The sequence below is a fragment of the Methanosarcina soligelidi genome (genome assembly GCF_000744315.1).
Taxonomy (GTDB): Archaea; Halobacteriota; Methanosarcinia; order Methanosarcinales; family Methanosarcinaceae; genus Methanosarcina; species Methanosarcina mazei.
Genome location: NZ_JQLR01000001.1, coordinates 864,335 through 922,005, shown reverse-complemented (window position 1 = coordinate 922,005; position 57,671 = coordinate 864,335). Strand labels below are relative to the sequence as shown.

Genomic DNA, 57,671 nt, shown 5'->3' with positions numbered 1-57,671 from the left:
CAAGAGCTCCACCCCCACAAAGGTCGAGCAGGACAACACCGCTTCTTTTTATGGCTTTTTCGACCTGGACCCTTATCATTGGGAGTCCCAGCACTCTCCCGGAAAAAATAGAAAGAAGGACCCCAATAAGTAATGCAACATTCGGATTTCCCAGAAAGGTGAATAGAGTATTAGGATTATTTAATACAGCCTCGAAAAGGATGAGAAATAGAGGAATAAAAATCGGAGCATAAGCTTCAAACCTGCCTGGTTTTCTATTTTCTGTCCTTTGCAACGCACCATTTTCCTGTGACCGGTCTTTTTTCTCCTTTACAATGGTTTTTTCCCGTATTACCCCACCCTCATTCATTCCGGAAACTTCAGCCTTTCCAAGCCTCCTCGCATAAAGATATCCTGAAAAAGAAGTGGGAACAGCGGTAAGAAATCCCAGTAGAATAAGCATATCCCTGTTTGCTGAAAGTTCTTCTGCTGCCGAAATGATCACAGGGGAAGGATAAACCAGATTAAATGAAGCAACGGCTCCCAATGCAAGTGCAGTTGCAGTGGAAATCGGGGGGTAATTGAGCCTGGAAGACAGTTCTTTTGCTATCGGGATAAAGATAACGTAAGCAAGGATATAGCACATTGTTGGCACGGAAAAAAGAAATCCAAGAAAGCTCAGGGCAAGCAGGGGATTTTTGAAAAAGCGCGTAATGTCAGAAGCTATTAAAGACATTCCCCCGGTTTTCTGGAGCAGAAGTCCGATGATGCTCCCACTCGTAATAATAATGGCAAAACGGGAAAAAACGCTTCCCAGTCCTTCAGTAACTGCTTCGATAGTACGTATGGGCTCTCCTGCAAGAATCCCTGTTAGAAGAGATACAAGAACAAGGCTAAGGAAAGGGTGAAGCCTGAATTTTGCCGTAAAAAGCAGTATGGCTATAAGTGCGAAAAGGAAAATGAGGACAGGATGCATCATATTCCGGCTCTTATGGAATTATAAATTGCTGATAATGGGAAATGAATCCCGGTATATCTTACTTATAGACTCTTAAGTGTTCTCCTCCGGAGATTCCTTGAAAGATGAAGAGGGAGATGATGATGAGTAAGAACTGGACGGAGAGGAAGAAGAGGAGAGGGAAGGAGAAGAGGAAGAAGAACTGAAAGAAGAACTGGAAGAAGAAAGCTGGTTCAGTTCATCAACCTCTTCTTCTCCAAGAACCCTTGCAAGGTTAAGGAGAATAAGAAGCCTGTTACCTGCTTTTCCAACTCCGGTCAAATATTCCGAATTAATTTTTGATTTAATCATATCCGGAGTGGACTCGATAGAGGAAAGGGGCAATTTTAATATACCGTTCACGGAATTCACAAGCATTCCTATTGTCGTATCTTTAACTTTAACTATAATAATTTTAGAAAGGCTGTCACTTTCTCTGGGGCTGAAACCAAGGCGCCGGTTGAGGTCTATTACCACGACAATTTTTCCCCTCAGGTTAATAAGCCCTTTTACACATTCCGGAGCCTGAGGAATCCGGGTGATTTTCGAAATCGGAATGATTTCGGAGACCTGCATGATATCAACTCCGAATTCTTCTCCTGAAAGTTCAAAACTCACCAGCTGAAGTGATTCTTCAGAGGATGATGAACTTTCCTTTTCTATCGTATCCTCAAACATTTCAATTCCCCGGGGGCTTCAGATTTTAAGCGGCTTACTGGCCCAATCCGTTTTATCCAGAATCATTTAATCAGTTGTTAGACAACCCGTCTCAGTAGACCTTATTTGACAAGTTTTTTAGCCTGAAATATTTAACTGATTCGTTTTAGCCAGCCTTATTTAACCAGTTCGGTGGGCTGAAACATTTAGTCAGAAATATTTTCTGACTCACCTTTCGAATTTCCGAGCCTGAACTTTTCAGTGGCTTTTTTCATCTTCTCGCCAAGCAAAGAGAGGTCGTTAGCCATGCTGGCAAGCTCAGCCATTGAGGCGCTCTGCTCTTCCAGGGCTGCGGCAGTTTCCTGAGTCCCTGCAGCGGATTGTTCGGATATGGAAGATATATCCTCCAGTGTAGAGGTGATTTCTTCAATTGACGCGGACTGCTCTTCTGTGGCGGCTGCAACATCCTCTATCATATTGGTGATCTCGTTGATTGTGGAAACGATCCCTGTAACCATCTCGACCTCTTCACTGACTGATAATGAACCATTCTTTACATTCTTCTTACTTGCATCTATACTTTCAACCGTATCACTGATGCTTTCCCTGATTTCATCAATCAATCTGGAAATATCCTTAGCTGCGGTTCCGGACTCTTCAGCAAGTTTGCGGACTTCATCAGCCACCACGGAAAATCCTCTGCCGTGTTCCCCTGCACGTGCAGCTTCAATTGCGGCATTCAATGCAAGCATATTGGTCTGGTCTGCAATCCTTGTAATCAGAGTTATAATTTCATTTATTTGTTGAGATTTTGAGTCAAGATCCTTTATAACAATTTCAGTTTCATCGACAGAAGAACTTATAAGGTCCATTTTTAACAGGACATCCCTGGAGACATTTCCAATATTATAAACGGTATCATTTACCAGATTTGTGCTTTTAGAAACTTTCTGCGTATTATCCGCAATTTCCTGAATATTATGGGTCATATCCTGCATCGCATGAGTTATATCAATAATTTTCGTGCTCTGTACTTCTGCCCCGTTAGATATCTCGGCTGCTGTTTCTGAAATTCTCCTTGATGCAGATGCTACTTCTTCGGAAGAGGCAGACATTTCTTCCGAAAGTGTGGCAAGATGCAGTGATCCTTCCTGAATTTCTTTAATCAAGCTGCACAGGTTTTCAACCATCGCTTTAAAAGCCTCCGAGAGCTGAAAGATCTCGCTTCTGGAGGAACCTTTAATATCAACGTCAAGGTTTCCTTCAGAAACCATATCAGAAGCCTCAAGCAGTTCGTTGATGGGCTTTCTGTAAATATTCATAATTACAAAAACAAGTAAACCGCCGATAAGCAATGAAAGGAAAGTTACCAGAAAAATTTTGTTTACGGAATTTGTAATTAGCACATCCAGTTTTTCTTTCTGGTCAGCACTGGCGGCTTCAGCCACTTCTCCAACTCTTGTGGCTATAGACATCATATTTTTCTCTTCGAGCGTTTTTCTTTCTTCCAGAACCTTAAATTGCTCGAAATCTGCCTGGAAATCTTCGGCACTTCTAAGTATCTCATTCCCTGCAGCAATATTTTCCGGCCTATCCATCCTCCTGTTTAAGTCTGTAGAAAGTTCAATAATTTCTTCCATAAACACATTGAAATTATCTGCATATTGCTGGTCGGGGCTCATAGCATAATTTTGATACTCATTTTGAGCTTTCATTGTCAGTACAATTATCCTTTGAGCGCTCTCGGCATTGGAAAATTTTTTCTCGAGGGTCTCATTTGAGTACCCGGCCTCAAATTCCTCTCTGTACTGGACCATCTGATTTTTAGAAAGCTTATCTGCGTTTATGATTAGAATTTCACTATCATTAACAAGTTTACTCCTTACCTTAGCCTGTTCGTCTTCTGCTTCAACATATCTGTTAAAAGTTTCATTGAATTCCCTGGAAGCTTCAAGGACAAGATCCATTCTGTCACGGTTCTCAGGGTCAAGGTAGCCTATGTATATCACTTTGGATATCTCTGCCTGTGTGGGCACAAAACTGAGATAATGATAAACTTCTTTTTTGTAGGCAGGATCGCCGTGAATAACATAGCTTTCTTCAGCTTGCAGGGCGTCCTGCATATTATTCATGATAAAAGTCATATTCTGGATAGCCCGGCTCTTCTTATCAACTTCGTTCATGCCCTGATAACCTGTATAACCTACAAAAAAGATCAAAATCAGGAGTAGGGCAAACCCTATCACTACATGCCCTATTTTTGTACTTTTATACATCTTTTTTCACCCGTGCTTCCAGCATCTTAACTTCTGTAGTCTATCTGCCTAAAACCGGATACAGATAATACCTGTAAAAGGCAGAGACACACATCTTCAGAAGGCTTTTATCCAGATTTCCCAACAACTGCTCAATATAGATTATTTAAGAATTCATAAATATTATGATCCTTTAAAAGAGTAAGAAACTTAAAGGGTAAAAACCTCAAATAATGGGGGAACCGAATAACCAGTTTCATCAGAAGTGTTACTTCTGAAGTATACTCAGGATAACTTAATGGGGAGAACTCATTACTGTAAGAAACTCCTTGACCTGCGATCCAAATCTATCAAAATTAATAGGTTTGGAAAGAACTGCATGACATCCGGCTTTAAGAAATTCCTGTCTACTTTCAGGATCACAATTCCCTGTGACAGCAACCACCTTTATACTTTCTGTATCAGGATTGCACTTTATCTGCTGAAGCAGCTCAAGTCCATGCATTTTTGGGAGTTCCATATCCATCAGTATGAGATCAACTTTAACCTTGCTGAGGACTTCCAGTGCTTCAAAGCCGTTTTTTGCCTTTATCGGGTCATATCCGCAGGACTTCAGAAGGTCGGATTCAACAACAAGATTAAGCAAGTTATCCTCAACAATCAGGATTTCAGGCATTTAATCACTCCTGTATCTGCTTGAAGAATTCTCTGATTGGGTCCTTCATACAGAGGTACTTATTTTAAAGAAATTTTTATTCTAAAGAGGGTATTTTTCTGAATCTAGTTTCGCAATTAGTAGGGGATAAACTTCTCAATTATCTAACTTCTTAACTATAGGAAATAAATATCCGATTAATCTGATAAAATTCCATTAAATATTCTTACAGCTTTCTATGGAAAGCGGATGTGTTCCGTACTACCCTTCTGGATATAAAATTTAAGCATAAATTTTAAGCATAAATTTTAAGATTTAAATGTAAATGGGCTGGGATTTAAAAGCCTAAGTACAAACACCTGCAACTAAATTTTAACACTAAGTAAAGGAATTCAGTGCAAAAACAAGTCATTTAGTTCCAGTGTGATTCTTTGTATGGAAATAATGTTGATTCTTTGTATGGAAATAATGTTGATTCTTTGTATGGAAATAATGTTGATTCTTTGTATGGAAATATTACGTGAGAGTCAATTCCCCAACTTATAAAAACAATATAAATCCCCGTAGAATATAAAGTTATTTATTAAGATATATAACATTATTTTAATATAAAGATTGAAAATAGGATAGTTGATGCTTGGTTAGATAATTTTTATTTAGGCAATCCTTACTTAGATTTTAGATAATTTTATTTAGGTAATCCTTACTTAGATTTTAACAATCTTTACTTAGATTTAGATAATCCTTACTTACATGATTCTTATTCACATATATGCTAAGGCAGAGCCAGCTCTATATTTTATAAAAAGAGCTCTTTCAAATCTTCCACCGGTTCTATGCAACCGAGACAGACGGCTTTGAATAAATATAGACAAAGAATAATAAAATTTTACTAAAATTTATTAACACACAAAAAGCCAGAATAGAAGCAGACAAAAACAAAAAAAATTGACGAAGATAATTAAAAAAGTTTAATATAGCTGTTTTCGTATATACTTTTTCATATTAAGAAAAAAGAATTGATAATCAGAAAAACTTGTGTTAACTGTATATGTTAGCATGTATGCATCTTCTTAAAAATTCTCTGATTTCATTCCAGCTAAAAACTTTCAGTTACTGTTTAACACAAATTTTCAGTAATCATCTTAGAGATTCAACGTTAATAAAGATTCCAAGTTGTTGAAATTCTAAGCATTTAATTCTGAACTATTTAAATTCTGAACTATTTAAATTCTGAACTATTAAATTCCAAGTTACTGAAATTCTAAATTGTTATTTTCGAGATCGTTCTCTGTTAATAACAGGTTTGAAAAATAAAAACGCGATTATAAATCGGCATGTTTATACTGAATTCGAAAGTATTTTTAAAATGAAATACGGTCAGGGAACTTCAAAAATCACTGGATTTAAATAAAAAATAATATTTAACATAGAAGTGAAAAGTAATACGCACACAAAAACTGTCACTTACTTAGCAAAAATAGGAAGGTTTAGAATGGCAAGGGTAATGATCGTGGACGATGCCGAATTTATGCGAATGGTAATTAGAGATATCCTCCTGAAGCACGGACACGAGGTGGTTGCCGAGGTAAGTGATGGAGAAGAAGCAGTTCAGACGTATCTGGAAGTAAAACCTGATCTTGTGTTAATGGACATAATAATGCCTGATATGGATGGCAAGGAAGCGCTACAAAAACTTCTTTTAATAGATCCTGCCGCAAAAGTGGTAATGTGTTCTTCTCTTGGGCAGCAGGCTCTGATAACCGAATCTATGAAAATAGGAGCTATGGGTTTTATAGTGAAACCTTTTGAGCCGGAAAGCATGCTTGATGTAATTAGAAAAATAGCCGAACCAAATTAACCTGCCAGACTAACTTAACCTTGCAGAACCAGGTTACATTGAAAAACCAGATTTACCCTGCCAAATAAAATAACTTTACCAGATAAGATAATTTTGCCAGACAGGATTAATCAGGTCTAACCAGATCTACCTTCTAAACCAGATAATTTTGTCAAACCAACATCCGAAGAAAGTGCTTGAAATGGTTATTCGTGCGCTCATAGTGGATGATTCTGCTTTGATTCGCAAAGTCCTTTCCGATATTCTTAATCAGGATCCTAAAATCGCTGTTATCGGAACTGCAATCAATGGAGAGGACGGCCTTGAAAAAGTCAGAAAACTTAAGCCCGATGTAGTTCTTCTTGATAATATAATGCCTGTTCTTGATGGGCTTAAGACTCTTTCCCATATCATGGAAGAATTTCCGACTCCTGTGGTTATAGTGTCAGCTCTGGGGGAAAAGGCTGAGGAGATTACCCTCACAGCTCTGGAGTATGGAGCAGTGGACGTAATCGAAAAGCCTTCGGGTATTCTCAGTCAAAGTATGCACGAGATGGCAGAAGAAATTTGTGCAAAAGTCAGAGCAGCTTCAAAAGCCGATCTTAATAACCTTGGGTGCATCCGAGATTTAGAACACCAGATACCTGAAAACCACAGGAAAAAAAAGAATAGCCTCCGGGAGAAAACCTTTGTTAGAAATGTGCTGGCTATAGGCGCATCTACAGGAGGGCCAAGAGCTCTGGAAAAACTTATAGGCTCGTTTCCCGCTGAAATTCCAGCTGCGGTTCTTATAGTACAGCACATGCCTCCGGGTTTTACAGCATCCCTCTCTAAAAGGCTTGATGCAAAATCAGCCCTCAGGGTAAAAGAAGCACAGGAAGGAGACATAATGGAAGAAGGAACTGTGTTTATAGCCCCTGGAGATTATCATATGGAAATTGTACGGAATAAAGTAAACGGCTTTGGAGAAGATACAGTGCATCTATCCTGCGGACCTAAAGAGCTGGGGTCCAGGCCCTCAGTAAATGTCCTGTTCAGATCAGTTGCCAGGATTTACGGTCCCAGAGTTATTTCCCTTGTACTTACAGGAATGAACTGCGATGGAGCGGATGGAGCTGAAGAGATTAAAAAAATGGGCGGTAAAGTGATCGCAGAAGACCAAAGCTCATGTGTGATATACGGAATGCCTGGAGAGATTGTAAGGCGAAACCTGGCAGACTTTGTGCTTCCTCTGGATAAAATGGCTGATGAAATTGTCAAAATAGTCAGATGACTCTGGGTAGATCATTATTAAATTAATTATTTAGATCAAATCTGGTTAAATTAATTGTTCAGATTGATTGCCAGATTGGTTACTCAGATTGGTTACTCAGATTGGTTACTCAGATTGGTTACTCAGATTGGTTACTCAGATTGGTTACTCAGATTAGTTACTTAGATCAGCCTGTAAGATTAATTACTCAGATTAATTGCTTAGATCAGTCTGTAAGATTAATTACTCAGATTAATTGTTGGCTCAGCTGGTTAGGTCAAAGGGTTAGACGAATTTTAAAGTAACATATTCTTTAAAGTAACATATTCTTTAAAGTAACATATTCTTTAAAGTAACATATTCTTTAAAGTAACATATTCTTTAAAGTAACATATTCTTTAAAGTAACATATTCTTTTAAAATAACATAATTCTTAAAAGTAACATAATTAATAATTTTTACTTATAGAAAATTCCGGTAGCTTTCAGGATTATAAAATGTTTACAGAAGGCAGGCAAAATCATGGACATGTCGAAGTATATAGGCATTTTCAGGTCCGAATCTGAAAAAAACATTCAGGAGATGAGCGACTCCCTGCTAGCACTTGAACAGAATCCTGAAAATGCGGAGCAGATGAATATATTATTTCGTTCAGCTCATACTTTTAAGGGCATGGCTGCAACCATGGGGTTCAAACAGATTGTTGAACTGACACATGAGATGGAAAGCCTGATTGATAGATCCCGTACAGGAAAGCTAACCCTTGATTCTTATTTAATCGATATCCTTTTCGAATGCCTGGATACTCTGGAGAGGCTTGTTGAGGAAGTCTGTGCAGGCATGGAAAACAAAATCGTCGGGAGAGAAGGCGATAGAAGCGAAGGTAGTAACTCCGGCCCAGATGCAGAAAAGATTTTAGAAACTCTGAGGACGATAAATAATCCCTCAGAGGAATACATTCTTCAAAAAAATGAATTTTGTACTTTTTCTTTAGATAAAGGAATAGGGGAAAAAGGGAAAAGACAAGAAGTAAAGGAAAAAACAGGAGAGAAAACGGAAGAGAAAGCGGAAGAGAAAGAAAAAGGAGAAAAAGAAGAAGAAACAGAAAAAACAGAAGGAAGAGAAAAAGAAGAAACACAAAAAACAAAAGAGGGAGAAAAAGGAGAAAAAATAGAAGAGAGAGAAAAAGGAGAAAAAACAAAAGAGGGAGAAAAAGGAAAAAAAATAGAAGAGAGAGAAAAAGGAGAAAAAACAGAAGAAGATGAGGAAAGAGAAAGAAAAAATGCAGAAAAAGAGGAAAAGGAAAAAGCGGTAGAGAAAGAAAAAGAAGAAGAAACAGAAGGGAGAGAAAAAAACGAAAAAGAAAGGCAAAGTGGTAAGGAAGTAAAAACCCAGAGCCCAAAAATACATAGTTCAAGGGTCAGTACTGAGAAGTTAGATAAGCTGATGAACCTTGTCGGTGAGCTAGTAATAAACAGAAGCAGGGTAAAAGAGCTCACAGGGAAATTAAAATCAAAAGATCTGGACTTTGCACTTTCTGACTACCAGAAGCTAACCAGGGAGCTTCAAGAAGAAGTGTTAGAGATAAGGATGATACCTCTGGACCACATAACCAATATTTTCCCCAGAATGATAAGAGATCTTGCGAGGGGACAAAATAAAAAAATTGATTTCATAATAAGGGGAAAAGAAATCAAAATAGATAGAGCTATTATAGAAGAAATCGGGGATCCTCTTGTGCACCTGCTAAGAAATGCAGTGGACCACGGAATAGAAACTCCTGAAAAGCGTGTGGAACTCGGGAAAGAGGAAACTGGCAAGATAATAATTACAGCTTCAAGACAGCAAAACTATGTCCTTATCAGGATAGAGGATGATGGGAAAGGCATAGATGCAGAAGAAATCCGAAAAATCGCATTTCAAAGAAGACTTATTTCTAGAGACGAAGCCGAACAGCTTTCTGAAAGAGAATTAATACAGCTAATTTTCACACCAGGACTCAGTACTGCCAGCGAGGTTACGGACCTTTCAGGCAGAGGAGTCGGGATGGATATTGTAAAAAACCGAATTGAACACCTTGGAGGTTCCATAAAGGTGGACTCAAAACCTGGAACCGGTTCAAGGTTCGAATTGAGGTTACCAATAACTATTGCTCTTTGCCAGTCTATGCTTGTAAAAGTGGGAATGGAAAGGTACGCAATACCTTTTACCAATATAATAAAAAGCATTTCAGTCAGGAAAAAGGACGTCCGGCATATAAGGGGCGAAGAAGTTATTTTGATAAATGAAAAAACACTTCCACTGTTGAGATTACGTAAGTTGTTCCAATTGCCTGCGATAGAGAATGAAGAAAACCTGGATATAGTTATAGTCGAAAAGGCCGGACAGTACATAGGGCTTGTGGTGGACTCACTGCTTGGAAAACAGGAAATAATTATAAAAACCTTCAAAAGCAGGTTGCTGGAAAAAACCCGGGAATTTGCGGGAGCAACCGTCATGGGAGACGGGAGTGTTATTTTAATCCTTGATATTAACTCCATAACCTGAAATCTCGACTGAAGAGAAAAATGAACACATGCAGGTGAAACGAAAGTGAATGAAACCGGATAAATATAGACTGGAGACAGACGCAGAGAAAATAAAAACAGAAAGAGAACGAGAGAAAATAAAAACAGAAAGAGAACGAGAGAAAATAAAAACAGAAAGAGAACGAGAGAAAATAAAAACAGAAAGAGAACGAGAGAAAATAAAAACAGAAAGAGATTTTGAGGAAGACTCGGGATTTGAATTATTAAAAAGAGTGATTACGGAGAGTACCGGATTTAACTGTGAACAATATAAGGAAGCCCATTTCAGGCGCAGAGTTAATGTCCGGGTCAGGGCTACCGGGTCAGAAAGTTATGAAGAATATCTCAAGTTGCTGAGAAAGAGTTCAATTGAGCATGAATATCTTATCAAAGCCCTTACGATAAATGTCAGCGAATTTTTCCGAAATCCGGAAACCTTTGAGGTAATTGAAAAAGAAGTTGTTCCTTTTTTAATAAAGTCCAGGTCAGACTCGCTTGTAAAATCTATCCGTATCTGGAGCGCAGGCTGTGCAACAGGAGAAGAGGTCTATTCTCTTGCTATTTTGTTCCATAGAGCTCTTGGAAAAGACCTGGATAAGTATAGAATAAGCATTATAGGCACTGACATTGACACTATAAGCCTTGAAAAAGCCCGAAAAGGAATTTACCCTGAAAATGTACTTAAAAATATAGACGCCAGTACAAGAGAAAAATATTTTGTGAAAAAAGGTGAGACCTATCAGGTTCTCGACAATTTAAGGAGTATTATTCGTTTTAAACGGCATGATATGATATCAGAATCCTGTATAGACCATTTTGACCTCATAATCTGCCGAAACGTTATGATATACTTTAAAAAGGAAATTCAAGAACAATTGCAGCTTAACTTTCACAGGGCATTAAATAAAAAAGGTTTCTTTGTGATAGGAAAAGCCGAAACACTGCTGGGAACAGCTTCAAATCGCTTTAAGCCTTACAATGCGAGAGAGCGCCTGTACTTAAAAGAAAACTAAAATGTGGAAAGAAATCCATATAGAAGAGATCAATAGAAATCCATATTGGAAGGAACCAGATTGAAAGAAATCCATAACGAAAAAAATCCATAATGGAAGAAGTACATAACGAAAGAAATCCATAATGGAAGAAGTACATAACGAAAGAAATTCATAACGAAAGAAATACGTATGAAAGAGATCTGAAAAACCGAAGAAAACTATGGGGAATTTTATGGAAGAGATAACAAGTTTAAGCGAATTCGAGTATGGAGCGCTGAAAGAAATAGGAAATATAGGTATAGGAAATTCGGCAGTTTCTCTTTCGAGGCTCGTAAACAGTCTTGTATGTACAAAGGTTATAGATACGGAATTGGGATTAATCGAAGACATACCGAAAATAGCAGGTTTTTCAGAATCCCCGGTTATGGGCACATTGATACGTATAAAAGAGGACCTCAATGGATATATCCTTGTTTTTTTCCCAGAAACAAGTGCAGAGAGCCTCTATATAAGCCTTTCAGGCGAGGAAATCGAAAAAAATCTTACAGATCCGGTAAAAAGGTCTTTAAAAATATCTTTAATTGAGGAAGTTAGCCATATCCTGGCAGGAACCTATGTAACTTCTCTCGCGAAGTTTTTGAAACTTAATCTTTCAATTTCAATACCTTATGCAACATATGATATGTCTGACTCAATTTTTAATTCGGTGATTACAGAAATGGGCTATATAGCAGATTTTGCTTTCGTACTTGATGCAGAATTTCTGATAAAAGAAAAGAGGATTAAAGGGAACGTACTGACTTTACTTGATCCGAAATCTCTTAGCTGTTTGCTGGAAAGAATCAATTCGATGATTAATCAAAATGCTTGATTATTACATTAAAATTAACAGGACAGAAACCATATAAAAGGAACAGATAATCACAAAATAATAATCAGTTTTCAAACCAGTAAATATCAAACCGATAACTTTAAACCAATAACTTAAACCGATGACTTAAACCAATAAAAATTCAAACCAATAACTTAAAATCAATAACTTAAACCGATAAAAATTCAAACCAATAACTTAAAATCAATAACTTAAACCGATAAAAATTCAAACAGGTGAATTTTGAACTAACCGGTGTTATGAAAATAGACTTATAAGGAGGTTTTACAGATTGGTCAATTCGGACATAATCACGGTGGGGATAGGAGATTGTGCAATAGCTAGAAGCCCCATGAAAATTAAAACCTCCGGACTGGGTTCCTGCCTTGGAATAACCCTCTATGATAGACAGAAAAAGATAGGTGGCCTTCTCCATACCATGCTTCCAAACATAAAAGATGCAAAACTAAAAGATAATCCTGCCAAATTTACAGATGCGGGAATAGAGTATCTTGTAGACGAGATGATCAGAAGAGGAGGTTCCATAGATAAACTTGAAGCAAAAGTTGTAGGGGGAGCGGGAATGTTTGAAAATTCACGCCTGAATATAGGTGAGAGAAACATTAAAAGTGCCAGAGAAACAATGAAAAAACTGGGAGTGTCTATTATAGCTGAGGACGTGGGGAAAAACTACGGACGTACAGTAATATTCGATACTCTTACTGGAGATCTTCTTATAAAGACAATTCTAAAAGGGGATAAATTAATTTAAGAATTTATTATCTAGTTTAATATTAATATCTAGTTTTGTACTTAATTGCATTTAATTACCCATTTTATACCATATTTCAGTTTCTTATCTTGTTATCCAGTTTTTATTTTACAATCAGTATTTATTTTTACCATCGGTTTTTATTGTTAAACATCAGTTTGCTCATTTGCATCTTATCATCCATTTTGTGTTTTATTATCCAGTTTGCCCTTTATTGTCGATTTTTTATCCGTTATTCGATCCAGGGTATTATTCGTTTATTCGCTCCAGAGTATTTTGAATTTCTTTTCTTTAAAAAATTATATATTTGATATAAATATTATAATAGACATTCATTATCTAATCGATTGCAGGCAGAAAAGCTATGCTTAAAATCGATTGATTAACAGAGAAAATAAAATACCATAAAACTCTAAGTGTATGCCTGGGATTAAGTACGCCGAATTATGTGACTTTTTCTATACGGCATAAGAAATAGAGCAGAGCATTGGCGATCAGCATGGGACGACCAATTAAAAACAGCATAAATTTAAAACAATATAAATAGTTCAAGGATATCTAAAAAGGCTGAATCAAAAATAAAGGATTGAATGTACTGCACCGAAACATGCTGAAATGAAACATTAGAATGGATGTGCAATTGTAAAGTAACAATAATTGTAAAGTAACAATTGTTGAAACATACCTAAGCACGCTAAACTGACTAAAAAATGCTGTTATAGCAGACATCAAACCTGTAGCTTATTAATTAAATAACGAAAAGTAAACTAGGGGAATTTCATGGAAATCAACGGAGTAGAAATTGAAGACACATATGCAGAAGCGTTTCCGATCAAGATTGCACGAGTGCTCATAACAGCAGTAACAAAGCGCTGGGCTCAGGTAGCAGCTACTGAAGCTACCGGCTTCGGGACATCAGTTATAATGTGCCCTGCAGAAGCTGGAATTGAAAGGTTCGCAAGCCCCAGCGAGACTCCTGACGGGAGACCTGGAGCTTATATTCAGATCTGTACTTTCAAATATGAAGCCCTTGAAGAACAGCTGCTCGAGAGGATTGGACAGTGCGTACTTACTGCTCCTACAACTGCAGTCTTTAACGGCCTGCCCGATTCTGAGAAACAGTTCAATGTCGGCTTTAAACTCAAATTCTTTGGAGACGGTATGGAGTCCGAAGCTCAGATTGCCGGGCGCAAAGTATTCAAGGTCCCGATCATGGAAGGAGACTTCGTGACTGAAGACAACATCGGAGCTATAGCCGGAATTGCAGGCGGAAACTTCTTTATCTTCGGAGACTCCCAGATGAGTGCCCTGACTGCAGCCGAAGCCGCTGTAGATGCAATTGCAGAACTTGAAGGCACAATTACCCCCTTCCCTGGCGGCATTGTTGCAAGCGGGTCCAAGTCCGGAGCAAACAAGTATAAATTCCTGAAAGCTACTGCAAACGAAAAGTTCTGCCCCTCCATAAAGGATAAAGTAGAGAACACTGAAATTCCTGCCGATGTCAATGCTGTTTATGAAATCGTTATCAACGGGCTCGATGAAGCAAGTATAAAAGCAGCAATGAAAGCCGGAATAGAAGCTGCGGTAACTGTCCCCGGAATCAAAAAGATTTCCGCAGGGAACTACGGCGGCAAACTTGGTAAGTATCAATTCAAACTTCACGAACTCTTCTAAAAATTCAGGTTCTATGAGCTCTTATGAGCTCAAAATTCTCTTTTTTAGCCACATACTATTTTTATTAAATAATTATTATTTTTTACATAATTAATATTTTTTTAGTCATTTGTTATTTTTTAAATAATTATTATTCTCTGTTTTACCTGTAATTTAATTTTAACGAGAAAGCTTTTCCTATACCTCTCAAACACCTTTTTATTTTCCAGACCTAATTACTTTTCAGAGAAAAGTGAGGTATGGAAACGTGAATAAACAAAGAATCAATTATCTGGTGGATCTTGTCCTGACCGCCCTATTTTTCGTAGTCGCATTTACAGGTTTTTTCATGTATTTTTTCATCCCTTCGGGAATCCAGAGAGGCAGATACGTTGTATACATGGGGCTAACGAAAGCCACGTGGATCTGGCTACATAATAGAGCTGGAATCCTGATAATAATTCTTGTAATCATTCATCTTATCCTGCACTGGAACTGGATTGTACGTACTACCAGAAATTTCTTCGGAAAAGAAAAAGGCGAATTGGAAGAGAATGAAGACAAAATGATAGAAGACAAAAAAATAGAAGACAAAAAATAGAAAAATATTAAAAAAGGATTAAAAAGTAGAAAAGTAACTATTCAGGTAGCCTTAACGAGGCTACACATTTTTCCTCGTTCCGAGGAAAAATTGGATATAAAATGATTCCTTTTTAGCTTTATGAAACGTGATGAGATTCTTTCTTACTGTGCTTCAAATCCTGAAATTATTGTAGCTTACATTGAGAGTTTAGAATCTCAAGTTAAAGAACTCACTGAAAGACTTGTAGCCTTAGAATCTCGTTTAAATCAAAACAGTCGTAACAGCAGTCGACCTCCTTCTACTGATTATTTTGTCAAAGAGAAACCTAATCCCAAGAGTCTGCGTAAACCAAGCGGGAAGAAACCTGGAGGTCAGGAAGGTCATCCAGGCACGACTCTTGATATGGTTGATCATCCTGAGTAGGTAATAGAACATTCTTTGACCTGCTGCAAAGAATGCGGATCTACCCTTGAGAATGTTGAAGTTGAAGCTTATGAGAGAAGACAGGTCTTTGACATTCCTCCCGTAAATCTAATTGTTACAGAACATAAAAGTCAGATTAAAACCTGTCCTTGTTGTGGAAAGTTGAATAAAGCCGTTTTTCCCGAATCAGTGAAATATCCGGTTCAGTATGGCCCTAATATTTTAGCTTCAGCTATTTACTGTAAAAATTACCAGTTTGTTCCTTATGATAGAATTTCTGAGTTATTTGAAGACATTATGGGAATAAAAATCTGTCCTGCTACGATAATTAGAGCAGAAAGAGAATGTTTCCAGAATTTAGAGGAATTTGAAAACGTTATTAGAGAGAAGTTATTAGCCTCGCCTGTAATCAATTTTGATGAAACTGGTATGAAGATTGAAGGAAAAAGACACTGGCTTCATGTAGCTTCTAATGAAAAATACACATGTTATTTTGCTCATACAAAAAGAGGAGCAGAAGCAATAGATGCTATGGGAATTCTTCCGAAGTTTAAGGGAGTAGCAGTTCATGATGGATGGAAACCTTACAACGTTTATGATTGTGATCATGCTCTGTGTAACGCTCATTTACAGAGAGAACTTACAGGAATTGAAGAGAACTATAAACAGACATGGGCTAAAGAGATGAATGAACTGCTCACTGAGATGAAGAAATACACTGATGAGTGTAAAGAGCAATTAAGAGAACCTGATTTTGAGCAAATTAAAGCATTGGAAGAAAGGTTTGATGCAATTATCATTAGAGCGCTTGAAGAAAATCCGCATTCTCTAAATCCTGAAAAACAGGGAAAACGCGGTAAAAATCCAAAAACAAAATCAAGGAATCTGCTGGATAGGTTTATAGAACACAAAGAAAAGATTCTGAGATTCCTGACAGATTTGAAAGTTCCATTTGATAATAATCAGGCAGAAAGAGATATCAGGATGATGAAACTACAGCAGAAAATATCGGGAACTTTCAGAAAAGCAATGGGAGCGCAAGCTTTCTGCAGAATTAGGGCGTACATTTCTACAGGAAAAAAGAACGGTTTACCTGTTTTAGAGGGTATTCGTGCGGCGCTCATAGGAGCGCCGTTAACTATACTCTGAGCAGTTACGTAGAAAAATTATAAAAAACACAGATATTATAAAAAGATATAAAAAATTATAAAAAGATGTAAAAAATTATAAAAATTAAAAAAACTTAAGAAGTTAAAAATCGCTTCAAAATTGCAAAAGGATAAAAGTTATGAAAGCAGAAAATCTGACTCTCAGATCTGCTTTTATCCATAGGATTATTTTAGAGTCCTATTTTAGAGTCCTAGAGCGTTGAACCCGGAAAGTAGAATATCTCTTGGATCAAGGCCGGTAACCCGTATCATAACATAGGCTCCCAGGAAAGTACCTGTCATACTCCCTATGTTAGCAAAGCTAGCGACAAGGAGGACTCGCATAAACCTGTTTTTGAACATTTCCCTGAAAGTTTCTATCCCTGCAAGGGCTTTTATATCTGCGGCGGTAGGGTTTCGCTGTCTTGCTTCTACAATTCCAGCAAACCAGCCCGCAGCAATTAAAGGGTGAAGAGTGGTCAGCCAGGCAACCGAAAAGGCGGTCAGGACTGAGTAAGGATGGCCGCCTGCGAGCAGAGTGCCGATTGCACTCAGGGTTCCTGTGATAATGAACCACCATCCGAAAGCTATCAAAAGGAGTTTCAGTGGAACGCCCGAAAGCAGGAGCAGCAAAAAAAACCCGATAATAAGACCTACAAAGGCAAAACCGATAATTTTGCCAATTCCAAATCGTTTCTTCGGAATCTGCATAAGAGAATTAAGAGGAGGAAGGCTCTTTGGGTTCTCCAGGTAGTTAATTACACCTGGTTTATGTCCTGCTCCAATTACCGCAACAATGGTTTTGTTTCCACCAGCAGCCGTCCTGAGAATGCTCCCTGCAAGGTATGCGTCCCTTTCATCTATGAGAGTTTCAGCTGCAGTTGGGGCAAATTCTCTGAGCTCGCTAACGAGGGCTGTGACAACATCCTGTTGAGTTATCTGGTCTATGTCGATTTCTGCTCCTTTTCCTATTCCTATCAGGCCGCCTATAAGAGAACCCAGCATCTTTATTTTCTCAGTAAATTTCATGCGGCCCCAGAAACGCTGGAGAGTCACCTGAATATCCCTGTCAATTAGAGCTATTTTAGCTCCTGAGGCTTCTGCTTCTTCAATTGCGGAAATCATCTCGGAACCGGGCTTTACACCCATGTCTTCACCGATCTTTTTCTGCACATAAGCAAGCAGCCAGTGGACAAGATAGTAATACACTTTTCCTTCGGTGAGAATTTCCTTTATTGGAACCTGATTTGTTTCCGGAACATTTCCTTTAAGAGAATCGTAACGTGCCCTGCAAAGCTCAACAGCTACGATATCGGGTTTAAGATTTCTGATTGCGCTTCTTACCTCATTCACACTCTTTTCGGAAACGTGTGCCGTGCCTATAAGCACAACTTTTGAAGGGTGAAACTCAACAGATGAATTGTTTCCGTCCGGGATTTGAGGCTGGAAAGGAGAAGGAATTGACAGTTCCGAAACTGAAGCAGGGAGAAGCTCGGAGTTAAGTCCATCACCCGTACCTGGCTTCATTTCGACCTTTTCGATTTCTGTTGTAGATGACGGCACAGAAATGATTTCTTCTGGATTGTTAATTGAAGAATCAGAAAGTTTAAACTTCCCAACAGAAACATTGCCTTCCTTAGATTCTATAGGTTTGTCCATAGAGTGTATTGACTCCTGAGATGAACTGTAAGAATTGCGTTCAGGATCCATTTCCTGAGAATCTGTAATTTCATATTTATTCATAATCAGTCTCTTTGTTGCGGCAGATTAGCAGTGCCGGATAAATAGTATTGGATAAATATGTACTGGATAAATATGTACTGGATAAATATGTACTGGATAAATATGTATTAATATAACATCTCATTTGTATTTTTGTGTACTTCTGTTCGGTGTGCGTTATTCCGCTTTCTTTCCATTGCGAGAATGTTCTACATGCATTATGCTTCCGGATTTAAACACTTATTGCAGCGAATTTGAAGTTATCAGGTGAATGGTTTAGCGTATAAGTAATTTAATGCATGGTAAATTAAGCTATACATAATTAAACCATACATTTTAAATAAGTTATATATGTTAAATAATTGACCCTCAGATGCCAGTTTGCAATAGTAAATCCGGATAGAATTAAATTTGTATTTCTGGAAATTTATATTTTCCAAAGAATTTGTATTTCTGGAAAATTTATATTTCCAGAAAAATTTTTTGATTTATCACTCTTTCGAGTTCACTATTCGATCCGATTCACTATTCTAATTTGAATTTTAATTCCATCAGATTCATTATTCAGATCTAAATTTTAATTCTATTATGTTTGTTATTCAGATCTAAATTTTAATTCTATTATGTTTGTTATTCAGATCTAAATTTTAATTCTATTATGTTTGTTATTCAGATCTGAGTTTGAGTATCCTGACCAGATCTGTTCTGGAGAGCACTCCTACAAGAGATCCATTATCAATTACCAGAACCCTTCCGATATTTTTGGATGTAACCAGTTTGAGGACATCACTTGCCTGTGCATCAGAAGGAACAGATATTATATCTCTTGTCATGATATCTGAGACCCGCATCACAGGGCGGTCAATGGTGGGAACGCGCTGGATATCTGTAAAAGTTACGATTCCTTTCAGGTTGCCGCTTTCTACCACAGGATAGCCCATATGTTTTTTCTCAAACATAAACTGAATTAGATCTTCAACATTCATGGAAGGGGGAACTGAAACTACTTCTTTTGTCATTATGTCTTTTACCAGGATATTTTCCAGACTTACGGATGCTTGAGTAGAACGCTCTTCCTCGGAAGCGCCAGCGTAAATGAAGAGAGCAATAAGTGGGAACCAGAGGTTTCCAATAAGGATTCCAAAAATAGCCATCAGAATGGCGAAAAATTTTCCTACGGCAGCTGCACTCTTGGTAGCTTTGACATAGGACATCCTCCTGGCATAGAAAGAACGCAGCACTCTCCCTCCATCCATTGGAAATGCAGGCAGCAGATTGAAGATTCCAAGCACCAGGTTCATTGCCCCGAGAATCCAGATTGTCAGATAAACAGGATTTTCAGATAGCGCAGGATTTGACATAATTATATACCTGTATAACAGAAGACAGATAGAACCTATTACCAGGCTCGTAAAAGGTCCTGCAAAAGCCATCTTTGCTTCCTGTCCGGGGTCTCTTGGTATCTCTTCCATTGAAGATACTCCTCCAAAAAGGAAGAGCGTAATACTCTCAATATTAACCCCGTATTGTTTTGCAAGGTATGAGTGTGCAAGCTCGTGTAAAAGGATTGAGGCGAAAAGTAAAATTGCAGTCAGGGATGAAAGCATGTATTTTGTCGAAGCAGGCTCAACTTCCAGAAAGCCATAAGGGTATGGATTAATTGCAAATATATATGCAAAAACAGGAAGGATTAAAAGAAAAGTGATATGCAGCTTGATAGGTATGCCCAGAACGCTTCCGATTTTCAGTGAAGATTTCAAGAAGTAATTACCCCCTTTTAGTTTTCGTAAATATAAATACTTGATAACTATACCAATTAATCTACTTAAGAGCCAGGAATCATAAAAGTTAGAACATATATTATATTATTTTAAATAGCATAATTATTTTTGCATTAAATCTCAGTAAATAAATGATTTTTTTATAAACCCTACCAGCTAATATATTTAATCTAATGTACTTAATTGACTACTCCATCAAGATAAGTCGATAATGATCTTTCTTCGATAAGGATCTTTCTTCGACAACGATCCTTCTTCGACAATGATTGTTCTACGCCGAGTATCTCGGGTTGATCACTTTACAAAGCCATTTAACAAATCTATTTCACAAGAATTATTCTACAATATTTGTTTTATAATCTTGATTTAAAATATAATCCTAATTTCTATTAATGCCTATAAACATCCAGGTAAGGATCAAGCTGTTATATAAAATGGATAAAAATGGATAAAGGAAATAGCTGATCTGATAAAGAAGATAACTAATCTGATAAAGAAGATAACTAATCTGATAGAGAAGATAACTGATCTGATAAAGAAGATAACTAATCTGATAGAGAAGCTTTGAATTAGAGCTTTAAGTTAGAAGCTTTAGATTGGAAGCTTTAAACTGGAGTTTTAAGTTAAAATATTTGAATGGAAATCTCTGAATTGAAGTTTCAGTTAAAATATTTGAATGGAAATTTCTGAATTGGAGTTTCAAATTGAAATATTTGAATGAGAAGATTTGAACTGGGGGTTTAAGTTAGAACCCTGCAATAGAAGTTTGAAATTAAAAATCTGAAATTAAAGCCTGAAATTAAAAAATATAATTAGGGGCTTTTAATTTCTGCTGTCACTTTCTTAAGGTCTTTTAAAAATAGTTCGATATCTTCGGGACTGTTATGAGGCATAAGGACAAGACGGAGAGCCCTTGGAGTGCGGGTAATTGAGACATTCCAGCCGAATTTTTTAAGAAGCCGTTCTCTGACAAGGTCAGGATTCGGGACTTTAAGAGCAACGACGTTCATGACCGGCTCAATCAATGGCTCGAAACCAAGTTTTCTTGCTTCTTCGACAATTTTTGAAGTAAGTTCCATGCAGTGCTGCACATTTTTTCTGTAACCTTCATATCCGAGATACTTCATGACTGCGCAGGTAGCAGCAGCTGAGGCTCCACTCCGGGTGCCTGTAAGTGTGAACTGGGATTTTGTTGTAAGATATGGGGTACTTACTTTGAGAGAATCCAGGAAAGAAGGGGACCTGAAAAGTAAAGCGCCTGAAGGAATTGTGGAAAGGCCCATCTTATGGGGGTCTATGGCAATTGAAGTCACTCCCGGCACTTTGAAGTCAAAAGGCTGGGGCTTTTCCAGGAAAGGAATAACAAAACCTCCGAAAGCCGCATCAACGTGCAGGAAAAGCTCATTTTCAAGAGCTACTTCCGAGAGTTTATCGATCGGATCTATCTGGCCAAATTCAGTATTCCCTGCAATTCCTACGAGGCCTATCGTGTTTTCATTTATGAGTTTTTCAACCGATGCCATATCCACCCTGAACTCCGAATCAAGAGAAGCCCTTCTGACTTCTATGCCCATCATGTCGGCAACTTTATCAAAAGAAAAATGAGCCGATGCGGGAATTACAATGTTTGGAGTTCCCTTAAATTCTTTTTTTCCTGCTGTTACCAGGTTTTTCATTCCTCTTACAGCCTGAATGTTGGATTCCGTACCTCCTGTGGTCAGGTAACCGCAAACAGAGCTCTGACATAAACCGCCTGAAGGAACGTCAATTGAAGAGGCGTGAAGAAGGTTGCCAAGCATTCTGACAACCTCCTGCTCTAGTTTGTGGGCTCCGGCAAAAAGCCCCAGATCGCCCAGGTTAGCTTCAATAAAGAGCCTGTTAGCCTCGATTGCGATCTTATGAGGGCGGGTACACATTGAACTAAAAACCCGATAATAATCCGTATCTTCTGACTTTGCATTTTCCAGATAGGAAAATATCTCTCTTTCCGAAAGACCCTGCTCATTCATATAGGTAAAGTAAAACCAGTTTTATTTAAAAGACTTATGGAATCAAACTAGAAAAACTGACTTCCTCGAGATCATAAAAGACCAGAATAGCGTTAATTGTCCATTTTTCGAAGATAAATTAGAATAAAGCTTAGATAAAAAGAACTTTGATTGGAAGAAAATAGAAATAGTGAAATTAGAAATAATGAAATGATTTAAAAAATCAAAAACAAGAGAAAAAGAACTGAAAGATAAAAAGAAAAAAAAAGAAAAAAATAAGAAAGAGCCAGAAAAAAGAACTAGAAAAAGAATAAAATAAAGAAAAACCAGAAGTTCTACTAAATTGACAAGAATCCTAAAAATTATAAACAGTATATATATATCATAAAGATAAATTTCAAGAAAATTTTGATAATAAAAAATACTAATTTTAAAATATCAAATTATATAGTAATCAGAAAGTTTATTTTATTTGAGGGAGACCCCTTTGTTTCTACTGGAAAGAAGTTATGGTAGTTGGAGTAAAGGATTGGTGTTCAATAAAAAAAATAAAAAATATAAAATAAACATTATTTAAGTTAAAATCTAAAATTACTTATATTTTTATCAATATTTCCAGAAATTTCCTTCAGATTAATAACAACATATATATAGAATAAATGTTATAGCACAACACTATTATTTTGATCCAATACAAAATAAAATCAATTTTTATTTTGTCTCGCAACCTTTCCGAAACCTTTCAAGCGAAATCATGGGGTCCCCGGGTTATTTAAACTTTCCAGTGGAAATAAAGGGGGGTTGTGACAAATTCATAATATCTCTCGTTTAATTCAGAGTTATCTTTAATTTAATCCTTCCAGAACATAACTCATAATATCTTTTGTTTAATTTACAGCTATCTTTATTTCAATTCACGGCTATTTTTAGTCTAATTCTTCCAGAAGTTATCTATATAATTAGGATAAGCTCTTTCAAAATGCTACCTTGTCAGGGAATACTTGTTTATTAATATAAAAAAATAGAAAGAATGAGCACTGTTTACTTTTCTTATCTAGAAAGGAATTTCCAGTTCTTTTCAGTTCCCTCTCGGTTCCTTTCGGTTCTTTTCAGTTCCCTCTCGGTTCCTTTCGGTTCTTTTCAGTTCCCTTTCGGTTCCTTTCGGTTCTTTTCAGTTCCTTCTCGGTTCCTTTCAGTGCCCAAAAAATATTTTGCAGAAAATTTGCTCGGGTCAGGTTTTTGAAGATCCCATATTTTATTTATGAGTATTTTTTCCTCCGAGAGTTATCTGTTTTAAATGGTCGAATTCTCTAAGGATTTCTTCTGCAGGGCCTTCTTTATCCAGAATACTGATTGCATAGATTGTGATACATGAGAGCAGGAATCCAGGAACTATCTCGTATAGATCAAAAACCCCTCCTGAGAGTTGTTTCCAGATAATAACTGTTAATCCTCCCACAATCATTCCTCCCAGCGCTCCATTTCTGGTTGTATTCCTCCAGAAAAGGGAGAACAGGATAACAGGTCCAAAGGCAGCTCCAAATCCTGCCCACGCATATGATACCAGGCCCATTACTGAATTGTTCGGATCTCTAGCTATCAGGTACGCAATTGCTGAAATTATGATAACTGCAAACCTGCCCATCCAGACAAGTTCTTTTTCACCTGCGTTTTTCCTCATGATTATCCTGTAAATATCTTCAGTGAAGGCAGATGCAGCTACAAGGAGCTGGGAATCAGCAGTACTCATGATAGCCGCAAGGATAGCTGCAAGCAGTATTCCAGCGATAATGGGTGTGAACATATTATTTATCATTACCATAAAGATAGTCTCGCTGCCTGCTTCTCCCAGAAACTCGGGATAGAGGTAGGCTCTTCCGACAATTCCAACTACTACAGCAAAAATCAGGGAAATAATGACCCAGACCATTGCAATAATCCTGGCCTGCTTTATTTTTTCAGGTGATTCTATAGCCATAAAACGGACCAGTATATGTGGCATCCCGAAGTATCCCAGACCCCAGGCAAGATTGGAGATCAGAGGAATTGCACCTCCGGCAAGGGCAGTCCAGGGATTGAGCAGCTGCGGATCTATACTTTCAATAATACTCACTGTCGAGTCATAACCACCTATTCCTTTCATAGCTGCAAGCGGCACAAGAGCAATGGCACAGACCATCAGCGTTCCCTGGAAAAAATCAGTCCAGCAGACGGCCATAAAGCCTCCGAGGAAAGTATAGGTGATAATTACTAATGCACCGATTAGAAGAGCTTGCTGATAAGGAATTTCAAAAACAGTGTTGAAAAGCTTTCCTCCCGCAACAAGGCCTGAGGAAGTGTAAAGCAAGAAAAAGACCAGAATCAGGATAGATGAGATAATTCTTAAACTGTGGCTTTTATCCCTGAACCTGTTTTCAAAGTACACAGGTATTGTAATTGAATCCCCTGCAACCTGAGTATATTGACGTAATTTTTTCGCGACAAATTTCCAGTTCAGATATGTTCCTGCAGCCAGCCCTATAACCAGCCACACGGATTCCATCCCTGAAAGGTAAGCATATCATGGTAGCCCCAGCAATAGCCAGCCGCTCATATCCGATGCCTGGGCACTCAGCGCAGTAACCCAGCTGTTTAACTTTCTACCTCCTAAAATGTAATCTGAAAGATTTTCTGTTTTCTTATAATACAGAACTCCAATAGATATCATAAAGAGCAGATATGCTGCAAAAATAACTACGATATTAATGTTATCCGGTACCATGATTTAACTCCATTTTTTAGCAAAAGCCTATTTTTTAATCAATTTCGTTTTTAATTAAACTCGTTCTTAACCAAACATATTTTTAATTAAACTCGTTTTCAATCAAACATATTTTTAATTAAACTCGTTTTCAATCAAACATTATGTCTTATGAATTGCGTTTCATAAATTGCGTTTTATGAGTCACATTCTCATTTATCGCTTCTCATTTATCGCTTCTCGTGTATCGCTTCTCATTTATCGCTTTTCATTTATCGCTTCTCGTGTATCGCTTCTCATGTATTGCATCTTCATGCACATTTATACTATAGCTGTAGATCAGTATCTCTACAGTTTTATAATACTGTCTTGTCATCAGGGATTAAAAGCAGTTCGTTTTACTTCGGAAATTAAATAAGTTATTTTAAGATTATTATTCAATTCATTCTTTTGAATAATTTCTCTGATGAAATATAACATTAAAGACTACAGTAAAAATTACTGAATTATTAACTTCAAATTACTGAGTTAATAACTTCAAAAATCTATTTTTAGAATAAATATTTGGAAAATAAATACTTGAAAATAGAATGTCTTAAATAAAAATTAATAAGTTAATACGTATACATATAAATTTTTTTGATTATTTATACTTTTTATATATGTTTAGTTTCAGGTTATATTGCTTTTTTCTTCCTAACTGTTTTTTATTTATTATTAATTTTTTTCTTTTCTTAATTGTTATTCGTATCAAGACTGTTTTCATTTTTAATACAACCACTTTCGTTTCGATTCAGGAACCTGTTTACTTCAATTATTATTTATTTATAAATATTTTTTATCATTCAATGGAAATAAAGGGGTTTGAAAACCCTTTATCTTCCTCCACGCGAAAAAGAGGATTTAAATCTTGACTTCAAAAATTACAAAATTTTTGATTTTTTATTTTATTTTCACATGCTCTATTGATATTGATTTTTTTGTATAATATTTAAGGCAAATAACTGTTCCAGTGGAAACAAAGGGGTCTTTACCATAACTATTAATACCGTGTACTTCCATTGCATCTACTGCAAATGTGAACTGAAATTGGATGCTTATATACAAATTTTAGCTAAAATTTTAGCTAAAGAATATTCCGAATACACATTCAATCAGGGATTAAGAGATACTTTAAAGTGCGCAACTGACTTTTCAGCGTGTTATTAGTATCCCTTGAATAAAAATTTCAGGCATTAACTTTAAGAAACATGCATTTATCTATCCATTCTTCCCCTGTGAATCTATTATTATTTATGTTCACTTATTAAGGTTATACAAAAATAATATTTTGGGATTTCAGAATTTCCAGAAACTGAGAATAAAAAACACTTTAAAAAATAGCAGTTAAACCTTCCCAAATATCTTTGCTATGTAGAGTTTAACTATGCAGTATTTGAAGTGAGAAGAGAAAAACATTCTTTAGACCGTATTTTCTTAAACGGCTTATTTACTTTGCATTAATAACTCTGCATATTATGTCAGCTATATGTTAGGCTATCCTAACCCGTTAAATCCAGATATTATAACAAATCCATGATATTATAACTTTTATTAAGAGGGTCATTATGATAAAGGCTCAATCATTAGACGGCTTGTTCGAAAAATTACTTGACGGAAAGTCAATTTTCAAAAATAAAGAAGTCCTTCGTCCTTCTTATACTCCGGATCTGTTATTACACAGAAACGACCAGATAAACAGCCTTGCAACCATCCTGGTATCCGCGCTCAGGGGAGAAACTCCTTCAAATGTCCTGATTTACGGAAAAACAGGGACAGGAAAAACCGCAGTGACCAGATATGTAGGAAAAGAGCTCGAAAGAGTAAGTGAAGACAAATCAATTTTCTGTTCTGTTGTTTATATTAATTGTGAAGTGATCGACACCCAGTATCGGCTTCTTGCAAACCTTGCCAGGCATTTTGAAGAAGAGGTCCCTATGACCGGGTGGCCCACGGATCAGGTCTTTATGAAATTTAAAGAAGCAATCGATTCAAGGGAACAGGTTATTATTATCATTCTTGATGAAATTGACAAGCTGATAAAAAAAGGCGACGATGTTCTTTACAATCTTTCAAGGATTAATACCGATTTAAGGAAAGCCAAGGTTAGCATGATTGGAGTTTCCAATGACCTCAAATTCACGGAATTTCTCGACCCGAGAGTTAAAAGTTCTCTGGGCGAAGAAGAACTTATTTTTCCGCCTTATGATGCTGAACAGATCAGTGATATCCTGAAACAGAGGGCTAAAATGGCTTACAATGACGGAGTCCTGGGCGAAATGGTAATTCCGCTCTGTGCAGCCTTTGCAGCTCAGGAACACGGTGATGCCCGCCGTGCGCTTGACCTTCTGCGAGTTTCAGGAGAAATTGCTGAGAGAGAAAACCAGCCCCAGGTTCTTGAAGAACATGTAAGGCGCGCGCAGGAGAAAATTGAAATCGACCGTGTCGTGGAAGTTGTGCGGACCCTTCCCACCCAGTCCAAGCTTGTGCTCTACAGCATCATCCTGCTCAGAAACAGGGGAAGAGAAGGCAAAAATGTCACAACCGGCGAAATGTATAATGTTTACCGCCAGCTCTGTCATCACATTGATGTGGATATTCTTACCCAGCGCAGGGTTACTGACCTGATGTCAGAACTTGACATGCTCGGGATAGTCAATGCTGTGGTGGTAAGCAAAGGACGTTACGGAAGGACAAAAGAAATCTCTTTGAGTGTTCCCGTAGAAAACACCCGCAAAGTACTTCTTGAAGACTACAGACTTAAACCCCTTGTAGATTTCAAGGCTTCAGTGTTCAATAAAATGTTCTCATAACATTATGTTCTAGCAACATAATATTCTTGTAAACACTTTTAAAATAAACATTTTTTAAATAATTTTTAATACCGAGTAAATCCTGGAAAGTGCGGATTAGTTTTTGATCCGGCTTTTCCTATATTCTGGATTCTTTAAGACGGCTGATCTTTCCATATATTTTGGATTCTCTAAGAGGCCTGACCTTTCCAGACATTCTTGATTTCTCTGTCTTGATTTCTCTATCATGATTTCTCTAAGTTGATTTAATAAAAGTTCTTCTTTCGTGAACTTCTTTCCACTTTTTTACTTCAATTCTTCTGGAAATAGTCCGATTTTAATTCTTAAAATATCCTCAGTTTTTCAGGAAATAATATATATGATCCTGTGGTTTGACTAGGAGTATACGTAATGCTGCAGTTCACATCCAATGCGTATTTCAGGCATCATATTTCAATACGATCTGCATCATTCACATCGTACACTGCATAATATCGTACTATTCAAGTTTTATTAAAATTAGTGATTTATTTAAATTTTATCAAAATTAGTAGTTCGTAATCTAAACTCGTTGAATTGAGCTTAGAGTTTTTATGGAGAGCAGCTCAAACTTTATTGAAACTGAACATTATTGATGATAAAATTTATTGAAGGTAAAACTTTATTAAGAATCTAATTCAGATTTATCTCTCAAGCTTATAACTAAAATTCAGGTATTCAGATTTAAAAGGTAATTTTTGATGAAGATAATTGCGTTTGTAGGCATGCCAGCTTCTGGGAAATCCGAGGCTTCCAGGATTGCTGCTGAGATGGGTATCCCTGTTATAATTATGGGTGACGTTATCAGGAAGGAAGTACTGAAGCGTGGGCTTGAACCCAATGATTCCAATACCGGAATGGTTGCAACAGATCTTCGCAAGCATGAAGGCATGGGTGCTGTTGCCAGAAGATGTATTTCTCAAATAAGAGAAACAGGCTCGGAACTTGTAGTTGTGGACGGTGTGCGCGGGATTGCTGAAGTTGAGTGTTTCAGGAAGGAATTCGGAAAAGGCTTTATCCTGATTTCCATTTACGCTCCCATTGAAGTACGCTTCTCCAGGGTACAGAAGAGGGGGAGAAGTGACGATATGAACAGTATCGAAGGCCTTCGCCAGAGAGATGAAAGGGAACTCAGCTGGGGCATGGGAGAAGCCATAGATGCTTCCAATGTAGAAATTGAAAATAACTTCACGCTTGAGACTTTCAGAAAAGACGTTAGAGACGTTTTGAGTAACTATTTAGAGGCTGATCTGGAAAAATAATTCAAATAACCTCAATAATCTCTAACAATTTCTAACAATTTTTAATAATCTCAAATAATCCCAATAATCTAAAGAAAAAAGCTGGTAGAACGTATTCAAGAATAATATTCAAGAATAGAATTTAAGAATAAGCTCTATAAATGACGTTTCAAGAATCAAAAACTTAAATATGAATCGGAGTACACTCATGATAAGTGTAAATATTTCAGTATCTGTATATCCTACAGAAGATCCTGAAAAGGTTATTAAAGCAATTTCAGGGCTTTTTACAGGGGTAGAACTCCAGAAAGAAAATTTTAGCTCATCAGAGCCCGAAAAGGGAATTTCTCCTTCTTTCCGTATCACAGGTGAAGGAGGACTTGACCTCCTGTTTACCCTGCACGGACTTATTCGTAGAGAGCAAATTATAGATAGTATCCGTAACAAGGTTTTCAATAAAGGACTTTCCAGTGAAGGGCTTTCAGTCAGTTTTTTGCTCAACAAACAGGCGGCTTTTGTCGGAATTCCAAGCGTTCCTGCTGAAAAAGAACCTCTAGGCTCCATCGAAGTCACTATCAGGGCAGATTCTTCCGAAGAAATGGAAAGGCTTTTTGAATGGCTTTTGCCTCTTACCGAAGAAGGAGTTCCGGTTGCTGAAGTGGAAATGGACTATGTGGAAAGGGGCTAAAGTTAGAAAAGAAGTAAAGTCTAAAGGTTCAGTAAATGTCTCAAAGTTCAGTACAGGATCTGGATAATGAAGCTTTATAATAAATATTGATTAAAGGGGCTGAATAGACATCATGCAGCTGAGCAGGATCAGTTATTCATCAAGGTCGGTAGTCGAAGATCCGTTTAAATGGGCCTACACGCTAGAAGATTACGGGTACACAGGCTGGGAGATTGTACAGGAGGGGTCACAGTGCCTGAGCAGTAAAACCGTTCAGAACCTGAAAAATATTTATGATACCACCAGCCTGGAACTGACCCTGCACTTGCCCTTTTCGGATATGAACCTTGCAGGCTTGAATGACTCAATCCGCGCAGAAGTCCTCAGGCAGATGAAGCATTATCTGACCCTTGCCTCTAACTATGTGAACCTCGCTGTGGTACATCCAGGATATCTCTCTCCTTATGGAGCGCAGGTCCCACAGCAAGCTTATATGACAAACCTTGCTTCCATCAGGGAATTATGTGATTTTGCAGCCGACCTCGGGGTCTTGATAGCTGTCGAAAACATGCCAGACCTTCCGAAGATCTTTGGTAAATATCCCGATGAAATGGAGGAGATGCTCGACGCTGTCGGGAGCCACAACATTGGTTTTACCTTTGATGTCGGGCATGCAAATACGGTTGGACTTATAGATGAATTCCTGGATCAGCTTGGGAATCGGATTTCCCATGTGCATATACATGACAACATGGGGAAAAAAGATGAGCATTTGCCTATTGGAGATGGCACCATAGACTGGAAGCATATTATGGACAGGCTCTCAAATTACAAAGGAATTTTTGTTACCGAAATGGCTTCTATTGAAGAAGGTATCAAAAGCCTTGAGTTTTTAAGAAAACTGTAATATTCTGGTTCCTCTAATATTCTGGTTATTCTAATATTCTGTTTTCTGTAAATTCTGATTCCTTTTCTATCTCCTCTAATACTCTGATCCCTCTAATATTCTATTGTTATTTTCTGTAATATTCAGATACATTCTGTTACAATTTTCTGTAATATACAGATATAATCTGGTGCCTTACACCTATTTTATTTTCTTATTTTTTCTTTATTCCGGTCCTTCCACACTACGTTCTTTATTTAGATTCTTTATTCAGATTCTTTATTCAGATGATCCTTTTTCATTCAGGTATTTTATCCAATCTCCGTGCTCTATTACTTCAGTTTCGGGTTTTTCATCGTAAACATAAATTAAACCTTTTACCTTCTGCTGCTCTATTTCAAGGTCAACATATTCCCTGTGATAACCGCCAAAAAGTTCCATATAATCAATGGACTTTGCGACCTCAAGCTGCTTTTTTCCTGAAAACCGGCGCACTTCTGCAACAACAGAATCTTTTTCAGCCGAGTAGATAGCCGGATAAGGGCCCAGGGAGTAAAGGGCATATCCTTTGATTCTTGTTATCCCCAGAAAGTCTGACCTGTTTGGAAGGTTTAAGCGGCGGCTGTTATAAAGTCCATCTCTAAGGCTGCCGTAAAGCGCCATTATGATCTCTTCGCCCTCCACTCTTTCGTAAGAGCGCTGCCAGCAAATATTTCTGTGAAAGACATTCCCGTAAAGAGTCTTCTCTGTCCCCTGAGCCACGTTTTTCCCTTCTCCGGACTTTTTCTGTAAGATATTATTTTGAAAAGCCGTAAGCTGCAAATCTCTGAGTCAGGTCGAGGTTCGCAAGCAGGAAGCGGTCCTGTTTGCTGTAGGCAAGCTTTTTGTTTCCTGAAAGTTCCAGTACACAGGTACTACCCGGTTTTGCCTCTTCTACCTTGTTTCCGTCAACCAGAATCTTTTCAACGCGCACAGGTTCGGACTGAAGCCCGACAAAAAGGTGAAGCACGCTCGCAGGCTCTATCTTTTTTGTGAATTTTGAGACCGTACATTCCAGAGTGTAATCGGTAGTTACGATTTCTTTATCGGAAATGATAAAGCCTCTTTCTATGTCCTTTGCCTGGACATTTTTCAGGCGCATACCCACCCTCGTACCGGCGGGAGCGCTGTCGATGTCCACATCATGGCTCTGGATAGAGCGGATTTCGATATCCCTGTCAAGCGGAAAAATTTTGGTTTTGTCTTTGTCCTTTGATATACCCTGCTTTACAACCCCCAGGACAACACATCCCTTGCCTGTGACATTGAAAGCGTGATCTATAAAGATCCTGGCAGGCAGGCTGTTAAGTTCTGCGTTTTCGGCTTCTATTTTTTCTGCCACTTCATTGATTCTGGCTTTAAGTTCGTCCACGCCTTCAAAAGGGTTTTTGGCACTTTTGTTTGTATTGAGGGAAATGCATTCCCAGTCCTGAAGTACAGTCCCTGAAGTGATCACTTTTAACTTTGCTTTCAGTTCATCAATAGCATGCATGTGAGTGCTGTCCGACCTTGTCAGGGCAATGATCCCATGTTTAAAGCCCAGCAGGTCCAGGGCAATGATACATTCTCCAGTGTGGGCGTCCAGACCCTGAGGAGGGATGCACAGGACTGCAATGTCAGATATATTCAGTGCCGTAATCAGGGATTTCAGGGTTTTCGGGTAGCTATGGGCATCCACAAAAACCATGTTACGGCCTTCTTTATCATTATTGTACATTGTTATATCAGAGGAAGTTCCTTTTTTCCCAAGGTTTGCGGCAAGGGAGGTCCTGCCGCTTTTTTCTGTCCCTATAATTGCAACGTTTGCCATTTTGAGTCCCCTTTCTGGATTAATGTTTTCTAAATAAATGATATGTATGAGAGTATTTCCAGAATCTGGAAATGTGAGTGTGTTTTGAATGCAGGTTAATTGAATCTAAAGGTTAATCAAATCTTTATGCGCAGAATCCTGATATTAATGATCCTGATATTAATGATCCTGATATTAATGATCCTGATATTAATGAATCTTGATGTTAATGGATCATGGTGTTTAATATTTTTGAAACAGCAACTTTTTGAAACTATAACTTACTTTACTCATTTTAAAGCTGCGACTTTTAGACTACGGCTTTTGCTACTTTGTAGCTGCCACTGGTATTAATATACTTCAATATATTTCTTTTCGCACTGTTATCAAGAAGAGAAAAAAAAAGAGAAAAATGAGAGAAAGAAATCAATCCGGAAAACAAAACATATCAAAAATAATCGTAAAATATCAAAAATAACCGAAACAGGTAGTCTCAAAACCATTTTTAATTCTACAATTGGGTAATGCCCTTTCAATTTTTATTTCATTTCAACAAGAAAAAGTAAATTTTCATAGCTCAACATAGCGTATTTGCCATTCTCGCTTGAATTCTCCCCTTATTCCATCCTTTACTTTCTCCTCCAACTATCATTTTCAGCATTTCTTTCAGGTTTTTCCCTTGTCTTTTTATGAAATCTGCTATTTTCTTTATATTGTGTACAGTGCACATCATAACAAATTCAATTCCTGTTTTCCTTTTCCCCCTCAGCAGAAATTCCCTAAACCCTCTATCCTGTTTCATCTGTCCAAACACAGGTTCTACGGTAGACATTCTTTTCTGATACTTTTCCGTACCCTCTTCTGTGTTCAGTTTAGCCCTCATATCCTTCATTAAATGTTCTCGAGGATCTCTTGTTATTGTTCTTTTTCCACTCTCAGTACATGCATTTTTCAACACACACTGAGAACAATAGCTACAGACATAATACCTTAAATCAGGCTCACCTTTCCTCTTTTGTATTCTTGAAAAGGGAATTTCAAAAGCAGCAGGACAATAATAGCAGTCTTTTTCTTCGTCGTATTTAAAAAGAGATTTCCTGAACTTCCTGGTTTTTCCTTCTTTTTCAGCTTTATAGTAGTTGTCAGGAATGTAAGCATCAATGCCTTCTTCCTGTAAAAATTCCAGATTCTCATATGAAAAATAACCTGCATCTGCAAGCACGATTGTTGGTTTATATCCCAGTGTATTTTTTACGTTCTGTATGATTGGTTCTACTTGATGCAGGTCGTTTTCTTCGTTGACAACGTCTGCTGCAACGATAATTTGTTCCTTTTCATCAACAGCAACCTGACAGTTGTATGAAGGTTTCTTGCTCCCATCTTTATGTTTCATAATTCGAGCATCGTTGTCTGTGATGTTTACTTTTTTCAGCTTTTCTTCATCAAGCTTCTTCTTAGCGTTTTTAATCTTCTCTAATCTTTTCTTCTTGTCAACTAGCTCTTCTGGAATCTGATATGGTGTTGAGTCACCATAAATTTCATCTTCATACTTATCTGTCTCAATACTCTCTTTTAGTATCCGATCTATTTCTTTTTCGAGAGAATCCGAACTCTTGCTTTGTCTTGATGAAGCATTTGCCTTGATCTTTGTTCCGTCAATCGAGATACTGGAACCAATCATATCCATTTCTTTACAAAAAGTGACAACCTGGGAAAATATCTCTTTAATAGGACCAAGGTGAGTTGAACGGAATCGACAAATAGTATGAAAATCAGGTTTTTGCATGGCTGCCAGATACATAAATGCAGTATCAGTTTGAGTCATTTGTTGCAGTTTACGTGAACTTCTAATGCCTATAAGATAACCATAAAGTAATATTTTTAAAAGAATTATTGGATGATAGGCTGGGCAGCCTTCCTTAGAATAAGTGGATTCAATAGCAGTGATATCAACGACATCTACGATGTCGTTTAGTACTCGGGCGAGATGATTTTCAGGAACAAAATCTTCCAGGTTTAATGGAAGTAAAAACTGCTGCTTTTGATCGTATTTTCTAAACATGGGAAACACTGGAATTTAGTTTTGTAAAAAAGATAAAGATTACGGGTTTCTGACCCAAATGTGCGATCAGGTATAGTTTTGAGACAACCTGGAAAATATACTTTATTAGCAGGTGAGTCCTATTACCAGAGTTCTCCTTCCCAGATCGCCTGAGTTTTATCATTGGTGCTTTTATTGATTTTTTTGATGTTTATCAGGTATTCATTTCCTATAGGCTGTGGTTCTTCAAAGATAGCATCCACTCCAAGCCTTTTGAGGTAATTCTCGAATTCTGTTGCAGTTTTCGGGTCCTTTACACGGATTCTGACTTCTTCATAGAGCCTCTGTCCGTTCTTTACACTTTGGATAGACTCTCTCAGGGGTCTCAGGATACTTTCCCCCAGCTGCATATAACGCTTTTTGAATTCGGCTTCATTTTCGTCCCATTCAACCGTCTGGAACCCCTCTCTAACAATCCTGGGGAGCATATAGTCCCTGCCTGCTTCATTATAGAACCTGAAGGCGTGCCTGAGGTCAGAACAGTTGCTCTGGGATGAGGTGTATTTCAGGGGAGCAAGAATCATATCAGGATCTTTTATTACCACTCCTTCGTGTTCTTTTTTCCCGAGTTCCCGGATTATTTTAGTAATTTGTTCTGCAGCTGTATGAAGGGGAAATTCTCCAAAACATTCAACCTGCAAAAAACCATATTCTTCCAGAATTTCGTGTTTCTTGCTTATTGGAAGAGGGTTTCCAGTATTTTTTTCCCGAATATCGAAGATATAGAACTCCACGGAGTCAATGCCGTAGATCTCTTTTGGGACATAGGGGTTGTCAGGGCCCAGCATTTCTCCATAAAGCACAAGTTCGGGGAAGTCATCAAAAAACTTCAGGTCAAGCTTCTCTTTTGCCTTTTCAGTAGTATAGGGGCAAATATAGCCGCTTCTGGTAATTGCCAGGATATCGTCTTTTACTTTTGCAACCCTGACATTATACCCGTTCATCTTTTCTTCTACAGTTATCTTCTCAAGCCCGCTGAAATGTTTCTTTAGAGTGGGGTCCAGTACCATAGCTCTCCGGATTTTGGGAAAACCCATAATTACTTCAAACGAGTCTCCCTTTTCGTAAAGTACCGTACCTCTTTCTATGCGAGAAATCTCCTTGTCAAAACGGAATAAATAGTCATGTTTCCCCCAATTTCTCGCAAGATAGATTTTTTCAAAAAGGTGTTGAACTCTTTCTTCATCAAATCCCAGAAATCCAGCCAGCCGCTCAACAAAGCCAGAATCTATTTCCTCATCCCCTCTTTTCATACTTATTTATCTGTTTTCGAGCGTAAAATAAGTTGTCATTCCTTACAGTGTTTCGGAACTTGTCTACTTGCGTAGACTTATCTAATTTACAAAGATTAATCATCAAGAAACTTTTTAAATATGTGACTTCTAATTTCTCCTGTAGTTTAATTTTAATGTAAATAAGGAGGCTACAAAATAGCTGACGATATCGACTACGAAATTATTGGCAATGAAATGCAGATCGTTGAGATCGAACTTGACCCGGGCGAGGCTGTTCAGGCAGAAGCTGGAGCTATGGCATACATGGGGCCCGGAATTCTAATGCAGACAGGTATGGGCAACGAAGGCGGAGGACTCTTTGGAGGCCTGAAAAAAGGCCTGAAAAGAGCTTTAACAGGCGAAAGCTTCTTTATTACAAGTTTTATTCATAAAGGCTCCGGAAAAGGGCACGTAGCTTTTGCAGCTCCTTACCCAGGCAAAATTCTCCCACTTGACCTTTCCAAATTCGGAGGCAGTATTCTCTGCCAGAAGGATGCATTTCTCTGCGCTGCTAAAGGTATTGAGGTGGAACTGGCTTTTACCCGCAAACTGGGTGCAGGGCTTTTCGGTGGTGAAGGCTTTATTCTCCAGAGACTGAGGGGTGACGGACTGGCTTTTATTCATATCGGAGGCACGGTTATAAGAAAAGATCTGGCTCCGGGTGAGACCTACAAGGTTGATACCGGATGCGTAGCAGCTTTTACAGAAAATGTGACTTATGACATAACATGGTCCAGAGATTTCAAAAATGCGCTCTTTGGTGGTGAAGGAGTAGTCCTTGCTACCCTGACAGGTCCAGGTACAGTGTACATGCAAAGTCTACCTTTCTCACGTCTTGCTGACAGAATTTTTGCAGCTTCTGCTTACGGGCAAAACAGGGAAGAACGCAGTGGCATTGGTGGAAGTGACATACTTGGAGGTCTTCTTGGAGGAGACAAATCCTTCTAAAACGGAAACAATCCTAGCTAATAAAAATTATTAAAACTGATAATAGAAATAAAAACTGATAATGAATTTATAATTTCATAAAGACCCGTAATCGGCAAAAAAGAATATTAAAATAGAATTTACCCGATAAGAAATTATTGAAATTCAGGAAGGACTGCCTCTCAAGGCAGACCTTTTTCTTTCTCTCTTTTCTTCTTCAGAGTTTCATTCCTGAATCGTGTTTATGACGTTCCTGCGTGCTAGGAAACCAACGAGCTCTTCTTCCAGATTAAGGACAGGAACACCTCCAACATCATGTTCCAGCATGGTATTTACCGCATCTGAAAGAGGGGTATTGGTATGCACACTGACCACACTGCGGGTCATTATGTCTCCGACAAGCAGGTTTTTAATTCTGGAGTCCTGCTGGTTGTCAGCTACAAGATCCCTGAAAGAGCGCATCGCAAAAGCGATATCATCCTCTGCAATGATTCCTACAAGCTTTCCGTTTTCAATAACCGGTAGTCTTCCAATATTCTTATCAAGGATCAGGCGCCTGGCGTGGCTTACACGGTCTGAAGGACTGACAGTAATCGGGTATTTTTCCATTACTTCCCCGACAAAGCCTGTGAAACGGTTTTCTTTTATGAGCTCCTGTGGGGTCACCCAGCCCAGTGCGTTTCCATTTTCACTGACGATAATCACGCCTCCCTTCTTTTTCATCAGGGTAAGGGCATCCCTGGTGTCAGTATCTGGCAAAACTTTCACGAAATTGTCGGATACGGCTGTAGCGACATGCAAAGAGGATGCGGGTTTGCTCTGTTTTCTTCGAGTTCCGAGCTGCTCTGTCAGACTTCTCATAGTAAGCACTCCAATTATCTGGTTGTCGTGGACTACCAGCAGGCGCTTTGTGTCTTTCTTTTCCATGAGATCAAGAGCGTGAGATATGGTGTCTGACTTATCAATCTTGTGTGGTTGTACCATTATGTCTTTAACTTGCATGCATTTCACCTCATGCGTATCCAGAGTTTTAATTTTCAATTCTCCGCAATTTACGTTTTAAAGACGTTCTCGCGTTTTTACAGACCTTAATACATCCATTTTTCTAATTTTTGCTTTGCATCCTTCTTTTGCTGTTAGCCAGCTTCTTTTCGTTCTTTTACCGTATATACCTCCGCATAATACTTGCTGCTTTGGATTTACTATCATAATTAATTAGTTTTTACACTTTTAAAGGTGTTTTGCTCCTCTTTTACTTATTATGAACCGGATATCTTTTAAGGATCTCTTTTTTAATCTACTATCGGAGCACCTTTTCAGAGTACAGCTTTCATGATATCGGTTCTGCTAAGCATTCCTATTATATCTTCACCATCACTGACAGGAAGAGCGTTTATCCCTTCTTCAATCAGTTTTTTTGCAGCATTGCTAATTTTCTCGTTCACATCTATGGACATTATTGGAGAAATCATAATGTCTTCTGCTATTAAAGGCACTTCTTTTACATACCTGTAAGTTTTCTGACCTGCAGGAGAAGACTTCCGCGTCATCTTAATACTTTTTGTTGAAAGTTTGCCTTCATTATCAGTTAACAGGTTTAAGGCAAGGCTTCTCCTTGAAACCAACCCAACCGGTTTTCCTGCATCATCTTTAACGATTACCCGTTCAATTTCATTTTTATTCAGTTCGTCTATAACGTGGTTGATTGTGTGGTGCCTGTGAACAGAAACAATATCCTCGGTCATCAGCCTGGGAATTTTAGTTTCTATTTCGTCTGCGTGTTCAGCAACATAACGCACAATATCTGTCCTGGTGATAATACCCACAACATCGTTTTTTACCACAGGAATGTTATGTACTCCGTTCTCAAGCATCAACGTCACTGCCTGGGAAATGGAGGCCTCGGGATAGATAGTGATTACGGACTCTGTCATCAGCAACTTTATAGGAATCTGGTCTATCGGCCGTCTCCTCCAGAGAGGTTCTGCCTGAGCCAGACGGTTGGTGATGTCTGTTTTCGTGACGATTCCCACCATTTTGCCCTCGTTCAGGACAAGCAATGTACTGATTCTGTGTCTTAACATCAGATTTCTTGCATGTGACACGGGTTCATCTATGTTTATAACGTACACAGGTGAACTCATGATGTCCGCCACATTCATTAAATACCTCCTTCACTTTTACAATATATAAGTATTAATAATTATAGTTTTTGAATGAAGTTGAACTTTGTAATCCTTGTTACAAACATTCCTTTTGATTCCAATGTTTTGTCAGCATCTGCCGTATTTTTTAATTTATATGACCTGACCCATCTATGCTTCATGGGGTTACAGGCTGATAGAAAAATATCTTGGTTGAAGGCAAATTCTAAGACCAGCTACGCTCCAGGATACAGATATATCCAGAATATGGAATTTATTCTGGTCTGTCCAGCTAAAAATTTTCCTCCCTGCGATCTTTATTGAAGTTTTACCCGGATCCTTTTTTATTAAACTTCCAGGTTAATTCTGGCTAAAGGTTAATTCTGGCTAAAGGTTAATTCTGGCTTATCGGTTATGGTTCATTTTAGCAGAAGTTTTAACAGAAATTTTCTGTTTTTACCAAGCTATCAGGTTCGACACACACCTTTTCCTGTTCGCTGGAATTTTCATTTGAGCCTGGTCAAAACTCCCGTTAAAAGTCAAAACCTCTCAGGAAATCGCTCTCCGTAATAATACCACGTAGCATTCCCTCTTCCAGAATCGGAAGCGAACCTATCTTTTTCTCGAGCATAATTTCCATAGCCTTCCCCATATCTGTGCCAGGGCTGGTCCAGATCAGTTCTTTTGAGATAATAGAGCCTACAGGCTGGTCCAGAGCTTCATGAATATTCCCTGTTGTGAGTTTGCTGAATGCATCTCCTCTTCCCATGAAATGAACGATATCCGAGGCGGTAACTATTCCTGCAAAGATCCCGTCTTTTACCACGGGAAGCCTTCGGAATCTATTCTGCACCATGACTTTTGCAGCCTGCCCTATAGTAGTATCTGTCGTTACCATTGTGACATTTTTAGTCATATACTCATCAACAGTTTTATTTGTCACAAGCCCGGCCATTAATTCTACGGCATTTCTTTCGGTAAAGATTGCGACGACCTGCATTTCACTGTTTACTATAGGCAGGCCACCGGTCCTCCTTTCAAGCATTGTTTTGACGGCTTCTTTAAAGTCTGCCTGATCATGGATGTATGCAGCATTGGTATCCATGATCTGCCGTACCTCTTCGTTTATTGCAGCTAGAAGGTTGCCTTTAAAACGGTTTGTGACAAGGAGATTTCTGCTGCCGCCTCCCAGGAAATCAATGATATCAACAGAAGTAATTACTCCTTCCAGCCTCCCTGTTCCTGCATTTGTGATAGGAATACGCCTGAATCTCCTTTCAGTCATAATTTTTATTGCTTCCATAATGGTTGCAGTAGGAGGGAGTGTTACCACATTTCTTGTTGCCAGGGCAAGAATTTTCCCCTCATGTTCTGAAATTCGGGACTTAAAATCAGGGCCAATTCTCATTGTACCCCTGCTGCTGACCATATGTGGGTCCTTCTGCTGCGACTTTTTGCTTGACTTGTTCAGATTTGGCTGAACATTCATTTTTTCGACTGGTACAAATGTCTTATTTTTGCTCAATAGGATCACCGAATCGAGTTGCAGTTAATTGCTTTTTTCATCTTCCGTTTTTACTCTACCTGCATATTAGCAGGAACTTTCCTGAGGATCCAATTACAACCTCAGGACCGTAGACAGCGTCGGAGACAGACAAAGCCTTAAAGCAATCTTCTCTCGAATCTTTTCCAACACTTACTCTTGTTTTCCAATCTGTAATCTTTATTATTTATAATCTTTAATCGTTATAATGCTTTTGCGCGAAATCTACTTTCTATATTTTTCAGGATTATTCACTCCAGCCTTTAACAACAGACTCCAGAAGATCCTGTCTGTCAGCGATTCCAGATATTTTACCCTGTTCATTCACAACAGTAATTCTTCCTATATCACGCTGAACAATTATGTCAATTGCACTTTTTATTGAATCATTCTCCGTTAAAGTATAAGCAGGAGTTGACATAATCTTCTCAACTTTGGGACTTTCGTTCGGTCTTGTTGCCCGCTCGTCTTCTATAGCCATTCTTAAAGCGCCTGACTTAATTATGTCCCTTCTTGTTATCATCCCAATAGGATCCCCTTTCTTTGAAACTACCGGAATGCCGGTATAATCCGTTTCTATCATATAATTCCAGACTTTTGATACCCTTTCATCCGGAGAACAGGTCTTGACTTTTTTTGTCATGATAGCTTCTATGGTTTTCGAAATATTTCTGGGGAGTTCCACATTTCTGAGAATATCCACATCACTGAGAATTCCAACAACCGTGCGGTCTGTTGTTGATTTGACAACCGGAACTCTGTTCTGTTTCGATTGTACCATTAATTTTGCAGCTTTTACGAGATCCATGTCCGGAGTGATGGTAGGAGACTGCCTCGCATATCCGCTCACTGTCACATTTGAACGTGTGGATGTAACATTCATGATGTCCTGGTCGTTTAACATTCCTACGAGCCTGTTTCCCTCATCCACGACAACAATACCCCGAAAGAAGTAATCACGCATCAGCTGGCGGGCGTGAGTTACAAAATCCCCTTCTTTGATACTTACGGGCTCTTCTGTCATAATCTCGCTGACATTCATTGTTTATCTTCCTCTCCTTATTAAAACAGAAAATTGACAGTCAAGATTTCAAGCTTACAATTCACTCGTGATTGCGGTTTAATGATTCATTCGTAATCCTCTCCTTCCTCCTGCCTGCAGTTCCCGCATAAGTACCTCCCGTCAACAAACCTGAGGTCATATGAGAAAACATTGCAAGACTCACATACTCCAGTACTGAAGTCTTCTGATTCCGATATTTCTTCAGCTGAAGGGGTTGAGAAAAGAGCTTCTCTATTCATATCAATAAGATCTTTGAGAATCGTATTGAGACCTGGAGTTATCATCAGGATATCTGTATTCGAAATCACCCCTATGATTGCCCCGTTTTCCAGGACTGGCAGCCTCTTAACATTGGCTCTCAACATCATTTTCGCAGCTTCAACTATACTGGTCGTAGGGTCGACAGTAAGTAAAGGAGTGGAAAGGATTTCACTTGTGTCCACTTCACTTGGTTTTCTGTCCCCGGTAATGACGCTCTTCACAAGGTCTCTTTCAGTTATAATCCCCATTGCCTTTCCGTTTTCTGTGATAATAACGCTTCCTGCATCACGATCTACCATTTCCTTTGCAATAGCAGGAATATCTGAATTGATATCCATTGTTATAACTGCTTTATTCATAATTTCTGCAACTGAGACCTCCCTCTCAATTTCTCTGTTGTGAATACCAGTAACTGTTTCCCTTTCAGGGTCTTGTACCATTAGCTGCAGTTCCCCCTTTACCTGTTCAGCACCCAGAACCGATAAATCCTCTCTTTAAAGCCCTTCCAGGTTTTCAATTTCCTGTGGAAAATACTTCCAGATTCTTTTAAACTTCCCCATTTGTTACTTTTCTGGAAGGAATCCTGAAAAATTGGTTATCGGTAAAATCCTTCTTTTAAGTATCTTTCCGGTTTTTTCCTGTAAATCTCTTTCCCGCACTTCTGAGACCTTTTTATGACACTTAATATATACGAGTCAATGGTACATAATGATAACGGCATTCCTTTTTAGCATGATCTAAATTTTCCTCTAAGACGGCGCTGAGTCTCTTTTTTAAGGTTGAGATTTATGTCTTCTTTAAGCGCAATTTCTTAAAGTCAGTCAGGAATTTTTTAATAACCCCCTTATTTCCACTGGAGATTTTTGCTCAGAATGAAAAATATCGAGTCATGTAGAAAAAATATTAGGGAGAAGTAGCAGGTGGGAAATATTCTTTTTTAAAAATTGTTAAAAAGAATAAAACATTCTTAATTATATTTAGAACGCTATTGATTTTTCTCACAGGAAATCTTTCAAACCCCTATATTTCCACTGGAATTTACTTTTTTACTTTTTTGCTTGTATTTATTTGAGTGTAAATTTGCAAATATCTTTTGAAAAATACAAAAAATCCTGAAGGGATTAGCCGAAAATAAGTATGTTAGTATAAGGTGAAAATAATTGACATCTTGACAAATTCAGTAAATTCAGACAAAAACATAATGTAAAAATCTGGATAGAATCCAATGCTCCTCCAGCAAAATATAAGTATAAAAATTAAAAGCTGTAAAAACTCAATGTTAAATAAATATATAAAGTAAAAGTCAATGTATAGTGAAAATAAACAGATGAATAGAAAACAGATGAATAGAAAACAGATGAATCGGCGGAGAATAAAATTAAATAACAAATAAGATAAAAATAAAATCAGGCGAAATCGAAAACAGATGAAATAGATAGAGTATATAATAGATAACAAATAAGATAAAAACACACATGATATTCTTCGAATAACATGCCCAAAAAATGAAAGTACTTGAGAGCACTTTCATGCCAAATAAAAGCAGAAAGTGAGTAAGCAGGAAAGAAATAAAGTGATGAGAAAGCTTTAATAAACAGAAAACAGGGGAATGATCAGAGGATAATCAGTCTACTCCTGTTTCCAACACTCAGTTCTATTTCTTCGTTCAGCCCGTACCTGGCATAAGCATCGATGATCTGGATTTCGGAATCTATGTCAAGGTCTTCTATCACATATGCCTGTTCTCCCCAGAGTGTCAGTCGGATGCTGCCTGTATCGTCTTTAAGCTGGAGATTTGCAACAACATTTTCGGTTCCGTCTTCTTTTTCAAATTCTCTGAGCTCTCCAATCTCAGCAACTTTTCCCTGTACAGAATAGCTTTCTCCGGGGATGATATCGGCTATATCGGTAAATTTCTCCCTGTACTCGACCTTCTTTTCGCTTCTCTGAATTATTCCTCTGGCTCCAAGGTTGAGTTCAACCTGCTGGCTGAAAGTATTTTCCCGCGAATAAGCGTTAAGGACTTCAACTGTTTCATCAAAGTCAATTTCTTCAAGAATATCAGTTTTTTCATCCCATAGCGTCAGTCTTATTTTGCCTGTAGAATCGCCCAGAAGGACATTTCCTACTCTCCCAGTGGATCCATCTTTTTTCTCGAAAGTCCTGACTTCCGAGATATCAAGGATCCTTCCTGAGATATTTATATTATTCATATCAGCTTTTATATCATCAATAGGAGTAAATTCTTCTTCGTATTCAATTTTCTTTTCACTTTTCCTGATTATACTCCTGTTTCCTACCTGCAACTCTACTTTCTGGCTAAAGGCATTTTCACGGGCATAAGCATTAATCAACTCTATACTATCCCCATATTCAACCTGGCTTAAAAAATCAGTTTTATCATCCCAGAGTGTTACCCTGAGCGTACCTGTTTCGTCTCCCAGCATCAGGTTTCCTACTCTTCCGCTGTTCCCGTCTTTTCTCTGGAATGTCCTGATCTCGGAGACTTCCAGTATCTTTCCGTTAAGGTTGATGTCTCCCATGCCATCTTTTATATCCTTTATTTTATAACTGTTTGAAACAACATCGATCTCTTCCTCACTTTCTGTCAGGACTCCATTGTTACCAATATTAACTTCCACTCCTGAATATCCCTGCTTTGCGAATCCACTGACCTGAACGGATTGCCCTACCTTTATTTTTCCCATTTTAATAAGGTCTGCCATATTGTCCCACAGGGTTAACTTTACTTTTCCGGTCTCATCCCCAACAATAAGGTTTCCTACCCTTCCTATAGTCCCGTCATTCCTTGTGAATTCTTTGGTATCGAAAACAGAAATAATTCTTGCAATAAAGTTAACAGGTCCGCTTTCGGGGGTAATGTTTTCTATCTTTATGCTATCTCTGCCTGCATCCGAGAATCCCAGCTCACTGGCTACCAGCATGGCAGCCATTGTCTCATCACAGAGCCCTCCCATATTCTCTACTTTTTCCTGTATGCGCTGCAGGAAATCCTCTTTACTTATGACGTGGCTGAGCTTCTTATAAATAGTTTCAATATCGGTCATGTTGCTCCCTTAAATCGTTAGTGCTTACTGCAATTACTGGTGTCTTACTTGCAATTACTGGTGTACTTCTGGTAGTACTTTTATTCAATATATGTGTCTACCCTAAAATCAGGTGTTTATCCCTGATAGAGTGTTAATGTGAGCTTTATTTATTGTGTGATTTATTAGATGTGAGTTTTAAGTTCAATTAGTGTGAATTTTAGTTCAAGATGCAGAATTTTTGAATATATGAAGCTTTCTGGAAGTTCAATATATTCCAGGTCAGGATTGATATAAAAATTCAATCGGATATATTCAAATTTAAGTTAAAATATTTCTCAATCTCATGGTGAGAATAACAGATTCTATACGTCCACAGATTCTATACGTCCTTTCACTAATGCATAATAAGAATATCCCTGAAAATTAAATTATATGGTAAGTCCACTTTTCGATTATTTCTAAAGTTCAACACTTTTTAAAGATCCCTTGATACGGTATGTAAGGCGTCTTACTAAAGATTACCGTAAGCAGGGTGAAAGTATTCTGTATGTGAAATGAAAATACTAATTTCGGGAAGCATTTTTGAGTGTTGTATGGTTTATGCCAGTGCTTTATACCGGTACTTTTATAGTAGATTTATAGTATAATCTGTTTGATAAGGTTGAATATCTCAAGTTCTTTTCAAAAACCAGTTTTAAGAAATAAAGTTAATTAAAACAAAACCTTATTTATGGTAAAGTTTCATTATGTACGTGATATCATGATTCGAAAATGCACTGATCACGGCTATTTTAGAGGAGGCAGCTGTCAGCAGTGTAAACACCCTGGAAGATACGTGCTTGACGATGGCAGAGAAGAAAAGCTTGGAAGGTTTGTATCGGGAACTCTCCGTCATTTTCCGGCATCTGCAGGAGTTAAAATGGATAAGTACGGCTGGATAGATCTTAATGCTTTCTGCGAGGTTATGAAAAAGCGTTATAACTGGATGAGAAAAGAATATCTTTATGCCCTTGTCGAGTCTGATGAAAAAGGAAGATATCAGATCAGCGGGCCCATGATTAGAGCGCGTTACGGACATTCAGTCAACGTTGACCTTGACTACGACGAAAGTGATACTCCTTACGTTTACTATGGTGCAAGCCCTGAAGAAGTCGATGTCCTTCTTGAGAATGGAATTTTCCCTATTAAACAGCGTTATGTGCATCTCAGTACCACATACGAAAAGGCAGCCGAAGTTGCCCTTATTCACACTGAAAGTCCTGTGATTCTGCAGGTTGATGCCTTCAGAGCTCAGGAAGACGGAATTTCCCTGAAGCTTGCAACGGATTATATAGTACTTGCAGAAAAAATACCTCCTGATTACCTGTTTGTACTCGAGGACTAATCTCTTCTTACTGTTTTACTTTTAGTATTATTTTTCTATTCTTTACATTTTCTTTGTATTTCAGTATTATTTTTTCTGCTTTTTTCTTTACAGTTTCTTTGCTTTTTATCTTTATCAGCCTACAGATACTTCAAAAAGGCCTTCCTTTTCCTTTATTTTGAACTTCACATCCAGAAACTGTTCTGTCACCCAGATATTAGTCGCAGCATGCAGGGTCAGCTCACGGACAGTAAAGGAACTGTTGCCCGCAAGTGCCATATAGGGAATTAACTGGTCTGCCAGATGAATGTCCACAGCAGCTCCTGCCCTGAGTTCTTTAATAACTTCTTCCGCAGCTTGCCTGCCTACTTTTTCAGCAGGCAGCCCCTTTTTTCCAAGGGTACTTCCCCCGCAATAGCCCTTCCAGAGAGTTATTCCGCTTCCTGTGGAGAAAAATTCGGAGGAACTGACATCTATCCGGGCATCATATCCGGCTTCAAGAAGCATGGACCTTGCAGATTCAGCCTGGCGGGCCGGTACATGTGCAGGAAGGTTAGATGCGTGTGAAACTCCAATAATTTCTTCCATCATGCTTTTTTCTCCCTTCAAACCTTCTCCCACCGGGTTACTTTCTGTTTTTTTATTTCCTTCAGTTTTCCTGAAATGAAAACCATGAAGTTTACAGGGCTCAAAAACAGCTGAAGCACTTCCTCCGCCTCTCGGATAGTAGCCGCGCTCTTTCAGGGTTACGCTGCCCGCATATCCAAATTGTTCAAGTGCCCTGAGGGTTACATGCTGCAGGTAGTCGATTGTCGGAGACCATGCAACGTCAGTCCCGCCTCTGATTGTTAACTCTACCTTTTCTTCTACAAAAGGCAGGGCTGGCATAATGCACTGCAAAAGCAAGGTTATGCTCCCCGCGGTCCCGATATCAATATTATACTTTCCCCCCTTTATTTCCACTGGAGCAAAAAATAATTCCGAGGAACCCTGAGAAAGCCCTGAAACCCGTGCCCCACAAATCTTTGCTGCAGTTTCCAGAGCTTTAAGGTGCTGCTGTTTCAGGCCCGGATTTGGCCTGTTTTTTCTTATATTCGTAACTTTTATTTCTTCCCCTGTAACTGCAGAAAGGGCAACAGCAGTTCTGACTAACTGCCCTCCTCCTTCCCCGTAAGAACCGTCTATTTCTATCATTTTCCACTCCCGTTTATTTCACTTAACTTTTCATTCGGCTCCTAATTTAGCTCCTAATTCAGCTTCTAATTCAGCCTTTTTTTAGTTTTCATTCAATATTTTTCCTTTTTATCCAGATTTCATTTATTTGCCTTAATCTTGCTATTTGACCTTATACCCAGCCTGAATACTTATATGGGCTTCTTTCATTGCCTTAATTTCCCTTATCCTTAATTTTCCGCATGTTTCTCGCTGCAGCTTTTACAGCCGGGGTAAGAGGATCAACAAGCGTGGAAACTGGAGGAGCATAACAGGTTTCAAGGTTGAGGAGGTCTTTAATTGTTGCTTCCTTTCTTATAGCCAGGGAAAGAGCGTCAATCCTTTCTTTTATTCCTTCTCCTCCTGCAAGCTGTGCTCCTGCAAGACAGTTGTTTTTAAATAGAAGCTTTATGTAGAGGTCTTTTCGACCGGGATAGTAAGAAGCTCTGGTGCGCCCCCTGGAAAAGCCTGTTATAATCTTTATCCCCTGTTTTTCAGCCTGACCGGATGTGAGCCCAACTCCTCCGAACTGAAGGTCTCCGGCAACTGCCACCCAGGGGTCAGCAAGGGGCCCGAAAGTCGAATGTTTGCCTGTTATATTGTTTCCTATCACATCTGCCATACTTCTTGCTGTTGTACCAAGCTGGCTCAGTCTTGACTCTCCGGTTATAAGGTCAATAACTTCAGCGCATTCGCCCCCTGCATACACATGGGAGAGAAATTTCTCTCCTGCTTTTACCTGAAGCATTTCATTTACAATTATTCCTCCTGCCTTCCCGATCGTTATCCCTGCTTCTCTGGCGAGCCAGGTTTCGGGTTTTACACCAGTTGCCAGGAGCACAAGGTCTGCAGGAAGCTCTCTATCCCTTAAAATCAGAGTTTTTTGTTTCCAGAAGTTTTCAGGCAAAATTACAGATTCCCCTGTGATAACTTCAACCCCGAGACTTTCAAGATGTTCCCTGACAATTGCAGACATATCGGAATCAAACTGCCTGGTAAGCAGGTCATCGCCCCGCGTTATAAGGGTAGCCCTGATCCCCCGTTTTGTAAGGGCTGAGGTACATTCTATTCCTATCGTGCCTCCACCTATGATGCAGACTGTCCGGGCAGTTTCCAGTGCTTTTTCAAATAGCATGCCATCGGCAAGGCTTCTCAATGTAAAGATTCCATAAGGCAAAATATTTGCCCTGCTTTCCCGGGGTATAAAAGGCAGGCTCCCCGTAGCAATAACCAGTCTGTCAAAAGGATAGGTTCCTTCCCCTGTAATAACGACCTGCCCGTTCAGATCGATTGAGGTTACTTTCTCGTTCAGTTTCACATTAATTTTGTTTTCCCTGAAAAAAGCGAGAGGCTTTACAATCAGTTTTTTTAAACTTTCAATTTCCTTTCCAAGGACAAAAGGAATTCCGCAGTGACTGTAAGCAGTATGGGAGTCCCATGAAAGCACGGTTATATCAAAATCGCTCTGCCTTCGAATTTTTGTTGCAGTTGCCATCCCGCAGGCTCCTCCCCCTATAATGACCACTTTTGCAAACTCTTTTTCTGTCCGGGAATTTGAAGAGGCATTTTCGGAAATGTTTTCCTGAATTTCGCCTTCTGTTCGAGAACTTCCACCTTCAGTACCTTTCGCACCAGAATTGCTTCCCATACTTTTCATAATGGTGCTTCGCGCCTATTATATGTTTTTAAATACAAAATTAGTCTTGAGAAGCTCTTTAAAGGCAGGTTGCTTGTAAAAAATTCCCTTTAGAATCTTTTCTTAAAATATCCATTAAAACATCCATTTTAAGTTATTTTAAGAAAACAACAGGATATACCGGTTTAAATGGGGGTCTGAACGAGCGAGTTGGGAGTGGGGGGGTTAGTATATAAAACAGTGTATTTGTCTCGCTCGTTCAAATTTTTAGACGTCTTTTGTTTTATATATACTTTTCTAAATTTTTCCAATCCGGTAATTTTTAGAATCTTAAGTATCTTCACGAAAAATTGCTATCCTTATATTTATCAAGTATAAATTAAAAAATTCAGGCCTGAGCAACTTCCTAAAGAACCACAAAGTTCTTAAAGCCAGCAGGCATTAAACATATGAATTTAAGACATGTGACGTACAGGATTCCTATTTTGCCGAAGTTGTTTTCCGGTGGGCGGGAGCTGTTCTGTCAGGTCATATCATATATTAACAATTTCATCCATTCATCACACTGGATTCGTAAAGAATTTCACGTACTAAACGTATGCAAACTTGATAGAAATTTCAGATTATACATATTACCAATTCAGGGCTAATATTCCAGTCCAGATAAAACCTTATACACTACATCACCCATGAAATGAAAGTCAAAAAGTGCTTTCAATAAACCTGATGCATTCCATTCACTGCTTTACCACTTATCATTTAGAGATACTTGTTTAAGATGAAAAAGATTTCAGGGACACTCGCGCCACTGGCGCCTCAGGTTAATCCCGCTTATGGAAGTATTCAGACATCAGGAAATTGAATTGTAAACACGTAATTTGACTTATCGGTCTGAAAGCTGTTTCAGATCTTCAATAAGCTTATGTTAGGGCGGAAGACCTTCGGGCAGGTAAAGAAAGACACCTTGAGTTAAGTGTCTTTTTACTATATCGAAAGTCGAAGAACAGCTCTATCTGTGAGAGCTTTAAAACCAGAATGTCATTGATCTGGCGATTACCTTGCAGGTAAGAACTTTCATCAAATAATAGTCAGGAAGTATTCCTTCTGCTTGATTCTCCTGGCATAAGCACAAAAGGCAGTGCAGACAACCCGGAATTTCTCTTTCCGGCTCACAGCATAACCGATTCTGAAGTCTGCCTTTCAAGGGTGTATTATCCCTGACCTGGTTTTAATCTGATTTTGCTATTATTTTTGTATTCTCTGGTTCTTTGCGGTTTCCAGCACGTTTCCAGGGATAGATAACAGGTCCTTTACTGTCAGAAAAATACTGTGGACTGAAGCCGGAAAAAGAATTGTACACCAGATTCCCCCGTGTACAGAGACTATTTCCTGTCTATTTGCCAGAAAATTGCCAGAGAAAAAACCTTTCATAATAATACTTCATGATAAATCATTATAATAATTCTGGGAGAATTCACATGCAAAATACTGATACAACAAAATACATTATTCACTCTAAAATCAATGCTGATGGGGTTATTGAGCGTCCGGATATCGTAGGCGCAATTTTTGGTCAGACTGAAGGTCTTCTTGGAGCTGACCTTGATCTGCGTGATTTGCAGAAAACCGGAAGGATCGGAAGGATTGAGGTAATGGTCACTGCTAAAGGTGGAAAAACCAAAGGAAATATCTTCGTTCCTTCTAGCCTTGATAAAGTAGAGACATCAATTCTTGCAGCATCGCTGGAAACCATTGACAGGGTAGGTCCCTGCAGTGCCAAGATAGAGGTTTTCCAGGTAGAAGATGTCAGGGCTGTAAAACGCAAAAAAATCATTGAGAGGGCAAAACTCATTTTCACGAAAATGTTCGATGAGACTGTGCCCGAATCTCAGGAACTTGCCGATGAAGTAAGACAGTCTGTAAGGGTTGATGAGCTGACCTATTATGGCAAGTCAAGAATACCCTGCGGGCCGAATGTGCTTAACTCGGACGCTATTATTATTCTCGAGGGCAGGGCTGATATCCTGAACCTCCTCCGTTATGGGATTAAAAATACCATCTGCGTTGGTGGAACCAACATTCCTCCTGAGGTTGCCGAACTTACTAAAAAGAAAACAGTAACCGCTTTTACGGATGGTGACCGTGGCGGAGAACTCATTATACGTGAACTTTTGCAGGTAGCAGACATCGACTATGTTGCCCGTGCGCCGGATGGCAAATGTGTGGAAGACCTGGTCCAGAAAGAAATTATCAGAGCTCTCCGCCGCAAGGTTCCGGTGGAACAGATCATTGAGAAATACGGGATTCAGGAAAGAGAAAATGAAGACAGCGCATGCAGGCTGGAACGTGTTTCTAAAAGAAAGATCAGATCTCCGGAAATTGTTCCCAGGATTGCTGAGAAGAAGCTGCATAAGCGTGTGAAGGTTCACAGGGTATCTTCAAAAGCAGACATCCATGAAGAGGAGCTCCCTGAAGAAATGGAAGAAACCGGCCCTGAAAGAGCTCCGGAAAAAATTTTCGAAAAGGTCACTGAAAGAATTCCAGAAAGGCCTGCTGAAAAAACTTCTGCTGCGGCAGAAAGAGTTGAGGCAAGAACCTCTGTTGCAAAGCCTGCGGTTATGGCAAGGGCAGTTCCTGCTACCAGAGTCACCAGAGGAAAAGCTGCGGCTGAAAAAGGCCCGGCTGTAAAGGTTCCTGGAGGAGAGGCGGTTAGGGTTTCCCCGGCTCCGGCAAGACAGGCCCCGGCTCCGGTTTCTCCGGAAGCTATAAGGTTCAGGCCTCACGTTGATGCTCTTAAAGGTACTTTGACTGCAAGGATTCTTGACTCCGATGATAAGGTTATAGAAGAAATCGCAGTAAGAGACCTTGCAAGCAGGCTAAAGAACTACAGGGATAATGTGAAAAGTGTAGTTTTTGATGGCGTGATCACACAGAGGCTCGTTGATATCGCTTCTAGCAATGAAATCAAAAACCTTATAGGAGTAAAAATAGGAAATATCGCTAAAGTTCCTGCAGATATGGAAGTTTTGACCTCAAGCATGCTCTGAGAGGCTTTTTAACTTCCTTTTTTCTTTCCTTTTTTCTTTCCTTTTCCTTATTTTTATATTTTATTTCTCCATTTTTCCATTCTTTCATTTTCCCGTTCTTTTGTTCCATTCTTTCATTTTCCGTTCTTTTGTTCCAGTCATTCCTTTCTCGTTCTTTTTCCATTCTTTCATTTTTCGTTTTTTTCTTTCTTTCCTTTTTCATTCTTTCGTTTTTATTCCTCCTTTTTTTATTTTTTTACGAATAATTGTTTATGGCAGGCTTTTTTTCTAACGGTAATTTTTTCTAAGCAGATAATTATCCTATCATTTTTATTTTATGTGTAACATTTATGTATGAATGCCGTGAAATCACCACGATTTGGTATGATTTCACACTATGGTGCTAAAATTCACACTCTTTGCTGGGATTCTTCATGATTTTTCATATACAATATATGGAAAACTCTATTAACTAAAAGTAGGAAGAATATTTCCTCGGGTAATTCTTTTATTCGGTTCAAGATAATATTAAATTGATCTTGTAAAATTGTAGGTCTGTTCGCTATGCACAAGGAAGAACTAATACAACTGCACACATATATGGCTCAAATGAAGAGGTACTTTGAGAGGCACGGTGTAACGCACGAGTTCGACGACTATAAGGCTTTATCGATAAGCCCTGTCCACATCCACAGGAGCAAGGCGGATCACAAGCGCGCAATTTTTATTTTAGGAGGCGAGCTTGCCACTCTCATGTCAAGGGATGACCCTATCTTTGAAGAAGCGTCTGCCCATATGAGAGATTCCATGAATTCCGTCATTAAACTTATCGGTAATAACTGATAGGGCCCCTTATAGTAGTAAAGAATTCGTTGTCCGAAAATACGGGTTCGAGATATTTTTGTTTTGAGATCAAAAGGCGGTATGGGTGCAGATGCATTTTCATGACCATACCGTCTTCTCCATCTGAATAATACTTTTTTTCAGTCCAGCATTGTGTGAATCCTATCGATCTGTATAATTTTTGTGCACCAGTATTACTGGTTCTTACTTCGAGTCTTGCGTATCTGAGCCCGTTTGCGACAAAGATATCGCATATCGCATGGATAAGTTCCGTGCCTATCCCCCTTCCCCTGTATTCTTTTTTAACGCCGACGGAGAATATATGCCCTTCATTTTCTGCAGAACGGTAGCCTACAACATACCCCACGACTTTTCCTTCCTGTTCTGCAACCAGAAAGCCGTCTCCAACCATTTCGTAAAAATTCATATACACCAGGGAGTTATGCTCCGAAAAAGCCTCTTCCTCGATTTCGACTATTTCCTGGAAATCCTCAGGTGCGAACCGTCTTATCATGATATCATTATATATTTCTACCATTTTATTACTTCTTCGAGGAAAAAACTGCTCTTTTATAGAGACCTGCATTAAAGTTTTTTAACATGCCTCACGTCCACTGCAACACCTCTTCCTGACTTTTCCATTTCCTTTCCGCTCATCGCAGCTCTTCCTACGCAGAGCGCTCTTTTTCCAAGCACTATTACCTCATCATTCGGCCTTATTCCGTGGTCTGCCTCAAGAACACCCGGAGCAAGAATGGAACCACGTGGGACAAAGTCATCAATCTTTACCACATACTTCTCACTTTTTAGCACCAGTTCTCCTCCTTCAGGAGAGAGGGCAAGCATCCCGTATTGCGGAATTAAAGTTGCAAGCTGCTTCTTTCCAACAAATAGCTGGTATTTTGGAAAACGCCCTTTCACCACAGGGGTTCCGACCTCTCCTGAAAAGAGATATTTTGCGCCCTCTCCAAATTGATAGCTTGCAACCGCCTTTACGAAGTTTTTCTTCTCTTCTTCCGCATTCTGGCTTTTCCTGTTAAAACCCTCGGATGTGCAGATAGATTCAACAGTATTTTTCAGGCTTGAAAGAGATTCGTAGGACGTGAGGCTCTCCCCTGCAGTATAAACTATTTCAATTCCCAGCTTTCTGGCTACTCTTTCACAGATTTCTCTGTAAGCTCCCTCCACATGGGCAACTATCGCTTTATAATTGTATTTTGAGAGATAGTCTTCAAGGCAGCCTGAAACCCAGGCTTTTTCTTCTTCGTCCCAGTGTCCGGTGACTGCAGTATCGTAATGGGCTGCCGGATAGGTAAGTTCAAGTTCTCTGGGAACGATTCCCAGGGGCGACGTTATGATCACTTCATGGACAAACTTTCGGTATTTGCCAAGGGTAAGTATGAACTTTTGATGGGACTGTGACGTTGAGTAAGGTTTTCGGGCTGCACACGGAAGGAGCAGGAGGATATCAAGATCAGGAGGCGTGTATCTCTCCCGTATGCGCTGTGCAAATCTGACCACTTCGATCCTTGAAAGAGACTCTGAAGTATCTGCAAGTAGCTGGTTTTGCCGGAAAGCAGGGACCCTTTCTTCGAGATAAGAATATTCAAAGTCCCCAAGGCGCAACAGAGCTGTGAGCCAGGGTCTGACCCTGCACTGACCTTCTACATACTCACGCAGGTTACCTGCCCTGATCTTTTCCCTTACAAGGGCAAATTCGGCATCGAGAGCATCCCTGTTATGCGCCGCAAGAACTTCTGCCCTTTCAGCTTTCGGGAGAATCCTTAATTCTGCAGGCGTGGTTGAGGCACATACCCTGCACCTGCACGGAAATTCTGTCAGTGAATCAAGATAAAAACTGCCGGCAGCCGTAAGGTAAACATCAGAATAAGCTGCAATCTCAGCCCTGGTATCATCCGTTACATCGATCCCCATGTAGGCAAGCATTGCTGCATTTTCAGGAAGCGCCAGATTTGGGGCGTACAGCGCAGTGTCAGGAGGGATGCGGTTTTTAAGGTCTATCAAAGTTTCCAGAAACCTGCGAGCGTTATTTTCCAGAGTCCCTATACCTTCGATTATGTAAAGGTCGCTCTTCTGGACCTCTCCGCCTATTCGCAAAAGAGAGCCTGTAGGTCCATCAATTTCGTTGTTTCCATCGGAAGTAAATGTTTTTACTTTTCCAAGCGACTCTGCTGGAATGGCAGGAGGGTAAGCCTGATGTGGAAGAATTACAAGGGTCCCTTTTCCTGTTTTTTCGCGGATTTTTTTAATGCGTTCTTGAAGTTCTTCCTGGCTACCGGTCCAGAGGCTGCCTGCATCAACAACAGGCCCCGGGTTTTCAAGATTTCCGAGTGCTGCCGTATGCAGGGCACAGGGAGTGCGGAGTTCGGGAGAGAGCAGGAGTTTCCCTATACGTGCTGCTCCATCTCTATTTTCTACTTCAAAGTACTGTGTCATGTTTGTCCTCTTATGTCTATCAGGATGTAAAGGTTTGCCCTGCATTTTTTTCTGAAAAAGTTCCTGTTTTCCTTGCCTTTATTTTACTTTTTCTTCTCTGATCTGAAAAGCTGTAAAAAGCAGTAATCTCTTTCTGGATTTCAAATGTATTCCGGAAGGAAGGAGGATGGTATATTCTTATATATTATTAATATTGATTATCTGCTGCAAATTATCTCTCATTTCTGTCCCAACCGTGACAGACTTTCTATTTTTCACATCTGAATTCTACATTTGAGGTCTATAATGAATATAACTGAAGAGCTTAGAAAAATCGTTGGTGGGCGGCTCTCGGTCTCGCCTTCTGAACTTTATTGTTATTCTTCTGACGCATCCCAGGTCAAGGGGATGCCTGATTACGTGGTGCGTCCTGAAAGCACCGATGAGGTCAGCCGCATTTTGAGGCTTGCCTATGAAAATGAAATCCCGGTTACTGCAAGGGGCGCAGGCACAGGTCTTGCCGGCGGAGCTGTCCCGGTCAGCGGGGGCATTGTGCTGGATATGTCGGGAATGAATCGTATTCTCGAAATTGATATTGACAATATCCAGGTAGTCGTGGAGCCCGGAATGATCCAGGATGCCCTTAACGACGCTTTAAAACCATACGGATTTTTCTTTCCCCCTAACCCGGGCAGCTCTGCAATGTGCACCATCGGGGGCATGATAGCTTATAATGCAAGTGGGATGCGCTGCGTTAAGTACGGAACAACCAGAAACTACGTCCGCGACCTTGAAGTGGTGCTTGCGGACGGGACTGTTATCCACACAGGCTCAAAAATGCTAAAATCAGCTGCCGGGTATGACCTGACACAGCTTATAATAGGATCTGAAGGCACGCTTGGAATTGTCACGAAAGCCAGCCTGAAGATCGCCCCTCTTCCGAAGACACGCAAACTTGTGATCGCCTCCTTTAAAAGTGCGGAGGTTGCAGGGCAGGCAGTCGTAAAGACTTTTTCAAACGGAGTTATTCCATCAGCCTGTGAGATCCTTGACCGGGTTTCCCTGCAGGTGCTTAAACGCTATGACCCGAAACTTGTGCTCCCCTCTGAAGGTGATGTCATCCTTTTCGAGGTCGACGGCACTGAAAACTCGGCTCGTGAGGCAGCAGAGCAGATAATAGAAGTTTGCTCTCCTCTGACCCTTTCCATAAAGCTTGCAGAAAGCGAAAAGGAAATGGCAGATATCTGGGCAGCAAGGAAGCTGGTAGGCGCAGCAGTTTCTCGCCTTGACCCTACAAAAACCAGGATTTATGTAGGTGAAGATGTAGGGGTTCCTATTAAGAAGATCCCGGAACTGCTCAGGAGGGCACAGGAGATTTCCGAGAAATTTAACCTGCCTGCAATGAAATACGGGCATATAGGAGACGGAAACCTTCACCTAGCCCTTTTCATTGATGTCCTGAATGAAGATGAGTGGGACCGCCTCAACCGAGCAGCAGATCTTGTCCACAGGACTGCAATAGAGCTCGGGGGCACGGTCAGTTCCGAACATGGTGTCGGTGCAGCCAGAGCTGAATATATGGAAGCTCAGTGGGGACCTGCTATTGAAGTGATGCGTGCAATTAAGAAAGCCCTTGACCCGAAGGGAATCCTGAATCCGGGTAAACTGGGGCTGTGAAAATTATGAAAAACGAAGTAAAAAATGAAGAAGTAAAAAATGAAACAGGGAGGGCAGAGAAATTGAATAAAAAAGAAACAGGTGAGAAAAGCAAAAAGCTGCCCTTTGAAGTTGACCGCCGTTCGGTTTATAAATGCGTGCAGTGCGGAACCTGTCGTTCAGTCTGTCCTGTCTTTGACGTGGTCGGCTGGGAGTCTGCCAACACACGTGGAAGAATGCTTATTATTAAAAGCCTGATCGAAGGGAGGCCGCCGTCTGAAGATGTCCTTTCGAGCCTTGCTTCCTGCACTACCTGCGGGATCTGCGCTGCTAAATGCCCTGCCGGAGCCAATCCTCCAGAAGTAGTGGAAGCTGCCCGTGCCCAGCTGGTAAAATGCGGTGTGACAACAGATGCCCAGGAAAAATTGAGGACAGCAGTTGCGACCAGCGGCAATTCTTTCGGGGAAACCAGAAACCGATTGCACTGGCTTTCTGATTCGGAACGCTCAAAACTCCCTGAGAAGTCGAATTACGTGTACTTTGTAGGTTGTTTTGACTCTTACCGCTATCCGGAATTTGCAAAAAAGACCTTTGAGGTTTTGCAGCACTTTGGGGTAACCCTCCTGCCGGATGAGCAGTGCTGTTCATCTCCCCTTCTCCGCACCGGTTTCCGGGAAGACGCGGAAAAGATTATGGAGCACAACCTTGAACAGATAAGAAATGTGGGAGCACACACCCTTATTACAGGCTGTGCAGGCTGCTACAC

The 57,671-nt window shown here is 39.3% G+C and carries 41 protein-coding genes and 2 pseudogenes (2 of these 43 running past the window's edge); 19 read left to right on the top strand and 24 right to left on the bottom strand.

Translation table 11 applies throughout. The features are described from left to right. The 4 genes from M886_RS04040 to M886_RS04025 form a co-directional block, all read right to left on the bottom strand. Positions 1-955: the 5' portion of a GntP family permease gene (locus M886_RS04040; protein WP_048050700.1), read on the bottom strand. Its footprint begins 383 nt before the window's first position; only the first 955 of its 1,338 coding nucleotides appear in the window; it begins with the start codon at positions 953-955; its stop codon lies off the left edge, out of view. Between the two features lie 75 nt (positions 956-1,030). After that, positions 1,031-1,654 carry a chemotaxis protein CheW gene (locus M886_RS04035; protein WP_048050699.1) on the bottom strand — a complete coding sequence of 208 codons (624 nt, stop codon included), beginning with the start codon at positions 1,652-1,654 and terminating at the stop codon, positions 1,031-1,033. A 185-nt stretch (positions 1,655-1,839) separates the two neighbouring features. Further along, positions 1,840-3,909, bottom strand: a complete 2,070-nt coding sequence (locus M886_RS04030; RefSeq protein ID WP_015411742.1) for a methyl-accepting chemotaxis protein — start codon at positions 3,907-3,909, stop codon at positions 1,840-1,842. Positions 3,910-4,183: 274 nt separating this feature from the next. After that, entirely contained in the window at positions 4,184-4,564 is a 381-nt protein-coding gene (locus M886_RS04025; protein WP_011033274.1) for a response regulator, read from the bottom strand. A 1,474-nt stretch (positions 4,565-6,038) separates the two neighbouring features. On the opposite strand from M886_RS04025, the gene M886_RS04020 reads away from it, so the two are divergent. The 9 genes and pseudogenes from M886_RS04020 (at position 6,039) to M886_RS03975 (ending at position 16,648) form a co-directional block, all read left to right on the top strand. Next, positions 6,039-6,404, top strand: a complete 366-nt coding sequence (locus M886_RS04020) for a response regulator (RefSeq protein WP_015411741.1) — start codon at positions 6,039-6,041, stop codon at positions 6,402-6,404. 181 nt (positions 6,405-6,585) lie between these two features. After that, positions 6,586-7,656, top strand: coding sequence for a protein-glutamate methylesterase/protein-glutamine glutaminase (locus M886_RS04015; RefSeq protein WP_048039988.1), 1,071 nt, complete (start codon positions 6,586-6,588; stop codon positions 7,654-7,656). A 501-nt stretch (positions 7,657-8,157) separates the two neighbouring features. Beyond that, positions 8,158-10,182 (top strand): chemotaxis protein CheA, encoded by a 2,025-nt coding sequence (locus M886_RS04010; RefSeq protein WP_048050698.1) that lies wholly within the window; start codon positions 8,158-8,160, stop codon positions 10,180-10,182. 49 nt (positions 10,183-10,231) lie between these two features. Beyond that, positions 10,232-11,215: a CheR family methyltransferase gene (locus M886_RS04005; protein WP_084685043.1), complete on the top strand. Its 984-nt coding sequence runs from the start codon at positions 10,232-10,234 to the stop codon at positions 11,213-11,215. A 214-nt stretch (positions 11,216-11,429) separates the two neighbouring features. Beyond that, positions 11,430-12,068 (top strand): chemotaxis protein CheC, encoded by a 639-nt coding sequence (locus M886_RS04000; RefSeq protein ID WP_011033269.1) that lies wholly within the window; start codon positions 11,430-11,432, stop codon positions 12,066-12,068. 292 nt (positions 12,069-12,360) lie between these two features. Continuing rightward, positions 12,361-12,840 carry a chemotaxis protein CheD gene (locus M886_RS03995; protein WP_011033268.1) on the top strand — a complete coding sequence of 160 codons (480 nt, stop codon included), beginning with the start codon at positions 12,361-12,363 and terminating at the stop codon, positions 12,838-12,840. Positions 12,841-13,620: 780 nt separating this feature from the next. After that, a complete protein-coding gene (gene fhcD / locus M886_RS03990) occupies positions 13,621-14,514 on the top strand; it encodes a formylmethanofuran--tetrahydromethanopterin N-formyltransferase (protein WP_011033267.1) in 894 nt (297 codons plus the stop codon). Positions 14,515-14,761: 247 nt separating this feature from the next. Further along, complete coding sequence (locus M886_RS03985) at positions 14,762-15,094, top strand: DUF4405 domain-containing protein (RefSeq protein ID WP_235203865.1); 333 nt, start codon at positions 14,762-14,764, stop codon at positions 15,092-15,094. A 120-nt stretch (positions 15,095-15,214) separates the two neighbouring features. After that, positions 15,215-16,648 (top strand): annotated as a pseudogene (locus M886_RS03975) (IS66-like element ISMma14 family transposase). Positions 16,649-16,851: 203 nt separating this feature from the next. Here M886_RS03975 and M886_RS03970 read toward each other — a convergent pair. The 4 genes and pseudogenes from M886_RS03970 to putP form a co-directional block, all read right to left on the bottom strand. Further along, on the bottom strand, positions 16,852-18,390 hold the full coding sequence (locus M886_RS03970; RefSeq protein WP_048050696.1) for a TraB/GumN family protein: 1,539 nt from the start codon (positions 18,388-18,390) through the stop codon (positions 16,852-16,854). 644 nt (positions 18,391-19,034) lie between these two features. Further along, positions 19,035-20,129 (bottom strand): CBS domain-containing protein, encoded by a 1,095-nt coding sequence (locus M886_RS03965; RefSeq protein ID WP_048050695.1) that lies wholly within the window; start codon positions 20,127-20,129, stop codon positions 19,035-19,037. 833 nt (positions 20,130-20,962) lie between these two features. Further along, on the bottom strand, positions 20,963-22,159 hold the full coding sequence (gene mfnA / locus M886_RS03960; RefSeq protein WP_048050694.1) for a tyrosine decarboxylase MfnA: 1,197 nt from the start codon (positions 22,157-22,159) through the stop codon (positions 20,963-20,965). Between the two features lie 1,234 nt (positions 22,160-23,393). Beyond that, positions 23,394-24,845: pseudogene (gene putP / locus M886_RS03950) on the bottom strand (sodium/proline symporter PutP). A gap of 1,640 nt (positions 24,846-26,485) precedes the next feature. Between putP and M886_RS03945 the strand changes: the two are divergent. From M886_RS03945 to M886_RS03930, 4 genes are all read left to right on the top strand, one after another. Beyond that, positions 26,486-27,730 (top strand): ORC1-type DNA replication protein, encoded by a 1,245-nt coding sequence (locus M886_RS03945; protein ID WP_011033260.1) that lies wholly within the window; start codon positions 26,486-26,488, stop codon positions 27,728-27,730. A 719-nt stretch (positions 27,731-28,449) separates the two neighbouring features. Then, the gene (locus tag M886_RS03940; RefSeq protein ID WP_048050693.1) at positions 28,450-29,010 is read left to right on the top strand and encodes a dephospho-CoA kinase; all 561 of its coding nucleotides are present in this window, start codon (positions 28,450-28,452) and stop codon (positions 29,008-29,010) included. Between the two features lie 187 nt (positions 29,011-29,197). Further along, complete coding sequence (locus tag M886_RS03935; RefSeq protein WP_048050692.1) at positions 29,198-29,677, top strand: RNA-binding domain-containing protein; 480 nt, start codon at positions 29,198-29,200, stop codon at positions 29,675-29,677. Between the two features lie 112 nt (positions 29,678-29,789). Beyond that, positions 29,790-30,563 (top strand): sugar phosphate isomerase/epimerase family protein, encoded by a 774-nt coding sequence (locus tag M886_RS03930; RefSeq protein ID WP_048050691.1) that lies wholly within the window; start codon positions 29,790-29,792, stop codon positions 30,561-30,563. A 258-nt stretch (positions 30,564-30,821) separates the two neighbouring features. On the opposite strand, the gene M886_RS03925 is transcribed toward M886_RS03930, so the two are convergent. The 4 genes from M886_RS03925 to M886_RS03910 form a co-directional block, all read right to left on the bottom strand. Further along, positions 30,822-31,304: a gamma-glutamylcyclotransferase family protein gene (locus tag M886_RS03925; RefSeq protein ID WP_048051635.1), complete on the bottom strand. Its 483-nt coding sequence runs from the start codon at positions 31,302-31,304 to the stop codon at positions 30,822-30,824. 34 nt (positions 31,305-31,338) lie between these two features. Next, positions 31,339-32,391: a selenocysteine-specific translation elongation factor gene (locus tag M886_RS03920; protein ID WP_048050690.1), complete on the bottom strand. Its 1,053-nt coding sequence runs from the start codon at positions 32,389-32,391 to the stop codon at positions 31,339-31,341. 556 nt (positions 32,392-32,947) lie between these two features. Further along, positions 32,948-34,432: an IS1182 family transposase gene (locus tag M886_RS03915; RefSeq protein WP_015411731.1), complete on the bottom strand. Its 1,485-nt coding sequence runs from the start codon at positions 34,430-34,432 to the stop codon at positions 32,948-32,950. 122 nt (positions 34,433-34,554) lie between these two features. Then, positions 34,555-35,724 carry an RNA ligase gene (locus M886_RS03910; protein WP_011033253.1) on the bottom strand — a complete coding sequence of 390 codons (1,170 nt, stop codon included), beginning with the start codon at positions 35,722-35,724 and terminating at the stop codon, positions 34,555-34,557. Positions 35,725-35,901: 177 nt separating this feature from the next. On the opposite strand from M886_RS03910, the gene M886_RS03905 reads away from it, so the two are divergent. Beyond that, positions 35,902-36,693: a TIGR00266 family protein gene (locus tag M886_RS03905; protein ID WP_080503033.1), complete on the top strand. Its 792-nt coding sequence runs from the start codon at positions 35,902-35,904 to the stop codon at positions 36,691-36,693. A gap of 204 nt (positions 36,694-36,897) precedes the next feature. Here the strand turns inward: M886_RS03905 and M886_RS03900 are convergent, their stop codons facing one another. The 6 genes from M886_RS03900 to M886_RS03875 form a co-directional block, all read right to left on the bottom strand. Next, positions 36,898-37,674 carry a CBS domain-containing protein gene (locus tag M886_RS03900; protein ID WP_175413363.1) on the bottom strand — a complete coding sequence of 259 codons (777 nt, stop codon included), beginning with the start codon at positions 37,672-37,674 and terminating at the stop codon, positions 36,898-36,900. Between the two features lie 314 nt (positions 37,675-37,988). Continuing rightward, positions 37,989-38,834 (bottom strand): CBS domain-containing protein, encoded by an 846-nt coding sequence (locus M886_RS03895; protein WP_011033250.1) that lies wholly within the window; start codon positions 38,832-38,834, stop codon positions 37,989-37,991. Positions 38,835-39,348: 514 nt separating this feature from the next. Further along, positions 39,349-40,350, bottom strand: coding sequence for a CBS domain-containing protein (locus M886_RS03890; protein ID WP_048039562.1), 1,002 nt, complete (start codon positions 40,348-40,350; stop codon positions 39,349-39,351). Between the two features lie 256 nt (positions 40,351-40,606). Next, a complete protein-coding gene (locus tag M886_RS03885) occupies positions 40,607-41,401 on the bottom strand; it encodes a CBS domain-containing protein (protein ID WP_048050689.1) in 795 nt (264 codons plus the stop codon). 86 nt (positions 41,402-41,487) lie between these two features. Beyond that, positions 41,488-42,123 carry a CBS domain-containing protein gene (locus M886_RS03880; RefSeq protein WP_015411729.1) on the bottom strand — a complete coding sequence of 212 codons (636 nt, stop codon included), beginning with the start codon at positions 42,121-42,123 and terminating at the stop codon, positions 41,488-41,490. Between the two features lie 1,173 nt (positions 42,124-43,296). Continuing rightward, entirely contained in the window at positions 43,297-44,751 is a 1,455-nt protein-coding gene (locus tag M886_RS03875) for an OB-fold nucleic acid binding domain-containing protein (RefSeq protein ID WP_048050688.1), read from the bottom strand. A 742-nt stretch (positions 44,752-45,493) separates the two neighbouring features. Here M886_RS03875 and M886_RS03870 point away from each other — a divergent pair. Next, a complete protein-coding gene (locus M886_RS03870; protein ID WP_048051634.1) occupies positions 45,494-46,117 on the top strand; it encodes an RNA 2'-phosphotransferase in 624 nt (207 codons plus the stop codon). A 114-nt stretch (positions 46,118-46,231) separates the two neighbouring features. On the opposite strand, the gene rtcA is transcribed toward M886_RS03870, so the two are convergent. From rtcA to M886_RS18565, 3 genes are all read right to left on the bottom strand, one after another. Next, positions 46,232-47,290 (bottom strand): RNA 3'-terminal phosphate cyclase, encoded by a 1,059-nt coding sequence (gene rtcA, locus M886_RS03865; protein ID WP_048050687.1) that lies wholly within the window; start codon positions 47,288-47,290, stop codon positions 46,232-46,234. Between the two features lie 193 nt (positions 47,291-47,483). Continuing rightward, positions 47,484-48,956, bottom strand: coding sequence for an NAD(P)/FAD-dependent oxidoreductase (locus tag M886_RS03860; protein ID WP_048051633.1), 1,473 nt, complete (start codon positions 48,954-48,956; stop codon positions 47,484-47,486). A 1,233-nt stretch (positions 48,957-50,189) separates the two neighbouring features. After that, positions 50,190-50,375: a hypothetical protein gene (locus M886_RS18565; RefSeq protein ID WP_015411724.1), complete on the bottom strand. Its 186-nt coding sequence runs from the start codon at positions 50,373-50,375 to the stop codon at positions 50,190-50,192. Between the two features lie 47 nt (positions 50,376-50,422). Between M886_RS18565 and dnaG the strand changes: the two genes are divergently transcribed. Continuing rightward, positions 50,423-51,991 (top strand): DNA primase DnaG, encoded by a 1,569-nt coding sequence (dnaG, locus tag M886_RS03850; protein WP_015411723.1) that lies wholly within the window; start codon positions 50,423-50,425, stop codon positions 51,989-51,991. Here dnaG and M886_RS18560 read toward each other — a convergent pair. Next, on the bottom strand, positions 51,945-52,193 hold the full coding sequence (locus M886_RS18560; protein WP_048036416.1) for a hypothetical protein: 249 nt from the start codon (positions 52,191-52,193) through the stop codon (positions 51,945-51,947). The genes dnaG and M886_RS18560 overlap by 47 nt on opposite strands. A gap of 341 nt (positions 52,194-52,534) precedes the next feature. On the opposite strand from M886_RS18560, the gene M886_RS03840 reads away from it, so the two are divergent. Then, positions 52,535-52,813, top strand: coding sequence for a UPF0058 family protein (locus tag M886_RS03840; RefSeq protein ID WP_011033241.1), 279 nt, complete (start codon positions 52,535-52,537; stop codon positions 52,811-52,813). Here M886_RS03840 and rimI read toward each other — a convergent pair. Further along, positions 52,797-53,351 (bottom strand): ribosomal protein S18-alanine N-acetyltransferase, encoded by a 555-nt coding sequence (gene rimI / locus M886_RS03835; protein WP_080503104.1) that lies wholly within the window; start codon positions 53,349-53,351, stop codon positions 52,797-52,799. The genes M886_RS03840 and rimI overlap by 17 nt on opposite strands. 47 nt (positions 53,352-53,398) lie before the next feature. Beyond that, positions 53,399-55,270 (bottom strand): archaeosine synthase subunit alpha, encoded by a 1,872-nt coding sequence (gene arcS, locus M886_RS03830; protein WP_048050686.1) that lies wholly within the window; start codon positions 55,268-55,270, stop codon positions 53,399-53,401. A 285-nt stretch (positions 55,271-55,555) separates the two neighbouring features. Between arcS and M886_RS03825 the strand changes: the two genes are divergently transcribed. Further along, positions 55,556-56,926 (top strand): FAD-binding oxidoreductase, encoded by a 1,371-nt coding sequence (locus M886_RS03825; protein WP_015411718.1) that lies wholly within the window; start codon positions 55,556-55,558, stop codon positions 56,924-56,926. A 5-nt stretch (positions 56,927-56,931) separates the two neighbouring features. Further along, positions 56,932-57,671: the 5' portion of a (Fe-S)-binding protein gene (locus M886_RS03820; RefSeq protein WP_048050685.1), read on the top strand. The gene runs 424 nt beyond the window's last position; 740 of the gene's 1,164 nt are visible here — the first part of the coding sequence; it begins with the start codon at positions 56,932-56,934; the stop codon falls past the right edge of the window.

Excerpts from the sequence above, each read along its gene's own strand:
- M886_RS03825 (WP_015411718.1), top strand. The coding sequence starts at position 55,556 with ATGAATATAACTGAAGAGCTTAGAAAAATCGTTGGTGGGCGGCTCTCG.
- M886_RS03930 (WP_048050691.1), top strand. The coding sequence starts at position 29,790 with ATGCAGCTGAGCAGGATCAGTTATTCATCAAGGTCGGTAGTCGAAGAT.
- M886_RS04030 (WP_015411742.1), bottom strand. The coding sequence starts at position 3,909 with ATGTATAAAAGTACAAAAATAGGGCATGTAGTGATAGGGTTTGCCCTA.
- rtcA (WP_048050687.1), bottom strand. The coding sequence starts at position 47,290 with ATGATAGAAATAGACGGTTCTTACGGGGAAGGAGGAGGGCAGTTAGTC.
- M886_RS18565 (WP_015411724.1), bottom strand. The coding sequence starts at position 50,375 with ATGAAAGGTTTTTTCTCTGGCAATTTTCTGGCAAATAGACAGGAAATA.
- M886_RS03875 (WP_048050688.1), bottom strand. The coding sequence starts at position 44,751 with ATGACCGATATTGAAACTATTTATAAGAAGCTCAGCCACGTCATAAGT.
- dnaG (WP_015411723.1), top strand. The coding sequence starts at position 50,423 with ATGCAAAATACTGATACAACAAAATACATTATTCACTCTAAAATCAAT.
- M886_RS03870 (WP_048051634.1), top strand. The coding sequence starts at position 45,494 with ATGATTCGAAAATGCACTGATCACGGCTATTTTAGAGGAGGCAGCTGT.
- M886_RS04025 (WP_011033274.1), bottom strand. The coding sequence starts at position 4,564 with ATGCCTGAAATCCTGATTGTTGAGGATAACTTGCTTAATCTTGTTGTT.
- M886_RS03840 (WP_011033241.1), top strand. The coding sequence starts at position 52,535 with ATGCACAAGGAAGAACTAATACAACTGCACACATATATGGCTCAAATG.
- M886_RS04015 (WP_048039988.1), top strand. The coding sequence starts at position 6,586 with ATGGTTATTCGTGCGCTCATAGTGGATGATTCTGCTTTGATTCGCAAA.
- rimI (WP_080503104.1), bottom strand. The coding sequence starts at position 53,351 with ATGGTAGAAATATATAATGATATCATGATAAGACGGTTCGCACCTGAG.
- M886_RS03900 (WP_175413363.1), bottom strand. The coding sequence starts at position 37,674 with ATGCAAGTTAAAGACATAATGGTACAACCACACAAGATTGATAAGTCA.
- M886_RS03885 (WP_048050689.1), bottom strand. The coding sequence starts at position 41,401 with ATGAATGTCAGCGAGATTATGACAGAAGAGCCCGTAAGTATCAAAGAA.
- M886_RS03970 (WP_048050696.1), bottom strand. The coding sequence starts at position 18,390 with ATGAATAAATATGAAATTACAGATTCTCAGGAAATGGATCCTGAACGC.
- M886_RS03895 (WP_011033250.1), bottom strand. The coding sequence starts at position 38,834 with ATGAATGTGGCGGACATCATGAGTTCACCTGTGTACGTTATAAACATA.
- M886_RS03945 (WP_011033260.1), top strand. The coding sequence starts at position 26,486 with ATGATAAAGGCTCAATCATTAGACGGCTTGTTCGAAAAATTACTTGAC.
- M886_RS04000 (WP_011033269.1), top strand. The coding sequence starts at position 11,430 with ATGGAAGAGATAACAAGTTTAAGCGAATTCGAGTATGGAGCGCTGAAA.
- M886_RS04020 (WP_015411741.1), top strand. The coding sequence starts at position 6,039 with ATGGCAAGGGTAATGATCGTGGACGATGCCGAATTTATGCGAATGGTA.
- arcS (WP_048050686.1), bottom strand. The coding sequence starts at position 55,270 with ATGACACAGTACTTTGAAGTAGAAAATAGAGATGGAGCAGCACGTATA.
- mfnA (WP_048050694.1), bottom strand. The coding sequence starts at position 22,159 with ATGAATGAGCAGGGTCTTTCGGAAAGAGAGATATTTTCCTATCTGGAA.
- M886_RS04035 (WP_048050699.1), bottom strand. The coding sequence starts at position 1,654 with ATGTTTGAGGATACGATAGAAAAGGAAAGTTCATCATCCTCTGAAGAA.
- M886_RS03910 (WP_011033253.1), bottom strand. The coding sequence starts at position 35,724 with ATGAAAAGAGGGGATGAGGAAATAGATTCTGGCTTTGTTGAGCGGCTG.
- M886_RS04005 (WP_084685043.1), top strand. The coding sequence starts at position 10,232 with ATGAAACCGGATAAATATAGACTGGAGACAGACGCAGAGAAAATAAAA.
- M886_RS04010 (WP_048050698.1), top strand. The coding sequence starts at position 8,158 with ATGGACATGTCGAAGTATATAGGCATTTTCAGGTCCGAATCTGAAAAA.
- M886_RS18560 (WP_048036416.1), bottom strand. The coding sequence starts at position 52,193 with ATGAAAAAGGAAAGAAAGAAAAAAACGAAAAATGAAAGAATGGAAAAA.
- M886_RS03915 (WP_015411731.1), bottom strand. The coding sequence starts at position 34,432 with ATGTTTAGAAAATACGATCAAAAGCAGCAGTTTTTACTTCCATTAAAC.
- M886_RS03880 (WP_015411729.1), bottom strand. The coding sequence starts at position 42,123 with ATGGTACAAGACCCTGAAAGGGAAACAGTTACTGGTATTCACAACAGA.
- M886_RS03920 (WP_048050690.1), bottom strand. The coding sequence starts at position 32,391 with ATGGCAAACGTTGCAATTATAGGGACAGAAAAAAGCGGCAGGACCTCC.
- M886_RS03940 (WP_048050693.1), top strand. The coding sequence starts at position 28,450 with ATGAAGATAATTGCGTTTGTAGGCATGCCAGCTTCTGGGAAATCCGAG.
- M886_RS03935 (WP_048050692.1), top strand. The coding sequence starts at position 29,198 with ATGATAAGTGTAAATATTTCAGTATCTGTATATCCTACAGAAGATCCT.
- fhcD (WP_011033267.1), top strand. The coding sequence starts at position 13,621 with ATGGAAATCAACGGAGTAGAAATTGAAGACACATATGCAGAAGCGTTT.
- M886_RS03860 (WP_048051633.1), bottom strand. The coding sequence starts at position 48,956 with ATGGGAAGCAATTCTGGTGCGAAAGGTACTGAAGGTGGAAGTTCTCGA.